This is a genomic window from Flavobacterium sp. UBA6195, from assembly GCF_002422095.1.
GTDB lineage: Bacteria > Bacteroidota > Bacteroidia > Flavobacteriales > Flavobacteriaceae > Flavobacterium.
Genome location: NZ_DITB01000060.1, coordinates 14,939 through 66,143, shown reverse-complemented (window position 1 = coordinate 66,143; position 51,205 = coordinate 14,939). Strand labels below are relative to the sequence as shown.

The 51,205-nt window shown below is 32.8% G+C and carries 47 protein-coding genes and 2 tRNA genes; 18 read left to right on the top strand and 31 right to left on the bottom strand.

Annotation, left to right across the window (positions count from 1 at the left end; translation table 11 throughout):
• Positions 1-58 precede the first annotated feature (58 nt).
• Positions 59-2,119, bottom strand: a complete 2,061-nt coding sequence (locus B4I81_RS05355) for a T9SS type B sorting domain-containing protein (RefSeq protein WP_291108490.1) — start codon at positions 2,117-2,119, stop codon at positions 59-61.
• A 35-nt stretch (positions 2,120-2,154) separates the two neighbouring features.
• Positions 2,155-2,691, bottom strand: coding sequence for an RNA methyltransferase (locus tag B4I81_RS05350; RefSeq protein ID WP_291108489.1), 537 nt, complete (start codon positions 2,689-2,691; stop codon positions 2,155-2,157).
• 164 nt (positions 2,692-2,855) lie between these two features.
• Between B4I81_RS05350 and mutS the strand changes: the two genes are divergently transcribed.
• From mutS to B4I81_RS05330, 4 genes are all read left to right on the top strand, one after another.
• Positions 2,856-5,423, top strand: a complete 2,568-nt coding sequence (gene mutS, locus B4I81_RS05345) for a DNA mismatch repair protein MutS (RefSeq protein WP_291108499.1) — start codon at positions 2,856-2,858, stop codon at positions 5,421-5,423.
• Positions 5,424-5,585: 162 nt separating this feature from the next.
• Positions 5,586-5,658: transfer RNA gene (locus tag B4I81_RS05340), tRNA-Gly, on the top strand.
• 21 nt (positions 5,659-5,679) lie between these two features.
• Positions 5,680-5,765, top strand: a tRNA-Leu gene (locus B4I81_RS05335).
• Between the two features lie 99 nt (positions 5,766-5,864).
• The gene (locus tag B4I81_RS05330; protein WP_291108488.1) at positions 5,865-6,227 is read left to right on the top strand and encodes a DUF1508 domain-containing protein; all 363 of its coding nucleotides are present in this window, start codon (positions 5,865-5,867) and stop codon (positions 6,225-6,227) included.
• Between the two features lie 54 nt (positions 6,228-6,281).
• On the opposite strand, the gene B4I81_RS05325 is transcribed toward B4I81_RS05330, so the two are convergent.
• The 4 genes from B4I81_RS05325 to B4I81_RS05310 all read right to left on the bottom strand — a co-directional run bounded on the left by B4I81_RS05325 (position 6,282) and on the right by B4I81_RS05310 (position 10,497).
• Positions 6,282-6,488 (bottom strand): hypothetical protein, encoded by a 207-nt coding sequence (locus tag B4I81_RS05325; RefSeq protein WP_291108487.1) that lies wholly within the window; start codon positions 6,486-6,488, stop codon positions 6,282-6,284.
• Between the two features lie 164 nt (positions 6,489-6,652).
• Positions 6,653-8,806 carry a S46 family peptidase gene (locus B4I81_RS05320; protein WP_291108485.1) on the bottom strand — a complete coding sequence of 718 codons (2,154 nt, stop codon included), beginning with the start codon at positions 8,804-8,806 and terminating at the stop codon, positions 6,653-6,655.
• Between the two features lie 9 nt (positions 8,807-8,815).
• Positions 8,816-9,265, bottom strand: coding sequence for a GNAT family N-acetyltransferase (locus tag B4I81_RS05315; protein WP_291108483.1), 450 nt, complete (start codon positions 9,263-9,265; stop codon positions 8,816-8,818).
• Positions 9,265-10,497: a 3-deoxy-D-manno-octulosonic acid transferase gene (locus B4I81_RS05310; protein WP_291108481.1), complete on the bottom strand. Its 1,233-nt coding sequence runs from the start codon at positions 10,495-10,497 to the stop codon at positions 9,265-9,267. Before B4I81_RS05310 ends, B4I81_RS05315 begins: the two co-directional genes overlap by 1 nt.
• Before the next feature lie 96 nt (positions 10,498-10,593).
• Between B4I81_RS05310 and B4I81_RS05305 the strand changes: the two genes are divergently transcribed.
• Both B4I81_RS05305 and galE read left to right on the top strand, forming a co-directional pair.
• Positions 10,594-11,721 (top strand): DegT/DnrJ/EryC1/StrS family aminotransferase, encoded by a 1,128-nt coding sequence (locus B4I81_RS05305; protein WP_291108479.1) that lies wholly within the window; start codon positions 10,594-10,596, stop codon positions 11,719-11,721.
• A 65-nt stretch (positions 11,722-11,786) separates the two neighbouring features.
• Positions 11,787-12,803 carry a UDP-glucose 4-epimerase GalE gene (galE, locus tag B4I81_RS05300; protein WP_291108477.1) on the top strand — a complete coding sequence of 339 codons (1,017 nt, stop codon included), beginning with the start codon at positions 11,787-11,789 and terminating at the stop codon, positions 12,801-12,803.
• Between the two features lie 29 nt (positions 12,804-12,832).
• Here the strand turns inward: galE and B4I81_RS05295 are convergent, their stop codons facing one another.
• The 11 genes from B4I81_RS05295 to B4I81_RS05245 form a co-directional block, all read right to left on the bottom strand.
• On the bottom strand, positions 12,833-13,087 hold the full coding sequence (locus B4I81_RS05295) for a hypothetical protein (protein ID WP_291108475.1): 255 nt from the start codon (positions 13,085-13,087) through the stop codon (positions 12,833-12,835).
• A gap of 48 nt (positions 13,088-13,135) precedes the next feature.
• On the bottom strand, positions 13,136-13,813 hold the full coding sequence (locus tag B4I81_RS05290) for a peptidoglycan DD-metalloendopeptidase family protein (protein ID WP_291108473.1): 678 nt from the start codon (positions 13,811-13,813) through the stop codon (positions 13,136-13,138).
• A 76-nt stretch (positions 13,814-13,889) separates the two neighbouring features.
• Complete coding sequence (fabD, locus tag B4I81_RS05285) at positions 13,890-14,765, bottom strand: ACP S-malonyltransferase (RefSeq protein ID WP_291108471.1); 876 nt, start codon at positions 14,763-14,765, stop codon at positions 13,890-13,892.
• Between the two features lie 60 nt (positions 14,766-14,825).
• Positions 14,826-15,356, bottom strand: coding sequence for an NADPH-dependent FMN reductase (locus B4I81_RS05280; protein ID WP_026724284.1), 531 nt, complete (start codon positions 15,354-15,356; stop codon positions 14,826-14,828).
• Positions 15,349-15,579: a (4Fe-4S)-binding protein gene (locus B4I81_RS05275; RefSeq protein ID WP_194093284.1), complete on the bottom strand. Its 231-nt coding sequence runs from the start codon at positions 15,577-15,579 to the stop codon at positions 15,349-15,351. Before B4I81_RS05275 ends, B4I81_RS05280 begins: the two co-directional genes overlap by 8 nt.
• A gap of 68 nt (positions 15,580-15,647) precedes the next feature.
• Positions 15,648-15,932 carry a GNAT family N-acetyltransferase gene (locus B4I81_RS05270; RefSeq protein WP_194093283.1) on the bottom strand — a complete coding sequence of 95 codons (285 nt, stop codon included), beginning with the start codon at positions 15,930-15,932 and terminating at the stop codon, positions 15,648-15,650.
• 65 nt (positions 15,933-15,997) lie between these two features.
• Entirely contained in the window at positions 15,998-16,714 is a 717-nt protein-coding gene (locus B4I81_RS05265; RefSeq protein ID WP_414655088.1) for a pirin family protein, read from the bottom strand.
• A 75-nt stretch (positions 16,715-16,789) separates the two neighbouring features.
• Positions 16,790-17,365, bottom strand: a complete 576-nt coding sequence (locus B4I81_RS05260; protein ID WP_291108452.1) for a Crp/Fnr family transcriptional regulator — start codon at positions 17,363-17,365, stop codon at positions 16,790-16,792.
• 73 nt (positions 17,366-17,438) lie between these two features.
• Complete coding sequence (locus tag B4I81_RS05255; protein ID WP_291108450.1) at positions 17,439-19,310, bottom strand: peptidase U32 family protein; 1,872 nt, start codon at positions 19,308-19,310, stop codon at positions 17,439-17,441.
• Positions 19,311-19,570: 260 nt separating this feature from the next.
• Positions 19,571-20,755, bottom strand: coding sequence for a pyridoxal phosphate-dependent aminotransferase (locus B4I81_RS05250; protein WP_291108448.1), 1,185 nt, complete (start codon positions 20,753-20,755; stop codon positions 19,571-19,573).
• Positions 20,756-20,812: 57 nt separating this feature from the next.
• Positions 20,813-21,907: a fatty acid desaturase family protein gene (locus B4I81_RS05245; protein WP_291108446.1), complete on the bottom strand. Its 1,095-nt coding sequence runs from the start codon at positions 21,905-21,907 to the stop codon at positions 20,813-20,815.
• A 107-nt stretch (positions 21,908-22,014) separates the two neighbouring features.
• On the opposite strand from B4I81_RS05245, the gene rsmG reads away from it, so the two are divergent.
• Positions 22,015-22,644, top strand: coding sequence for a 16S rRNA (guanine(527)-N(7))-methyltransferase RsmG (rsmG, locus tag B4I81_RS05240; RefSeq protein WP_291108444.1), 630 nt, complete (start codon positions 22,015-22,017; stop codon positions 22,642-22,644).
• A gap of 95 nt (positions 22,645-22,739) precedes the next feature.
• On the opposite strand, the gene pruA is transcribed toward rsmG, so the two are convergent.
• The 4 genes from pruA to B4I81_RS05220 all read right to left on the bottom strand — a co-directional run bounded on the left by pruA (position 22,740) and on the right by B4I81_RS05220 (position 27,187).
• Positions 22,740-24,365: an L-glutamate gamma-semialdehyde dehydrogenase gene (gene pruA, locus B4I81_RS05235; RefSeq protein ID WP_291108442.1), complete on the bottom strand. Its 1,626-nt coding sequence runs from the start codon at positions 24,363-24,365 to the stop codon at positions 22,740-22,742.
• 128 nt (positions 24,366-24,493) lie between these two features.
• The gene (gene apaG / locus B4I81_RS05230) at positions 24,494-24,880 is read right to left on the bottom strand and encodes a Co2+/Mg2+ efflux protein ApaG (protein ID WP_250579565.1); all 387 of its coding nucleotides are present in this window, start codon (positions 24,878-24,880) and stop codon (positions 24,494-24,496) included.
• A 3-nt stretch (positions 24,881-24,883) separates the two neighbouring features.
• Entirely contained in the window at positions 24,884-25,939 is a 1,056-nt protein-coding gene (locus B4I81_RS05225) for a DUF3667 domain-containing protein (protein WP_291108440.1), read from the bottom strand.
• On the bottom strand, positions 25,940-27,187 hold the full coding sequence (locus B4I81_RS05220; protein ID WP_291108438.1) for a DUF5103 domain-containing protein: 1,248 nt from the start codon (positions 27,185-27,187) through the stop codon (positions 25,940-25,942).
• Positions 27,188-27,383: 196 nt separating this feature from the next.
• On the opposite strand from B4I81_RS05220, the gene B4I81_RS05215 reads away from it, so the two are divergent.
• The 8 genes from B4I81_RS05215 (at position 27,384) to B4I81_RS05180 (ending at position 35,162) form a co-directional block, all read left to right on the top strand.
• Positions 27,384-28,733, top strand: coding sequence for a Na(+)-translocating NADH-quinone reductase subunit A (locus B4I81_RS05215; RefSeq protein ID WP_291108436.1), 1,350 nt, complete (start codon positions 27,384-27,386; stop codon positions 28,731-28,733).
• 5 nt (positions 28,734-28,738) lie between these two features.
• Positions 28,739-29,911: an NADH:ubiquinone reductase (Na(+)-transporting) subunit B gene (locus tag B4I81_RS05210; RefSeq protein ID WP_291108434.1), complete on the top strand. Its 1,173-nt coding sequence runs from the start codon at positions 28,739-28,741 to the stop codon at positions 29,909-29,911.
• Positions 29,912-29,913: 2 nt separating this feature from the next.
• On the top strand, positions 29,914-30,597 hold the full coding sequence (gene nqrC / locus B4I81_RS05205) for an NADH:ubiquinone reductase (Na(+)-transporting) subunit C (RefSeq protein WP_291108432.1): 684 nt from the start codon (positions 29,914-29,916) through the stop codon (positions 30,595-30,597).
• A 5-nt stretch (positions 30,598-30,602) separates the two neighbouring features.
• On the top strand, positions 30,603-31,268 hold the full coding sequence (locus B4I81_RS05200) for an NADH:ubiquinone reductase (Na(+)-transporting) subunit D (protein WP_291108431.1): 666 nt from the start codon (positions 30,603-30,605) through the stop codon (positions 31,266-31,268).
• Positions 31,269-31,273: 5 nt separating this feature from the next.
• Positions 31,274-32,032 carry an NADH:ubiquinone reductase (Na(+)-transporting) subunit E gene (nqrE, locus tag B4I81_RS05195; protein WP_291108429.1) on the top strand — a complete coding sequence of 253 codons (759 nt, stop codon included), beginning with the start codon at positions 31,274-31,276 and terminating at the stop codon, positions 32,030-32,032.
• Positions 32,033-32,057: 25 nt separating this feature from the next.
• Positions 32,058-33,350 (top strand): NADH:ubiquinone reductase (Na(+)-transporting) subunit F, encoded by a 1,293-nt coding sequence (gene nqrF, locus B4I81_RS05190; protein WP_291108427.1) that lies wholly within the window; start codon positions 32,058-32,060, stop codon positions 33,348-33,350.
• Between the two features lie 455 nt (positions 33,351-33,805).
• The gene (locus tag B4I81_RS05185; RefSeq protein WP_297869795.1) at positions 33,806-34,171 is read left to right on the top strand and encodes a Na(+)-translocating NADH-quinone reductase subunit F; all 366 of its coding nucleotides are present in this window, start codon (positions 33,806-33,808) and stop codon (positions 34,169-34,171) included.
• Positions 34,146-35,162: an FAD:protein FMN transferase gene (locus B4I81_RS05180; protein WP_291108425.1), complete on the top strand. Its 1,017-nt coding sequence runs from the start codon at positions 34,146-34,148 to the stop codon at positions 35,160-35,162. The genes B4I81_RS05185 and B4I81_RS05180 overlap by 26 nt, the downstream gene beginning before the upstream one ends.
• A 36-nt stretch (positions 35,163-35,198) precedes the next feature.
• Here B4I81_RS05180 and B4I81_RS05175 read toward each other — a convergent pair whose 3' ends face one another.
• Complete coding sequence (locus B4I81_RS05175) at positions 35,199-35,963, bottom strand: class I SAM-dependent methyltransferase (RefSeq protein ID WP_291108424.1); 765 nt, start codon at positions 35,961-35,963, stop codon at positions 35,199-35,201.
• On the bottom strand, positions 35,963-36,781 hold the full coding sequence (gene map / locus B4I81_RS05170; RefSeq protein WP_291108422.1) for a type I methionyl aminopeptidase: 819 nt from the start codon (positions 36,779-36,781) through the stop codon (positions 35,963-35,965). The genes B4I81_RS05175 and map overlap by 1 nt, the downstream gene beginning before the upstream one ends.
• Before the next feature lie 179 nt (positions 36,782-36,960).
• Here map and B4I81_RS05165 point away from each other — a divergent pair, with 179 nt between their 5' ends.
• Entirely contained in the window at positions 36,961-38,238 is a 1,278-nt protein-coding gene (locus B4I81_RS05165; RefSeq protein WP_291108420.1) for an acetyl-CoA hydrolase/transferase family protein, read from the top strand.
• 221 nt (positions 38,239-38,459) lie between these two features.
• A complete protein-coding gene (locus B4I81_RS05160; protein ID WP_291108418.1) occupies positions 38,460-38,789 on the top strand; it encodes an RNA recognition motif domain-containing protein in 330 nt (109 codons plus the stop codon).
• A 52-nt stretch (positions 38,790-38,841) separates the two neighbouring features.
• Here B4I81_RS05160 and B4I81_RS05155 read toward each other — a convergent pair whose 3' ends face one another.
• The 6 genes from B4I81_RS05155 to B4I81_RS05130 form a co-directional block, all read right to left on the bottom strand.
• Positions 38,842-40,230 (bottom strand): TolC family protein, encoded by a 1,389-nt coding sequence (locus B4I81_RS05155; RefSeq protein WP_414655087.1) that lies wholly within the window; start codon positions 40,228-40,230, stop codon positions 38,842-38,844.
• Positions 40,230-41,573 (bottom strand): HlyD family secretion protein, encoded by a 1,344-nt coding sequence (locus tag B4I81_RS05150; RefSeq protein WP_291108416.1) that lies wholly within the window; start codon positions 41,571-41,573, stop codon positions 40,230-40,232. Before B4I81_RS05150 ends, B4I81_RS05155 begins: the two co-directional genes overlap by 1 nt.
• Before the next feature lie 3 nt (positions 41,574-41,576).
• Complete coding sequence (locus B4I81_RS05145) at positions 41,577-43,229, bottom strand: peptidase domain-containing ABC transporter (protein WP_291108414.1); 1,653 nt, start codon at positions 43,227-43,229, stop codon at positions 41,577-41,579.
• The gene (locus tag B4I81_RS05140) at positions 43,226-43,897 is read right to left on the bottom strand and encodes a TetR/AcrR family transcriptional regulator (RefSeq protein WP_291108412.1); all 672 of its coding nucleotides are present in this window, start codon (positions 43,895-43,897) and stop codon (positions 43,226-43,228) included. Before B4I81_RS05140 ends, B4I81_RS05145 begins: the two co-directional genes overlap by 4 nt.
• Before the next feature lie 137 nt (positions 43,898-44,034).
• Positions 44,035-45,552 carry a 2,3-bisphosphoglycerate-independent phosphoglycerate mutase gene (gene gpmI / locus B4I81_RS05135; RefSeq protein ID WP_291108410.1) on the bottom strand — a complete coding sequence of 506 codons (1,518 nt, stop codon included), beginning with the start codon at positions 45,550-45,552 and terminating at the stop codon, positions 44,035-44,037.
• Positions 45,553-45,635: 83 nt separating this feature from the next.
• A complete protein-coding gene (locus B4I81_RS05130; RefSeq protein WP_291108408.1) occupies positions 45,636-48,044 on the bottom strand; it encodes a DUF5916 domain-containing protein in 2,409 nt (802 codons plus the stop codon).
• A 191-nt stretch (positions 48,045-48,235) separates the two neighbouring features.
• On the opposite strand from B4I81_RS05130, the gene B4I81_RS05125 reads away from it, so the two are divergent.
• The gene (locus B4I81_RS05125) at positions 48,236-48,967 is read left to right on the top strand and encodes a murein L,D-transpeptidase catalytic domain family protein (protein WP_291108406.1); all 732 of its coding nucleotides are present in this window, start codon (positions 48,236-48,238) and stop codon (positions 48,965-48,967) included.
• On the opposite strand, the gene B4I81_RS05120 is transcribed toward B4I81_RS05125, so the two are convergent.
• Together B4I81_RS05120 and B4I81_RS05115 are read right to left on the bottom strand one after the other, a co-directional pair.
• Positions 48,956-50,539: a L,D-transpeptidase family protein gene (locus B4I81_RS05120; RefSeq protein WP_291108404.1), complete on the bottom strand. Its 1,584-nt coding sequence runs from the start codon at positions 50,537-50,539 to the stop codon at positions 48,956-48,958. The two genes, B4I81_RS05125 and B4I81_RS05120, sit on opposite strands and share 12 nt — an antisense overlap.
• 50 nt (positions 50,540-50,589) lie before the next feature.
• Positions 50,590-51,027, bottom strand: a complete 438-nt coding sequence (locus B4I81_RS05115) for a GNAT family N-acetyltransferase (protein ID WP_291108402.1) — start codon at positions 51,025-51,027, stop codon at positions 50,590-50,592.
• Positions 51,028-51,205: the final 178 nt, after the last annotated feature.

Below are 51,205 nucleotides of genomic sequence, written 5' to 3'. Positions count from 1 at the left end.
TTGTGAAAAAACAGGAGGATTATGTTTTTTTGTTGCAAAAAATACATAAAAAAATAATTTAGCGTAATAATGAAAAGTGACCTTTGATGATTTGATTCGTTTCTGGTATTTCAGTTGAAAACCAATAATCTGCAGCTGGCATTTTTTCATTATTAAAACTTCCATCCCATAAAATGTTGTTTGTGTGTAGCGTTGTTAGCAGTTTTCCATATCTATCAAAAATGTAAGTTTTTGCATTGGGAAAAAACTGAGTGCCTTTTACAAACCAAAAATCATTGTTTCCGTCGTTGTTTGGAGTGAAAAATGTAGGTGTTGAAATAAATATAAAAGATTGAATGTCAATGCCACAATCGTAAAAGTCTTTTACATAAGCACTGTATAATCCGCCATTTGTTATTGAAAAAAAGTTAGAAGAATAAAAATTTGTACCATCAATAGAATAAAGAAAATTTCCTGAATTTGTAGTGTTAATGGTAATTCCATCCATTTGCACCTTAATGGAATCTATTTCGGGGATTGGGTTGGTAGTTACCAAAAAATTCTTTGTAGCGCTACAACCGAAACCATTGGTTATTACAACCGAATAATTTCCTGCTGCAACAACAGTTATATTTTGACTTGTTTCACCAGTTGACCACAAATAAGTTGCACCACTAATCCTAGATTGCAATTGAGCGGAAGTGTTTTCACAGAAAGATATGTTTTCATCAAATACAGTTGGGATAGGTTGAACATCAATAGTAACAGCGGTTCGATTTGAAAGACAGCCGTTATTGTCTGCTTCAAAATAATAGGTAGTGGTTGTATTTAAAATTGGAGTTGTAAAAGAATTTCCGCTAAATAAAAGCGACGAACTTGTTGGAGAAGCATACCAATTTATTGTTCCAATAGTTGAAGCGGCATTTATTGTTGTACTCGTATTTTTACAAATAGGATTTGGCTGTATGAAAGAGGTGGTAGGTATTTCGTTTATCGTAGCTGTAATCATGGTTCTGGTTCCTGTTGAACAACCTATTGGGAATGCGTCTACATAATAGTTAGTGGTAGTGTTTAGAATAGGAGTAGTAAATGTGTTTCCAGTAAAAACCGGAATACCTCCAGTCGAATTAGCATACCAATTAACGCTTCCTGTGTTGGCTGAAGCTTGAAGTGTCACAGTTCCATTTCCACAATTTGAGGAATTTGTAAAACTTGTAATTTGAGGAATTGTAATTGTAGCAGTAGTTGAAATATGTAAAACAGGGTCTCCTGGCATTCCACCATATTCTACAATATAACCTTTAGGTTGATAATTTCCACTAGTAGCTCCCGTTAAACTCAAATCATTCCATGAGCCAGGTTGACCGACGCCTGGAGCAGTAACATGAGCATAATCTTCTTCACCTTGATTGTTTGGTTCGTTGGTATTCCAAAAAGAGAAGTTAGGAGTACTTCCATTTATACCTCCATTCCAAAATATAGTTCCTGCTTCGGGTCCTGACGCCCATTTCCAAACACCTTCAGTTTCTTCATCAGTTCCTCCAATCCATCCTGCTCCAGAAGCTTGAATTCCAGAAATTTGAACTTCATCCATAGACGTTATCGTTGCCAAATAGCCTTGTAGTCCATAATAAGTTGAGGAAGCTGCAGCATTTTTTGCATTTAACCAACTAATTCCAGTATTTGGGATATATTGATAATAATGATCGGTTGATTCTAAGTAATTGGCTTGTCCAACTGTAATTGAAAAAACACGTTGACTGTTTGGATTTATTGAAGTGTTTGAAAAGACAATTGCTTCAATAGCGGCAGTAAATTCCAAGTAAGTAGGGTTTCCACTCACACCGCTTAATGTTAACTTTCCTTCTGTTGCGTTCCAAGATGTGGTTATTGTGGGATGAACGCCTGTTAAAGTTAAAGTGTCTTGTCCTAAAACATATCCCGAAGATATTTGAACATACATTGCCTGAATACCAATATCATCAGGGTCAATAATTGACATATTTGTAACTATTGGCAATGAACTTTGAGGACAATATATTTGATTTCCAGTAGCGGTTAAAACTGGAGCAATATTTTGTGAATAAACAATACTTGATAACAAGAGTAGGGTTAAGAATAATTTTTTAATAGTAATCATTCCGTAAAGATACCGCAAACGCTAAATTAAAAAAACTATTTTTTTGTGATTATTTTTTGAAATAAATCCCAAATCACAATTCCAGCACTCACCGAAATATTCAATGAATGTTTGCTTCCCAATTGCGGAATTTCAATTACACCATCGCTTAAATTAATCGCTTCTTGAGAAACGCCTTTTACTTCATTACCAAAAATTAAAGCATATTTTGTATTGGTTTCAGGTTGAAAATTATCCAACATGATTGCATTTTCAGTTTGCTCCACAGAATACACTTTTACATTTTCTTGTTTCAATTGATTTACCACATCTAAAACATCTTTTGCATATTCCCAAGAAACTGTTTCAGTAGCGCCAAGAGCTGTTTTGTGAATTTCTTTGTTGGGCGGAGTAGCCGTAATGCCACACAAATAAATCTTTTCAATCAAAAAAGCATCCGAAGTTCTGAAAACCGAACCAATGTTGTGCAAACTTCTAATATCATCTAAGATTACAATAATGGGTGTTTTTTGAGCTTCTTTAAACTCCTCAATGTTTTTACGTTCTAATTCTGCGTTGGCTAATTTTCTCATGTGGCAAAAGTAAAGATTAATTATAAAACTTTAAAACTTGATTTTTGAAATTGATATTGTCATTGTCTTTGAAATTATTACCTTCGCAATCATACTTAAAATTTGAAATTGTGGCTAAAAAATCTGCAGCAACTCCCGATAAAGCACCCAAGGAAACACCTTTAATGAAGCAATACAACGAGATAAAAAACAAATATCCCGATGCTTGTTTGTTGTTTCGTGTGGGCGATTTTTATGAAACTTTTGGAGAAGATGCGGTGCGTGCGTCACAAATTTTAGGTATCACATTAACCAAACGTGGCGCTGGTTCTGAAACGGAAACGGCTTTGGCAGGATTTCCGCATCATTCCATAAATACGTATTTACCTAAGTTGGTTAAAGCCGGACTTCGAGTGGCGATTTGCGATCAATTAGAAGATCCAAAAATGACAAAAACCATTGTAAAACGTGGTGTTACAGAATTGGTTACACCTGGAGTTTCGATGAATGATGAGGTGTTACAATCGAAGTCGAACAACTTTTTAGCTTCGGTACATTTTGGGAAAAAATCGGTTGGAGTTTCGTTTTTAGATGTTTCAACAGGCGAATTCTTAGTTTCGCAAGGCAATGAAGAATACATTGATAAACTTTTGCAAAACTTTCGTCCTAGTGAAGTTTTAATTCCGAAACAATTTAAAAATCAGTTTCACTCGATTTTTGGAGATGATTTTCATACGTTTTTTTTGGAAGATTGGGTGTATAAAGAAGATTATGCCTTAGAAAGTTTGACGAAACATTTTCAAACCAATTCACTAAAAGGCTTTGGTGTAGAAGAATTAACTGAAGGTTTGATTGCATCGGGTGCAATTTTGTATTATTTGTCCGAAACGCAACATAATAAAATTCAACATATTACCAATATCCAGCGTATAGCAGAAGATGCTTACGTTTGGATGGATAAATTTACGATTCGGAATTTAGAATTGTATCACAGTTATAATCCCAATGCAGTAACGCTTTTAGATGTGATTGATAAAACGCTTTCGCCAATGGGAGCAAGGCTTTTGAAACGTTGGTTGGCACTTCCGTTGAAAGATATTTCAAAAATTAGAAGTCGTCATGAAGTGATTTCGTATTTGAAAACCAATCCCGAAGTTTTACAACAAATTCAATATCAAATCAAACAAATTTCCGATTTGGAACGTTTGATTTCAAAAGTAGCTACAGGGAAAATTTCGCCAAGAGAAGTTAATTTCTTGAAAGATTCGTTAGACGCAATTATTCCAATAAAAACATTGGCTTTAGGTAGCGATAATGAAGCGTTGCGAGTAATTGGTGATAGTTTACACGCTTGTGAATTATTGAGAGAAAAAATCAAAACCACCATTCAAGAAGACGCTCCTGTAAGTGTGAATAAAGGAAACGCAATTGCGGTTGGAGTTCATCCCGAATTAGATGAGTTAAGAGCTATTTCTTCAACTGGAAAAGGGTATTTGGAGGAATTAGAACAAAGAGAAAGTGCTAAAACAGGAATTCCTTCGTTGAAAGTTTCGTTCAATAACGTTTTTGGCTATTATATCGAAGTTCGTAATACACACAAAGATAAAGTTCCAGCGGAATGGATTCGTAAGCAAACCTTAGTGAATGCTGAGCGTTACATTACAGAGGAATTAAAAGAATACGAATCAAAGATTTTAGGTGCTGAAGAAAAAATCCATCAATTAGAAACGCAGTTGTTTGAACAATTAGTGAATTGGATTGCAACGTATATCAAACACGTTCAGTTGAATGCGAATTTAATCGCACAATTAGATTGTTTGACATCTTTCACGCAATTAGCGATTGATAACAAATATGTTTGTCCTGATTTAGATGAAAGTTTCGATTTGGAAATTAAAGAAGGACGCCATCCTGTTATTGAGAAACAATTGCCTGTTGGAGTGCCTTATATTTCTAATGATGTTTATTTAGACAGAGAAACCCAACAAATCATCATGATTACCGGTCCGAATATGTCAGGTAAATCGGCTATTTTACGTCAAACGGCTTTGATTGTATTGATGGCGCAAATGGGAAGTTTTGTTCCAGCAGAAAGCGTGAGAATGGGTGTGGTGGATAAAATTTTCACCAGAGTAGGAGCGAGCGATAACATTTCGATGGGTGAATCTACTTTTATGGTGGAAATGAACGAAACTGCTTCTATTTTGAATAATATTTCAGAAAGAAGTTTGGTCTTGTTAGATGAAATTGGAAGAGGAACTTCAACTTATGACGGAATTTCGATTGCATGGGCAATTTCAGAATATTTGCACGAACATCCAAACAAGCCGAAAACGCTTTTCGCTACCCATTATCATGAATTAAACGAAATGGAAGTTACGTTTGATAGAATTCAGAATTTCAATGTTTCGGTTAAGGAATTAAAAGATACGGTTTTATTTATTCGTAAATTAGTGAAAGGTGGAAGTGCGCATAGTTTTGGTATTCACGTAGCAAAAATGGCAGGAATGCCTCAAATTGTGATTCAAAAAGCACAAAAACTATTAAAGCAATTAGAAAAAAGACATTCCAGCGAAGAATTATCTGGGATTAAATCGACAAATGATGAACTGCAATTGAGTTTCTTCAATTTAGATGATCCACTTTTGGAGGATATTAAAGAAGAAATCATGAATATCGATATTAATACGCTAACTCCTGTGGAAGCATTAATGAAATTAAACGAAATTAAACGAATGTTGGTTAAAAAATAATTTTAAAATAAATAATTCGTTATCAAAAGGTTAAGTAAAAGTTCTAATAAAGTTTCAATTTTTATTTAAAAAGTACTTGCAAGAATAAAAATATGTACTATATTTGCACTCGCAATACGGAACAAGTATGGCAACGTTCTTTAAAAGATAACGAAACGAAACGCGAAAATAGCTCAGTTGGTAGAGCGCGACCTTGCCAAGGTCGAGGTCGCGGGTTCGAACCCCGTTTTTCGCTCTAAACTACCTAAAAATATTTGCTCGAGTGGTGGAATTGGTAGACACGCTGGACTTAAAATCCAGTGGGTAGTAATGCCCGTGCGGGTTCAAGTCCCGCCTTGAGTACAAAAAGCTTCAAACTATGTTTGGAGCTTTTTTTGTTTATAAAAATCTCAATTTGAAATTTTATAATATCTTTAAAGCATCTTTAAAATCAATTTAACTATGGGGACATTTGTAATCGCACAACGATTAAACGGAACTTATAAATATGAATTTGTTTCTCGAAAAGGAAAAACCATTTTTACAAGTAACGATTTCGAGTTGCGATTTGAATGTGAGGAAGAAATTGAACGATTAAAGAATTCAATTGATAAATGTGTTTTCATGCGCTTTAAATCGTCTAGTGGTAAGTTTTTTTTTAGAATGATACTTGATGAGCATGAAATAGCGGTAAGTCGTAGGTATACAACTCAATTATTACTTCAAAAAGGAATTGATGAAATAGTTAAATATGCAGGAAATTCAGAGTTCTTAGATTTTTCATCTTCCGAAGATATTTTTGGTCCATCTCCATTTGAAAAATAAAAGCAAAAAAAAATCCCGATCTAATCGGGATTAATTTTTTTGTTCTAGCAATAATTATTTTGCTGGAGCAGCTTCAGCAGCAGGAGCAGCAGTAGCAGCAGAATCAGCAACTACAGCAGAAGAATCAGCAGCAGGAGCTTCTTCAACAGCAGGAGTTTCAACTACAGTTGAATCAACAGCTGGAGTTTCTTCAGCAGCATTTTCTTTACATGAAACGAACATAGCAGCAACAATTGCTAAACTTAAAACAACTTTTTTCATCTTACTAAATTATAAAGGTTAATTATTAATTCGGAGCAAAGATATAAATTTTTTAACATGTCAAAATATTTTTAGACAAATTTTTTAAATTTTTTTTCTTTCGAACCTTAAATATATTATTTCAAATGGCGTGCCAAACTCTTTATTTTTTAAAATATTTGTAATTATTTGGTTTTTTGAGACTTAGGATAAACAATCGTTATCTCTTCTATAAGATTTTTAGCACCTGCAAATTTATCAATCACAAATAAAATATAACGCGCATCTACCATGATATTTCTACAGATTTCTGGACTATAATAAATGTCGCTCATCGTACCTTCCCAAACTCTATCAAAGTTCAATCCGATTAGATTTCCTTTTGCATCTAAAGCAGGACTTCCAGAGTTTCCACCAGTAGTGTGATTGGTAGCAATAAACGCTAAAGGCATTTTACCATTTTTATCTGCGTATTTTCCATAATCTTTTGCATTATACAAATCGATTAGTTTTTTAGAAACATCGAATTCGTAATCACCTGGAATATATTTTTCAATCACTCCATCTAAATAACTAACTGGTTCGTAAATAACAGCATCGCTAGGTTTGTATCCTTTTACTTTTCCATACGTTACACGTAATGTACTGTTAGCATCAGGGAAAATTCTATCGTTAGGGAAGAATTCCATAATTCCTTTCATGTAAGTTCTTTGTAAAGCGATGTTTTTTAAATTAATCTCATCAAACTTAGGAGCTACATTTTTTTGGTAACTATCCGCAATCGATTTTACCAATTGATATCCTTTGTCCTGATTTAATTTCTCTAAAACCGATTTTGCATCACCATTTAATAATTCTTTCAAACCATTAAAGCTAGTTAATTTCGAAGAACCAAAAACACTTGTTGTTAAAGCTGAAGCATTAATGTTATTCAAACTTTCAGGTAAAAACTGTTTTGGTGATTTCGTAGCATATAAATTGATTAATTGTTCAAAAACTTTTTCATCCACTTGAGCGCTATAATCTTTATATAAACCTTCAAATCCAGAAATTAAATTGTTTTTTCTATCATTGAAAGCTTGCTCGCCTCTTGTATTATAAACTTGCTCTAATTGGTATAAACGGTATCCAAACGATAAAATTTCTGAATTACGTAAAACAACTTCTGTAAAGTAATCTCTAGCAATAGCATATTCTCTAATGTCTTTGTAGTTCTTTTCGAAATCAGTTAAAATACTTCCATATTCAGCCTGTTTTCTAGCTTTGTTTACTCTTTCTTGAAATTTCTTCTCAAAATCTTTTTTGATAGCAACTGCATTGGATTTTTTTAAACCTTTCGTTTCTCCAATCCATTTTTTCCAATAATTTGCAACACCAGCGTATTTTGAAGCATACTGAATTTTAATCGCATTATCTTTTCTCATGAAGCCATCTTGTACTTTTAAAGCAGCATCACGAATTTCAATTTTTGCCGGATTCAAATCATTTACAATTTGTTCTACGGCGAATGATGGTAAATATTCCTGAGTTCTTCCAGGATATCCCATTACCATCGTAAAATCATTTTCCTGAACTCCTTTTGCAGAAACTGGGAAAAAATGTTTTGGTTTATATGGAACGTTGTCTTTTGAATATTCAGCAGGACGATTGTTTTTGTCTGCATACACTCTAAATAAAGAAAAATCTCCTGTGTGACGAGGCCAAACCCAGTTGTCAGTATCCGAACCAAATTTTCCGATTGAACTTGGTGGTGCACCAACTAAACGAACATCTTTGAAATTTTCAGTTACGAATAATAGGTATTGGTTTCCATCATAAAAAGCACGTATCATTACATCTTGCCAAGCTTCTTTTTGGAAACTTTTGCTAACCGTTGCAATATTTTGTTGGATTCTTTTTTGTTTGTCGCTTTCAGTTGGAAGATTTAAAACGCCTTCAAAAATTTTAGTGGTTACATCTTCAATTTTGATGATAAATGTTACTGTTAAATCTTTGTTTGGTAATTCGTCTTCCATTTTGTAAGCCCAAAAACCATTTGTTAAATAATCGTTTTCAACAGTAGAATGACTTTGAATGTTATCATATCCACAGTGGTGATTCGTTAATAAAAGTCCTTTTGGAGAAATCATTTCCGCTGTACAACCACCATCAAAATGAGGAACGGCATCTTTTAAGCTGGAATTATTTACCGAATAAATAGCATCGGCACTAATTTTCATTCCCAAAGCTTTCATTTCTTTTTCGTTAGTTCCTTTCAATAACGAAGGAATCCACATGCCTCCTTGTTGCGCTTGAACTTGGATAACAAATAAAACAAGTAGTAATTTTAAAAATTTCATAGGTATAATTTATTTAGTGACTTTGTACTTCATTAATTTTCTATTGTGAAGTTCAAAATCGTGTGCAAGATACAATTTTTGTGCGTTTTCGTTGTGCGGTTCAACTTCTAAATACAGTAATTTTAACGATAATTTAGAAACTTCACTTTGAATAAATTGAATCGCTTCTTTTCCAAAACCTTTTCCTCGAGCGGTTTCTTTGATGAATAATTCGTCTACAAAAGCAATTTTTCCGCCATATTCAAAACTGAAAATAAAAGTGAGAATGATATAACCCACAATTTCATTTTCGGAATATATCAACCAAGATTTTCCAAGATGTTCATTGGAAATAAATTCTTGAAACAAAGTTTTAGCCACTTCAACATCCATCGGATAATTGTCAATTGCATAAAAATTCTGCATCATTTGAGTGATGATTGAAATATCTGCAATTTCTAATGGTTTGAAGGTTGTCATTAGCTCAAAATATGATTAATAATCGTTTGAGTTGCGCCTTTATTCATTTGAACAAATGTGCTGCAAATGTGACCTTTTTCTAATCGTTCGTCTTCGTTGCGAAGTAATAAATCAAAAGCTTCATTAAGTTGAGTTTGATTCTGAATCGAAATACAACCTTCCATATTTACTAATGCCGTAGCTTCAGCAAAATGCGAATAATTTGGGCCAATCACAACCGGAACTCCAAAGGTCGCCGGTTCCAAAATATTATGAACACCCGGATTTCCAAAACCTCCGCCAACGTAAGCAATATCGGCATAGGAATAAATTTTGGTTAAAATTCCGATGGTATCGATGATGAAAACGTTTGAATCTGACAGATTAACATTGTCTTTTTCGGAAAACAAAAGCGTTTTTTTAGTAATAGCATTTTTCAATTCCTGAATTTGTTCTGATTTGATATTGTGCGGAGCAATAATAAATTTCACGTCATCCGAACTCTGATTGATGTAATTCACCAATAAGCTTTCATCTTTTGGCCAAGAACTTCCAATGACGATGGTGGTTTTATTATCTTTGAATTGTTCAATAAAATCCAATGAATTATCACGTTCTAAAATGGAAACCACACGATCAAAACGCGTGTCGCCAGAAACTTTTACGTTATTAAATCCGATACTTTGAAGTAGTTTTTTTGAACTTTCATTCTGAACAAAGAAGTAATCAAATGTTTTTAAAGCGTTTCTATAAAATCCGCCATACCATTTAAAAAACGCTTGGTTTTCTCGTAAAATTCCAGAAATTAGATAAGTTTTAATTTGCTGTTTTTTTAATTCGTTCAAATAGTTTGGCCAATATTCATATTTGATGAAAAATGCCATTTCGGGATGAACTAAACTTATAAATTGTTTCGCATTCGAAATCGTATCCAAAGGTAGATACACTGTAACATCAGTAACGGTATTGTTTTTTCGAACTTCATAACCCGAAGGCGAAAAAAAAGTAACTAAAATTTTATGATTAGGAAATTGCTGTTTAATTGCTTCAATTACGGGTAAACCTTGTTCATATTCGCCTAAAGAAGCCGCATGAAACCAAATTGTTTTATCCGAAGGTTTAATTTTTTCAGCCAAAGTTTGAAAAACCGATTTTCGTCCATCTACAAAAAGTTTTATTTTCGGACTGAAAAGGGCTACAAGTTTCAAAAGTTGGTTAGCTAAAAGCGTAATTATGTTGTATAAAAATAGCATAATTGAATTTTATGGTGCTAAAATACGTTTCTTTTTAAGTTAGATAAAATTTGTACTGTAGAATTTCATATTTTTGCTTGACTTAATTTTATTCCAATGAGAAAATTACAAATGGTTGACTTAAAAAGTCAATATGAAAAGATAAAAGAAGAAGTAAATGCTTCTATTCAAGAGGTTTTAGATACAAATACATACATCAACGGACCTTTGGTTCATCAATTTCAAGCGGATTTAGAAAAATATTTGGGAGTAAAACACGTAATTCCATGTGCTAACGGAACCGATGCGTTACAAATTGCTATGATGGGATTGGATTTGAAACCAGGTGATGAAGTGATTACTGCCGATTTTACATTCGCGGCTACGGTTGAAGTAATTGCTTTATTGCAATTAACTCCGGTTTTAGTAGATGTGGATATGAACAATATGAACATTTCATTAGATGGAATTCGTAAAGCAATAACTCCAAAAACAAAAGCAATTGTTCCGGTACATTTGTTTGGTCGCGCTGCGAATATGGATGCAATTATGGAAATTGCCAAAGAGCATAATTTATACGTTATCGAAGATAATGCCCAAGCTATTGGAGCCGATTATACTTCGAAAGATGGTTCTAAAAAGAAAGTAGGAACTATTGGTCATGTAGCAGCAACGTCGTTTTTCCCATCTAAAAACTTAGGTTGTTATGGTGATGGTGGAGCCATTTTTACGAATGATGACGCTTTAGCTCACAAAATTAGAGGAATCGTAAACCATGGAATGTACGAAAGATATCATCATGATGTGGTAGGAGTGAATTCGCGCTTAGATAGTATTCAAGCGGGAGTTTTAAAAGCGAAATTACCACATTTAGATGCTTACAACAAAGCACGTCAAGATGCAGCAAGAAAGTATTCAGAAATTCTTGGAAAAAACCCTAATATTTGGGTTCCAACTATTTGTGAATCTTGTGATTGTCAAGTATTTCATCAATATGTAATCCGTATTATGAATGGAAAACGTGATGGTTTATTAGAACATTTACAAGCGAAAGGAATTCCTTGTGCGATTTATTATCCAATTCCATTACACAGTCAAAAAGCGTATACAGATGCTCGTTACAAAGAAGAAGATTTCCCTGTTACGAATCAATTGGTAAAAGAAGTAATTGCTTTACCAATGCATACGGAATTAGATGACGAACAAATTAAATTTATTACAGACGCAGTTTTAGAATACGTATAATAGTGTTCAGTTGCAGTATTCAGTCTCAGTTACTGATTACTGTGACTGTGACAGAAAAATAAAAAATGAAGATATTAGTTACAGGCGGTTTAGGATTTATAGGTTCTCACACAGTTGTAGAATTGCAAAATGAAGGTTTTGAAGTAATTGCTATTGACAATCTTTCTAATTCATCTATTGATGTTTTGGACGGAATTGAGCGAATCACTGGGAAAAAACCTTTGTTTGAAAATATCGATTTGCGAGATAAATCGGCGGTTCAAAATTTCTTTTCTAAATACCAAGATATTTCGGGAGTGATTCATTTTGCTGCTTCAAAAGCGGTGGGGGAAAGTGTTGAAAATCCTTTGTTGTATTATGAAAACAACATCAATTCTTTAGTGTATTTACTTCAAGAATTACAAAAAAAATCAGAAGCTCATTTTATTTTCAGTTCGTCTTGTACCGTGTACGGTCAGGCCGAAACAATGCCAATTACTGAAATCGCTCCTATTCAAGTGGCAATGTCACCTTACGGAAACACGAAGCAAATAGGTGAGGAAATTATAACCGATGTTGCAAAAGTAACCAATATCAATTCTATTTTATTGCGTTATTTTAATCCTATTGGAGCACATCCTTCGGCTGAAATTGGCGAATTACCTTTAGGAGTTCCACAAAATTTAGTGCCATTTATTACACAAACAGCTATTGGACTTCGTGAAAAATTATCGGTTTTTGGAGATGATTATCCAACTCCTGATGGTACAGCAATTCGCGACTACATTCATGTGGTTGATTTAGCAAAAGCTCATGTTGTGGCTTTGAAACGCTTGTTAAACAAACAAAACTCAGAAAAAGTAGAAACATTTAATTTAGGAACTGGAACGGGAAGTTCGGTTTTGGAAGTCATTACTGCTTTTGAAAAAGTGTTCAATCAAAAATTAAATTATCAAATTGTAGGAAGACGAGAAGGAGATGTTATAGAAGCTTACGCCAATACCGACAAAGCAAATACTGTTTTAGGTTGGAAAGCAAAATCTACTTTAGAGGAAGCTTTAGCAAGTGCTTGGAAATGGGAGAATAAAATCAGAAATAAATAAAATAAAAAAATCCTCAATTGAGGATTTTTTTATTTTTCAACAGATTCTTTTACTTTTTTTGCTCCTTCTTCTACTTTTTCAGCTCCTTTAGCAATAATGTGTTTTGCTTTTTCGCCTACTTTAGAGGAATCAATTGCTTTTTTAGCTTTTACTTTTGCCGAATCTGCCGCTTGTTTTAAATCGGCTCCAACGGCTTCAGAAGCTTCTTTTACTTTTTCTTTTGTTTCTTCTTGACAAGAGAGCAATGTAGCTACGATTGCAATTCCTAGAAATACTTTTTTCATAATTGAATTAATTTATGTACGAAAGTTACAAAATTAATACCAAATCTATCAAACAATTTTTAATAGTAAATTTGGATCTGGACAATTTGATTTGTAAAACGGAAGTGTTTTTTCATTACAAACTCCAGGATAATCACCAGTTTTTCCTTCCATATCGATAATGATTTGAAAATGCAGATGCGGAGCATAATCACCATTAATAGGTGGTAATCCTAAAGTAGCTATTTGTTCTCCTTTTTTTACAATATCACCCACTTTTTTACCAATTAAACTCGCTTCGCTCAAGTGACCGTATAGCGTGTGGAATTTGATATTTTCAACTTCGTGCTCCAAAATAATAGTGGGGCCATAATCACCTAAAGCGGTATTGTTTTGAAAACTGTGAATGGTTCCATCCAAAGCAGCATGAATTGGAGCCGATTCGTTAATCCATAAATCTAAACCAATATGAATATTTCGTTCGTCAGAATTAGTGTTTTTAAAAACCGTACTTCTTTGGTATAAATTTCGAGTTTCAATGTAACCGCCAAAAGCAATTTTACCTTGATTTTTATCTAAATGGTTTTGGATGAAAATTTCATAATCTTGAGCAGTTTCTAATTTATGCTGACTCAATTCACGATTCGAAACAGATAAATTCAAGGGAACATAGTCAGAGTAATCAATCTCGGGTGAAATGACTTTGGCCGCTTCAATTGATTGGAACAAAGCAATTAGATTTTCCATATTTTCTTTTTCTCAAAAATAAAAAATTCCTCACGAATAAACTTTATGAGGAATTCTATTTTAAGAGTATTTTATTTTACAAAGAAGCAGAAATCGTTTCTACGTCTTTGTTGATTTTATTTACCAATCCAACTAATACTTTTCCTGGACCCACTTCTGTGAAACTTGTTGCTCCATCTGCAATCATTTGTTGTACGGATTGTGTCCATCTTACAGCTCCTGTTAATTGCGAAATCAAGTTTTTCTTAATTTCAGTTGCATCAGAAACCGCGCTAGCAGTAACATTTTGATACACTGGGCAAATTGGAGTTGAAAAAGTAGTAGCTTCAATGGCTGCTGCTAATGCTGAACTTGCTGGTTCCATCATGGGTGAGTGAAAAGCACCACCAACAGGTAAAATTAAAGCTCTTTTTGCTCCAGCTTCTTTCATTTTTTCACAAGCTAATTCTACCGCTTTGTATTCTCCAGAAATTACTAATTGCCCTGGGCAGTTGTAATTTGCAGCTACCACAATCCCATCAATTGAAGTACAAATATCTTCTACGATTTTATCGTCTAAGTTTAAAACGGCTGCCATAGTTGAAGGTGCAATTTCACATGCTTTTTGCATTGCCATTGCTCTTTGAGAAACTAATTTTAATCCGTCTTCAAATGATAAAGCACCGTTTACTACTAAAGCAGAAAATTCTCCTAAAGAATGTCCCGCTACCATATCTGGTTTTACGTCTAAAACTTTGGCTAAAATAACCGAGTGTAAAAAAACCGCTGGTTGGGTTACTTTAGTTTCTTTCAATTCTTCAGCTGTTCCTTCGAACATGATATCGGTGATTCTGAAACCTAAAATATCATTGGCTTTTTCGAATAATTCTTTTGCTAAAGGGGAGTTTTCATATAAATCTTTACCCATTCCTGTGAATTGTGCTCCTTGACCTGGAAATACGTATGCTTTCATAAATTTTGTTTCAAGTTTAAAGTTTCAAGTTTTTCTCGAGTGGCAAAAATAACATTTTTATTAGAATTCAGTTGAATTTACAATTTCCAATAATTGATTTTTATATTCTGGATGGATAATCCCATTTATCACATCAAAATTTTCGTAGAAACTTGGTAATGAAAAACTACCTTTTACAATTCCACCTTGAAACGGAAAACGTTTTGAAGCAATTTCTAAAACCGAACTTCCACCTCGAGCACCAGGGGAAGTTGCTAATAACAACATTGGTTTTTCTTGAAAGGTTTTGGCGTTAATACGTGAAGTCCAATCTAGAATATTTTTGAATGCACTAGAGTAATTTCCGTTATGTTCGGCAAACGAAATAATGATTAAATCAGCACTTCCTAATTTGCTGTAAAATTCTTGTGCTAAAGGATGAATTCCGTTTTCTTTTTCTTTATCAACAGAGAAAATAGGCATTTCGTAATCGTTTAAATCTAAAATTTCAACAGAAACATTTTGAAATTGGTTAGCAGCAAAAGTTGCCAATTGTTTATTGATGGATTGCTTGCTTGAAGAAGCTCCGAAAGCGATAATTTTTTTAGTCATTCTTGTTCAAATAATAAGTTAAGGCTCCCGAAGGGCATTTTTTTACGGTTTCAATAATTTTTTCTGTGGTTGAATTATCAGGTGTAATCCAAGGTTGTTCTTTTGGTTTAAAAACATCTGGATTATTCTTAACACAATTAGCAGAATGAGTACATTTTCCAGATTGCCATACAATGGTTACTTCACCATTTGTGTATTCTTTTTTTAGATTTTTTGGATCCATGATTCTTAGTTTTTGGTTGTTGCATTAATATAAAAACCTGCAAGGTTTTGAAATCTTGCAGGGGATAATTATAAAACGTCTCTAAATTCAGGAGTTTTATCAAAAACACTTTTCGCAAACGGACACAAAGGCAAGATTTTGATTCCTTTTTCTCTTGCAAATTCTACTGCTTTTGTTACCATTTTTTTTCCAAAGCCTTTTCCTTCGTTTCCAGGATTTACTTCAGTGTGATCAATGATAATTTTATCTTCACCAGCAAAAACAAAAGTCATCATTGCTTCTTGATTTCCATTAACTTCAATGTAAAAAGAACCTTTGTTGTCGTTTATTCTAAGTTGGACTTCTTCGGTCATAATTATGGTTTTTAAATTTCAACATTCATTATTCAAAAGGAATTTTGAATGTTGAAAAGATTAATTTATTGTTCCATTGGAATTTCCATCACCAAAAACTTCGTATTTGAATTCGCTTTGATTTCAATTTCATTGGTTTCCCAAATTCCGATTGCATCTCTTCTTTCTAATTTTTCTCCGTTAACTTCGATTTCGCCTTCAATATTCATGATGTAAAAACCGTTGCCTTCTTTTTTAAGTGAAAGTTTTTTCGAAAAATCCTTGTCAAAATCACTCAAATAAAACCATGCATCTTGATGAATCCAAACCCCAGCATCATCAGGATTTGGTGATAAGATTTGAGCAAAATCATTTTTTTGTAACGATTGGTCTAAGGTAATTTGTTGGTAACGAGGTTCCACATTTCTGTATTTTGGGAACAACCAAATTTGAAACAATTTTGTGTGATGATTGTGATTTGGATTGAATTCGCTATGTTGAATTCCCGTTCCAGCACTCATTACTTGAATGTCACCACTTTTAATAGTTGTACCATTTCCCATGCTGTCTTTATGAGCTAAATCTCCTTCTAAGGGAATGGTGATGATTTCCATGTTGTCATGTGGATGTGTTCCGAAGCCCATTCCAGCTGCAATGGTATCGTCATTCAAAACGCGAAGCATTCCAAATTGTACTTTTTCTGGGTTATACCAATTGGCAAAGCTAAAACTGTGATACGCATTTAACCAACCATGGTTAGCATGACCTCTTTCATTTGCTTTATGTACTATCGTTTTCATAATGTATAAATTTAGTAATTATTATGATACAAATTTACATCGAGGAATAGGGAAGAGCACTTAATGTAGATTAAGAAATTATTTTTTCAGTAATCTAGCTTTCATCTTACTAAAAAACTCAGGTGTTACTCCAATGTAAGAAGCAATCTGTTTTTGAGGAACTTTCTGAATTAAAGTAGGGTATTTAGAACAGAATTTCTCAAAACGTTCTTCGGCAGTTAGACTTAAATTGTCCATTAATCTTTCTTGGTGAGAAACTAGTGAGTTTTCGGCTAAAATTCTAAAAAAGCGTTCTAATTTTGGAATTTCTTGATAAAGTTGTTGTTGGTTTTCTTTGGTTATGATTACTACTTCAGCATCTTCTATAACTTCTATGAACAAATTTCCTGGTTTTCCAGAAATGTAGCTATACATGTCGCCAATCCACCAACCTTCGCAAGCAAAATGCAAAACGTGTTCAATAATATTGTCATTAATATTGAAACTTCTCAAAATACCAGAATTTACAAAATACGTGCAAGTCGCCACTTCGCCCGCACTCAATAAAATGGTTTTAGCTTTGAATTGTTTGGTTTCAGTTTTAGACAAAAACAACTCTTGCTCTTCAGGAGTTAGCGTAACATGTTTGGCGATATTTTCTAAAATAGATTGCATTACTTCAAAAATACAATTTAATTTTGGTTTTCTTGAAAAGAAAAAACCGATGCCTTACACATCGGTTTCTATATTAATGAAAGTGATCTTCTTCAATTTCAAATTCGGCATCTTTTTCCCAAATTTCCATTTCACAAGGTTTGCAATTGAATTTTAGTTTGTATTCCAATTCGCCTTGTTTCAAAACTAAAGGTTCTTTTAGTTTTTTATCCATGTTCTCACGATGGTATTTTGGACAGCGTTCTAATTCGTATTTGATGCAATATTTAGTCGTCATTACACGAGATTTTCCAGGATCCCATTGCAATTCGAATGCTTTTTCAATTTCAGTTACACCATGGCGTTCATAGAATTTACGAGCGGTTTTATTAGCAACATTGTACATGAAATCCAATTTTGTTTCTGGATAAGGATGTGATGTTTTTACCAATTGGTGTTCTTTTCGAACATAATTTTTCAAACGAATTTCCGATAATTGTTCGTAAACCGTTCTTCGCATTTCATTGATTTTTGAAATCGGAAGAAACCAATTTCCAGAAAATTCAATCGTAATTTCATCAGCGGTATAAGGTGTAAAACCTGTTTTTGCTAAGTTGGTTTTGAAGTTTTCAGCTAAAGATTCGTTATTTTTTGTTTGCTCTTTTGGGTGAACCAAATTCACAGTGCTAACATTACCATCTTCATCAGTTGCTATTAATTCGAAACCATTTTCGTTTTCAGTCATCAATAAAGTAGTGCTGATTTTTCGAACTGCACTATCTTCTCTTTCAACTAATTTGATGAAAGCCGCATCGTTATTTCGGTAAATGAAAGTACCTTCTTTGATTTCTTTCAATACGTTTGGATAAACATATCCGTTTTCGGCACGATTCACGTAAATTCCTTCGGCTTCGTTGTTTTCGTTGATGAAACACAATCCGTCGCCATTATTTAGTAATTCTCCGTTCTCGATTTCGTAGGCATTTCCAACCGTTTTAATCAGTTTTCCAATGTATTGCCCTTTTGATTTTGGGCTTTCCCAAGAACCGATAGCTTGATGTCTTTCGTTTACAAAATAATCAGTATAACCACGATTGAACGTTCTATCTAATGAAGAATCGAATAAATACGTGCATTTTCCAGAAGAAGCTTTGGTATATTTATCACTATTTTTTTCTAAGAAATCATCTAATTTCTGACGTAAATAGGAAACGTTATTTTTTACATAAACGATGTCTTTCAAACGACCTTCAATTTTGAACGAAACGATTCCGGCTTCTACTAAATTTGGAATTTGGTTCGAAACATCAAAATCTTTAATCGAAAGTAAGTGACTATTTTTAATTAAAGTATCGCCATTTCCATCAATTAAATTATAAGGTAAACGACAATTTTGCGCACAAGAACCTCGGTTTGCCGAACGTTCGCCATTAGCAACACTCATATAGCAATTTCCGCTAAACGAAACACACAAAGCACCAGTTACGAAGAATTCTAATTCCACATCTGTAGCTTCGTGGATTTCTTTGATTTGACTTAAATTCAATTCACGCGCTAAAACCACACGTTTGATTCCTGCATCTGCTAAGAATTTAATTTTATCGGCATCACGATTATTGGTTTGCGTACTTGCATGCAATACGATAGGGGGTAACTCCATTTCCATAATCGCCATGTCTTGAATGATTAAAGCATCTACGCCAATATCATACAATTTCCAAATCAATTGACGACAAGGTTCTAATTCGTTATCGTATAAGATCGTATTGATAACTACAAAAACCTGAGCGTTAAACAAGTGTGCATATTTTACCAATTCGGCAATATCTTCCACAGAATTGGTAGCATTTGAACGAGCACCATATAAAGGAGCACCAATATAAACCGCATCGGCACCACTGTTTATGGCAGCAATTCCTTGTACTAAGTTTTTTGCAGGAGCTAAAATTTCAATCTTCTTTTTCATATGTTCTGACTATAATTTTTCAGATGTAACATATGGAATCGCTTTTTTTTAATTTGTGATTGCTTACGCAATCTTTTTTAGTGGCGATTTCATTTGTAAATCTTTAATCTTTCGGGATTTGCCGAAAAAAAGTGTGCAAAGTTCTTATAAAAAATCCAAGATTTCTAATTCAAGTTCGCTTTTTTTGAATTTAGAGCATAAAAAAACACGAATTGGTTTAATTTAATAAATCAATTCGTGCTAATATATTTGTTTGTGATTTAAGAAACTGCTTCTTTGATTCTTCTCATTGCTTCTGTTAATAAAGCTTCGCTTGTTGCGTAAGAGAAACGAATACAATTTGGATTTCCAAAAGCGTCTCCAGTTACCGTTGCTACATTTGCTTCCGCCAATAAGAACATGGAGAAATCAGTTGCGTTTTTAATTTCGGTTCCTTTGATGGTTTTTCCAAAGTAGTAAGAAACATCAGGGAATACATAGAACGCTCCTTCTGGAACATTCAATTTGAATCCTGGAATTTCTTTAACTAATCCAACAACTAAATCTCTACGGTTTTTGAAGGCTGAAACCATTTCGTTCAAAACGCTTGGATCTGCTTCAACAGCAGTAATCGTTGCTCTTTGTGCAATAGAATTAGCTCCCGAAGTAACTTGTCCTTGAATTTTAGTACATGCTTTTGCGATGAATTCTGGTGCTCCGATATAACCAATTCTCCAACCTGTCATTGCGAATGCTTTTGCAACACCATTAACTGTAATCGTTCTTTCTAACATTCCTGGAATTGATGCGATACTGCAAAATGTTCCTGAAAAGTTGATGTGTTCGTAGATTTCATCAGAAACTACATATACGTGTGGATGTTTTTCTAAAACTTTAGCTAAAGCCGTTAATTCTTCACGATTGTAAACCGAACCACTTGGGTTACAAGGCGAACTGAACCACATCATTTTTGTTTTTGGTGTGATAGCTGCTTCTAATTGTTCTGGTGTAATTTTGAAATCGCTTTCTACAGAAGTAGGAACTTCAACCGGAACTCCGCCAGAAAGTTTGATAATTTCGTAATACGAAACCCAATATGGAGCAGGAAGAATTACTTCGTCACCATCGTTTAACATTACTTGTGCAATGTTGTATAACGATTGTTTTGCTCCTGTAGAAACTACAATTTGTGATGGTTTGTAGTCTAAATTATTATCTCTTTTGAATTTTTTGCAAATTGCTTCTTTTAATTCTAAGTAACCTTCAACTGGAGTGTACGTACTGTAATTTTCGTCGATAGCTTTTTTTGCAGCTTCTTTAATAAATTCAGGAGTATTGAAATCTGGTTCTCCTAAACTAAGGCTAATAATGTCTTTTCCTTGTGCTTTTAATTCTCTTGCCAAAGCCGCCATAGCTAAAGTTTGTGAAACGGCTAAGTTGTTGATTCTGTCCGATAACGGGTTCATTGTGTGTTAGTTATTATAGTTAATACAAAAGACGCGATTCCTCGCGTCTCTTCTTTATTATGCTAATTGTGGTTTTCTTCCTAATTCTCTCAAATGCTTGAAGTGAGATGCGATAGCCGCTCGAGTCGTTTTGAACTCGTGATACGGCAAGTTACATTCTGCTGCGGTTTGCTTTACAATTTCAGCAATTTTGTCATAGTGAATGTGACTGATATTCGGGAAAATATGATGTTCAATTTGGTGATTTAATCCACCTGTATAATAATTTACAATCCAGTTTTTAGGAGCAAAGTTAGCTGTTGTGAACAATTGGTGAATAGCCCAAGTATTTTCGATTTCTCCGTTTTCATCTGGCATTGGGTTAACTGTGTCTTCTACAACGTGCGCTAATTGGAACACAACACTCAAAATTAATCCAGCGGTGTAATGCATTACAACAAATCCTAAAAGTACTTTCCACCATGTCACACCAACGATTATTGGTAATACAATCCAAATAGAAAAGTAAATGGCTTTCGTAATGATAAGTGTAGTCCATTGGAAAGCTGGACTTTTTGCTTCTCCATACGATAATTTTCTTTTTAAGTAACGTTTCATCTGAAGGAAATCAGTTGTGATTGCCCAGTTGAAGGTTAATAATCCGTATAGGAAAACAGAATAATAATGTTGAAATCTGTGGTGACTGTACCATTTGGCTGTTTTAGAAAAACGTAAAATTCTTCCTGCTTCTAAATCTTCATCATGCCCAATAATGTTAGTATAGGTGTGATGTAAAACATTGTGTTGTACTTGCCAATTGTAAACATTTCCAGCTAAGATGTAGATACTTCCGCCCATTAATTTGTTTACCCAAGACTTGGTTGAGTAAGCACCGTGATTTCCATCGTGCATTACGTTCATTCCAACTCCTGCCATTCCAATTCCGATTACTACGTTTAATAATAAATATACCCAAAACGGCATATCCATAGCTAATAGGAAGAAATAAGGTGTAAGGAAAAGACCGAACATTACAATGGTTTTTAGGTGTAATTTCCAGTTTCCAGTTTTGTTGATTTTGTTTTCTTTGAAATAGTCGTTTACTCGTTTATTTAAAGTTCTGAAAAATTTCAGATTGTCCTCTTTTGAGAAAATCGGGGTTGTGGTATTCATAAATATTGTATTCAAATTTCGTCAAAGATAATTATTATAATTTTTTCATTTATGATATTCCTCATTTTTATTCGCCAAAAAGCGTATTTTTGTGCAAATTTTAACGAATGGAAGCCATTTTAAAGCAATTTCCTGATTTATCTGATAATCAAATACTTCAGTTTCAAAAATTACAAGGTTTATACGAAGATTGGAATGCCAAAATTAACGTGATTTCACGAAAAGATATCGACGAATTATATACACGTCACGTTTTACATTCACTTGGGATTGCAAAAATTATAGAATTCCGTCCAGGTTCTAAAATTATGGATGTGGGAACAGGTGGTGGTTTTCCTGGAATTCCATTAGCGATTTTATTCCCAGAAGTTGATTTTTATTTGATTGATGTTATTGCAAAGAAAATCAAAGTAGTGAATGAAGTGGCTGCTAGTTTAGGATTAAAAAATGTAAAAGCCGAACAAAAACGTGCCGAATTAGTCAAACACGAATTCGATTTTATCGTGAGTCGTGCCGTAACCAATATGCCTGATTTTGTAAAATGGGTAGATGATAAAGTAGCTAAAAAACAAAACCACGAATTAGCCAACGGAATTTTATATCTAAAAGGCGGCGATTTAACCGAAGAATTAAAGGATTTTCCAAAAGCAACGCAATATAATTTATCGGATTTCTTTTCAGACGAGTTTTTTGAAACGAAGAAAGTGGTGCATTTGCCGTTGAAGTATAAGAAATAAGTGATTAGTGAAAAGTAATTAGTAATTAGCTATAAAAAGCAAAACCCGATTCTCAACTGAAAATCGGGTTTTTTATTTTTACTTCGTATTTCGGATTAACCTAAAAACGGATATTTATAATCTTCTGGTGTTACGAAAGTTTCTTTAATCGTTCTAACAGAAGCCCAACGCAATAAGTTTTGTGCTGAACCTGCTTTATCGTTAGTTCCAGAACCTCTTGCGCCTCCAAAGGGTTGCATTCCTACAACAGCACCTGTTGGTTTATCGTTGATGTAGAAGTTTCCTGCCGCATTTTGTAACGCAACCGTTGCTTCTTCTACTGCATAACGACATTGGCTAAATACAGCTCCTGTTAAAGCGTATTCTGAAGTTTCGTCAACTAATTTTAATGTTTCAGACCATTTTGCGTCTTCGTAAATATAAATGGTAACTACTGGTCCGAATAATTCGGTTTCCATAGTAGAGTATTTTGGATTTGAAGTTAAAATAACTGTTGGTTCAATGAAGTACCCTTTTGATTTATCGTAATTTCCTCCCATGATAACTTCTGCATCACTATCGTTTTTAGCTTGGTCAATGTAACGCGCTAATTTATCAAATGAAGCTTCTGAAATAACTGCTGTAATGAAATTACTCATATCTTCTGGAGAACCCATTTTCATTGATTTCAAATCGGCTTCTAATTTTGCTTGAACAGCTGGCCATAAACTTTGTGGTACATAAACACGAGATGCAGCACTACATTTTTGCCCTTGGAATTCAAAAGCACCACGAGCAATTCCTACTGCAACTTGCGCAGCGTTTGCTGATGGATGCGCAATGATGAAATCTTTTCCACCTGTTTCTCCAACGATTCTTGGGTATGTTTTGTAAGTTGCAATGTTGTTTCCAATGGTTTTCCAAATGTCATTGAAAACACCAGTCGAACCTGTAAAGTGAACTCCTGCTAAATGTGGGCTTGATAAAACTACGTCAGAAACCATTCCAGAATCACCCATTACCATGTTGATAACGCCATTTGGTAAACCTGCCTCTTTGAAAACTTGCATAATTACATTAGCAGAATATACTTGTGTAGCAGCTGGTTTCCAAACTACCACATTCCCCATTAAAGCTGCACTTGAAGGTAAATTTCCTGCAATAGCGGTAAAGTTAAAAGGTGTAATTGCATATACGAAACCTTCTAATGGTCTGTATTCAACACGATTCCACATATCTGAAGTTGAAGCGGGTTGATCTGCATAAATTTTTGTCATGAATTCTACGTTATAACGTAAGAAGTCAATCAACTCACAAGCTGAGTCAATTTCTGCTTGGTGAATTGTTTTTGATTGTGCAATCATAGTTGCTGCATTGATTTTAGCGCGGTATGGACCAGCTAATAATTCAGCCGCTTTTAAGAAAATACTAGCACGATTTTCCCAAGCCATTGCCGCCCATTTTTTACGAGCTTCTAATGCTTCGGTAATTGCTTTTTCAACTAAAGCTCTGTCTGCTTGATGATAAACACCTACAATGTGTTGGTGATCATGTGGGGCTGTCATATTTTTGGTATCGCCAGTTTTAATTTCTTCGCTACCTATATATAATGGAACTTCAACTAGAGAATTCCACATCATTTTGTATGTTTCTGCAACTTTTGCTCGTTCAGGAGAACCTGGAGCGTAAGATTTTACGGGTTCGTTTACCGCCTTTGGGACATTAAAAAATCCTTTTAACATGGTGTTGTATTTTGAGATTAGACAATTTTGTAATCAGAATTACGAAAAAATCGTAAATGATTACAAAAATACAAAGTATATTTTGAATTTTCTATAATAAAAATTACAAAGCTTAATTGATGAATTTTTTAATTCAGTGCAAAAGGAGCGCTTAATTTAAATGTAGGTATTATCACTTTAAAACTTCTTGTTGAAGTGAAGTTGACCATATTGAAATAGCCTTTCATAGCGCCAATAGGAGAGGAAAGTAAGCATCCAGAAGAATAGGTGTAGCTTTCACCAGGCTTAATTACAGGTTTTTTACCTATAACGCCTTCACCATCTACTAACTCAAGATTGTTAAGGGCATCATAAATTTCCCAATGACGCGTAGTTAATTGAACAGAATCTTTACTTTGGTTTTCAATGGTAATATGATACGAAAAGGCAAAATGAATTTTGTAGTTTTTGAAGTATGTGCCTTCAAAACTAGTTAAAACAGAAATTTTTATGCCTTTTGTAATTTGACTAACCATATATTAAAATAAAATTATCGATACTGCTATTAATACGAAAACAGCTAGTAATGAAATGGGTATGAATAATATGTTCAAAAATAGGAATTTAAAAATTGTTTTCCAACGACTGTTTTGATAAAAATTTCTTAAAGATTTATAAAGGTAAATTGGAAACAAAATAGAAAAACTGACTCCAATTAAAATTTCAGAAATATCAGTAGATATAAATCCAATTATTTCTAATAAAATTAAGCTGACAAACATGAATGAATAAAAGTTGTATGTGAAAACTAAATGATCAGTATAATTTAATGTTTTGTTGTAAAAAGTAATCCAAAAAATAATAGCAATAAACGGGATAGATAAAAAAATCAGAAATGGTAATTTTCCTAAAATGTAATCGCTAATTTCTCTAAGCACATCATTTGATTTTAAATTTTGTACTTTTTCATAGATATATCGGTTGATTTTGTTGTTTTCGTATCCTAATTTTTTCAATGCAACCGCGGGAGTTTCTTGAGGGTTTTTTAAGTTATAGTTTCTAAATGAGGTGATACGAAGTGTTAAGTGATCTAAGTTTTCAGGGTTATTAAATTCGGTTGCTTTGTAAATAGAATCTCTATGAAATTCCTTACCAGTTTTTTTATCTACCTCAATTACGCCTGTATCATAAATTTTACTATAATCTATTTTTGTGCTATCCTTTGAGATTAATTCCGTTTCTGTTTTTTCTTTTGGACGGTTATTATTGAATCTTGTGCCAATATCCATTACAATAAAAAGAACAATCGAAATGCTTAAAAACAAACGAAATGGATTAGCATGATGGTGTCTTTTACCTTCTGAAAATTCTCGAGCAGCTACTCCAGGTTTTGTAAAAAGCGTAATAAATGTATTTCTTAGCCTGGAATCGTATGCGTAAAAATTAGAAAAAAACTCTTCAATAAAATCTTTGATATCTAATTTTTTAGTTGAATTTAGTTGGCCACAAGCATGACAATATTTTTCGCTTATATCAAGAGAGGTCTCGCAATTGATGCATTTTTCACCTCGGTATTTTAAATCTTTTCTTTTCATTTAATTTTGAATATACAAACTATTGGTAATGGATATTCCGATTACTCTGTGGTATCTATCATTATTTCCTTTGTAATAAACAATAACAGAATATAAATTATCAGTTTCGAAATGATTTCCATCTATTGCATTTTCATAGTCTGTTTTTCCATTTTTATCTGTTAAAACGTATTGATAATTTGTAAACCCTTGTTTAATTAAAAGGGCTTTTTCATATAATCCTGTTTTTTTATTAAAATCCATTTTGTAATCATCAGACATGCTGTAATTATTAAACATACCATTAATTATAATTTTTTTATCATTTAAAAAAGGTGTGTCAAGAGTAAAGTATATCCAAGAATAATCGGCTTGAATGGCTGGTTTTTCGGTATTAATGTTGTCAATATAGAAATTACCATTTATGTCTGGGAAATAGGTGTAAATTTTATTTTTTCTAGGTTGATTCGTATACAAATAAGTATTGTATAAATTTTCACCAGAAGTAACTTTAGCTACTGTGTTATTAGTGGCTCTAATAATTTTGTTATCAATTGAATAAAATTCATTTCCTCCCCAAAATTGAGTTTCCTTATTGTATCGGTAAATCAATTCGGTTCCTAATGTATATTGCGGTTTTATATCTAAGATTTCATTTTTCCAATCGGCATTTTGGATCAATGAAACTTTTACATTTTCTATAGGATTTTGTAGTATATAATTTCCATAATTTATAGATAATTCAACGTTGTGTTTTCCAGCTCTATTTTCGAAATCACGAGTTCTTTTAATGGTGATTTTTGGGTTAACTAGCTCTTCATAAATTACAAATCTTCTGGTAAAAAGAATTTCATTTTCGTCATTTAAAATGGAAATTAAATAATTTCCACTCTTTGTGATTTGGTTAAATTGATTTGGAAATTTTTGAGTGTAATGGGAATAAAGTTGTAGTGTATTGAATGAGTTTTCGTATGTAATAATTCTTTGATTGTCCATACCATTTAGATACTCGTTTTTAGCTAAATTAGTTGGTTCAGACCAATCATAATTGTATTGAGTTATTGTATAATAGTAGTCTGATTCATCTGCATACAAGTCATCAAATTGAAATTCAAAATGATCGCCTAATTTAAAATAAGGGACAACATTTTTTTGATTTTGAACGAAAGATATCGTTTTGATGTTGAATGGAGGTTCTTGCTCAATTCCAGATTGACTATATATAAAATAGTTTGATAGCAAGCTAATTAATACTATAATTTTGTTCATTTTTACTTTTATAAATGTGTAAATGTAGCAAAACTTTTAAAATTATTGGAATTGAAATAAATTAAAACAAACCGTTTAATTTAGAATTATTATAAATAAACCAATTCTAAGTCTTTATTTTTGGTAAGCTGTGATGTATTTGATTAAATTTGCACGTTTTATAGTAAAATTTTTAACAACTCATATCTTCAAAAATATGTCAAAAGACATTCGAATTAAAAAAGGTTTAGACCTTAAGTTGAAGGGTGAAGCGGCTCACAAAGTGGCTGAAGTAACTCGCTCGAAAGTCTATGCTGTTAAGCCTTCTGACTTTCACGGAGTAACTCCGAAGATGGTCGTAAAAGAGGGAGATAACGTTAAAGCAGGAGAAGTGATTTTCTATTCTAAAGCAGATGAGAAAGTTAAATTCGTTGCCCCTGTAAGCGGAAAAATTCAAGAAATCAAACGTGGTGAAAAAAGAGTCATTTTAGAGATTCTTATTGCTGCTGATTCACAAGATGTTTTCGTTGAGCATAGCAAGAAAAATCCTAATGATCTATCAACAGAAGAAGTAAAAGCGCATTTGTTAGCTTCTGGATGTTGGCCATTTATCAATCAACGTCCGTATGATGTGATTGCTAATTCAGCTGATACTCCAAAAGCTATTTTTATTTCAGCTTATGCAACAGCTCCTTTGGCAGCTGATGTTGAGTTTGTTTTAGAAAACAAAATGGAGGCTTTCAAAGTTGGTATTGATGCTTTAACCAAATTAACATCTGGTAAAGTTCATTTGTCTTACAAAGGTAAAGGGAAATCAATTTTTAGTGATGTTAAAGGTGTTGAGTTGCACAAAGTTTACGGACCGCATCCTGCTGGAAATGTTGGTGTTCAAATTGAAAAAATTGACCCAATTAGCGCAGGTGAAAGAGTTTGGACTGTTGCTCCGCAAGATGTAGCCATCATTGGAGAATTATTCTTAACAGGTAAATTGAATTTAACTAGAACTGTTGCTTTAGCGGGTTCAGAAGTTAAAGAGGCTCAATATTACAATGTTATTGCAGGTGCTTCAATTGCTGATGTAGTAGCGAATAACATTACAGGAGATAACGTGAGAATTATTTCAGGTGATGTGTTAACAGGTAAAAAAGTTACTTCTAACGGATTCTTAGGTTTCTACAGTAATGTAGTAACTGTTATTCCAGAAGGAAATATATACAGAATGTTTGGTTGGATGCCATTCGCATCACCAAGTATTCACAGTGCATCAAGAACTGGATTGTCTTGGTTAATGCCTGGAAAAAAATATGCGCCAAACACCAATTTAAATGGTGAAGAAAGAGCTTTGGTTGTAACTGGAGAAATGGAAGCGGTTATGCCGATGGATATTTATCCAATGCAGTTGTTAAAAGCTTGTTTGGCTAGCGATATCGATAAAATGGAAAGCTTAGGAATTTACGAAGTAGCTCCAGAAGATTTTGCTTTAATTGATTATACTAACACATCTAAATTAGAAGCACAGGAAATAATTCGTGGAGCTCTTGATTTAATGATTAAAGAAGTAGGATAATAGCTATGAAGTTTTTAAGAGATAAAATAGACCAAATGAAAAAGCCTTTTGAGAAAGGGCAAAAATTTGAAAAATTCGCACCTGCTATTAATGCATTAGATACGTTTTTGTATGTGCCTAATCATACCACAAAGCACGGAGCGCACATTAGAGATGCTGTTGATTTAAAGCGTACCATGATTACTGTAATTATTGCTTTAATCCCAGCTTTGTTATTCGGAATTTATAATGCAGGTTACCAACATTTTATTCAATTAAATGAAGGTGTTTTACCTCCATTTATGGATATCTTTTTACACGGATTGTGGAAAGTGTTACCAATGATTATTGTATCGTATGCAGTAGGATTAGGTATAGAATTTGCTTTTGCAATTTGGAAAGGTCACGAAGTTAACGAAGGATATTTAGTATCTGGTTTATTAATTCCAATGGTTATGCCAGTTGATTTACCTTTATGGATGTTAGCTATTTCAGTTGCTTTTGCAGTACTTATAGGTAAAGAAGCTTTTGGAGGTACAGGTATGAATATTTTCAATCCGGCTTTATTAGCACGTGCTTTTGCTTTCTTTGCTTATCCTACTTACATGTCGGGAGATAAAATTTGGGTTAGCGATGCTACTACAATCGATGGAGTTTCAGGTGAAACAATTTTAGGAGCTTTAGCAAATGGAAAAGAACTTCCAGCTCAGTGGGATTTTTGGAATTCATTCATTGGATTAATTCCTGGTTCTGTAGGTGAAACTTCAGTTTTAGCTATTTTAATTGGTGCATTTGTATTAATTGCAACAGGTGTTGGTAGTTGGAAAATTATGGTTTCAGGAGTAGTTGGAGCAGCTTTAACAGCAATGATGTTTAATGCTGTTGGATTAACAGCTTTAATGAATTTTGATTGGACAAATCATTTAGTAGTTGGAGGGTTTGCTTTTGGTATTGTATTCATGGCAACGGATCCAGTTTCTGCCGCTCAAACAGATAAAGGTAAGATTATCTATGGTTTGTTAATCGGATTCTTTAGTATCATGATTAGAGTATTCAATCCTGCTTATCCAGAAGGAGTTATGTTAGCTATTTTATTGATGAATACTTTAGCACCAACAATTGATTACTTCGTGGTTAATGGAAACATTGCTAAGAGAAAAAGAAGATTAGCACAGTCTAAACAATTAAAATCTGCATAGTCATGAATAGAGAAAGTAACGGATATACGTTTTTGTTTGCGACTGTAATGGTGGTTTTAGTAGCTTCTGCATTAGCATTTGCTGCAACAGCACTTAAGCCTAACCAAGAAGCAAATGTTAAAAAAGAGAAAATGCAGTACATTCTAAAATCATTTGGAGTTACTGTTGAGAGAGATGCATCAGAAGAAGCATATAAAAAACACATTGTTAGCGAAATAGTTTTTGATGAAAACGGGAACGAAATTAGCAAAGAGGCATTTACAGTTGATATCGCTAAGGAAAAAGGGAAATTTCCAATTTTCAATGCTGAGAAAGATGGTAAAAAATTCTATGTTATTCCTGTAAGAGGAATGGGATTATGGGATGCAATCTGGGGTTATGTTTCAGTTGATGAAAACTTAAAAGTTGACGGTATTGTATTTGACCATAAAGCAGAAACTCCTGGTTTAGGAGGTGAAATTACTCAAGATTACTTCCAAAATAGTTTTAAAGGAGAAAGTGTTTTTGATGCTAACGGAAACTTACAAGGTTTAAAAGTAGTTAAAGGTTATACTGGTAAAGATGATAAAGCTGATGGAGAAGTTGATGCAATTTCTGGTGCTACTTTAACTGGTAATGGTGTGACTGAAATGTTAGTTAGAGGTCTAAAACCATATGAAAAATATTTAAAATCTAATAAAAAATAATCGTCATGGCAGATAACAATAAAGAAGGATTATTTTCAAAAAGTAATATTAAGTTAATTACGAATCCATTTAATGACGATAACCCAGTAACAGTTCAAGTATTAGGTATTTGTTCGGCTTTAGCGGTAACAGTTCAAATGAAAAATGCCTTTGTAATGGCGCTTTCAGTAACGGCGGTTGTAGCTTTAAGTAATGTTATTGTATCATTAATTAGAAATTTAATTCCAAATCGTATTCGTATCATTGTTCAATTAGTGATTGTTGCGTTATTGGTAATCTTAGTAGACCAAGTTTTGAAAGCTTATGCATATGATGTAAGTAAACAATTATCGGTTTTCGTTGGATTGATTATTACGAACTGTATTGTAATGGGACGTTTAGAAGCGTTTGCATTAGGTAACGGACCATGGAAATCTTTCCTTGACGGAATTGGAAATGGTTTAGGTTATGGAATTATCTTAATGATTGTAGCATTTTTCAGAGAATTATTAGGTTCTGGAAAAATTTTCGGAATTGAAATCTTAGGAAATGCAGTAGATAAAACAGGAGCTTATGCTCATGGATATGTAAACAATGGTTTTATGTTATTAGCTCCAATGGCGCTTGTTACAGTTGGTATTATCATTTGGGTACAAAGAGGTATTAATAAAAAATTAATTGAGAAAAAATAATAGCTATGTTTGAATATATCAATATATTTTTAAAATCCATGTTCATTGATAACATGGTGTTTGCATACTTCTTAGGAATGTGTTCTTACCTTGCTGTATCTAAAAAGGTATCAACGGCTATTGGATTAGGTATTGCAGTAACATTTGTACAAGTAATCACGGTGCCATTAAACTTTTTAATCTATAAATATGTTTTAGAAGCAGGTGCTTTATCTTGGTTAGACCCATCATTAAAAACTATGGATTTAAGTTTCTTAAACTTAATCATCTTTATTGCAGTTGTAGCAACTTTGGTACAATTAGTAGAAATGATTGTTGAGAAGTTTTCTCCATCGTTATATAACTCGTTAGGTATTTTCTTACCACTTATTGCTGTTAACTGTGCTATCTTAGGAGGTTCGTTATTTATGCAATTACGTGTTGATACAGGTGCTTACCAAAATATTGGTCATGTTGTCACATTTGGTTTTTCTTCAGGAATTGGTTGGTTAATTGCAATTGTTGCATTAGCTGCTATTCGTGAAAAAATGGAATATTCTAACGTGCTAGCTCCGTTGAGAGGTTTAGGAATTACTTTTATTTTAACAGGTTTAATGGCTATCGGTTTCATGAGTTTTGGTGGAATTGACATTAACTTATTAAATAAAAAACCTGAGGCAAAATTAGAAACTCCAGCTCCAGCTGTTGTAGAAACTCCTGTAGTTGATTCAGTTCAAGTAGCTGTAGATTCAGTAAAAGTAGATTCAACTCAAGTAGTTAAATAATAGTATAACATTAAAAATTGAAATTATGTTTGAATTAATTACATATTCGATTTTAGCTTTCTTAGCGCTTATTTTACTAATGGTGTTTATGCTATTATATGCAAAATCTAAATTAGTAAACTCAGGTGCTGTAAAGATTAAAATTAACGGCGAAAACGAAATTGAAGTAGGTGGAGGTAGTACACTTTTAACTACTTTAGGTAATAATAAAATCTTTTTACCATCAGCTTGTGGTGGTGGAGGTTCTTGTTTACAGTGTAAATGTAAAGTATTAGACGGTGGTGGAGAACCTCTACCAACAGAAATACCTAACTTTACGCGTAAAGAGTTAGCAGAAGGATGGAGATTAGGATGTCAAGTTAAAGTTAAACAAGACATGGTAATCGAAGTTCCAGAAGAAATTTTTGGTATCAAAAAATTCGAGGCAAAAGTATATTCTAACTATAACGTAGCTTCTTTCATTAAAGAATTTATCGTTGAGTTACCAGAAGATATGCACTACGAAGCTGGAGGTTATATCCAAATTGAAATTCCTGCTTGTGAGGTAAAATATACAGATATTGATATTACTGCTCACCCAATAGAACATCCGGGGGAACCAGAGAAATTCAAATTAGAGTGGGATAAATTCAAATTGTGGCCATTAGTTATGAAAAATAACGAATTGGTTGAAAGAGCTTACTCTATGGCTTCTTACCCAGCAGAAGGTAGAAAAATCATGTTGAACGTTCGTATTGCAACGCCTCCATTTGATAGAGCTACAAACGATTGGATGAAAGTAAACCCAGGGATTGCTTCTTCATACGTTTTCTCAAGAAAAGCGGGTGATACAGTAACTGTTTCAGGACCTTATGGAGAGTTCTTCATTAATGAGTCTAATGCAGAAATGTTGTACATCGGTGGAGGAGCTGGTATGGCGCCAATGCGTTCGCACTTGTACCACTTATTCCGTACAGTTAAAACGGGAAGAAAAGTTACGTATTGGTACGGAGGACGTTCTAAACGTGAATTGTTCTATGTTGACCACTTTAGAGCTTTGGAGAAAGATTTCCCTAACTTCAAATTCCATATCGCGTTATCGGAACCTTTACCTGAAGATAACTGGAAAGTAAAAGATGGACCAAATGGAGAAGGTGATGGTTTCGTAGGATTTATTCATAACGTAGTTATCGATAACCACTTGAAATTACACGATGCACCAGAAGATATCGAATTCTATTTCTGTGGACCACCAATGATGAATAACGCAGTTGTAAAAATGTGTGACGATTGGGGTGTGCCAAAAGAAAATGTTCGTTTCGACGACTTCGGAGGTTAATCCAAATTTTATATATCAAAACCGATTCAGAAATGAGTCGGTTTTTTTAATTTTGCTACATGTATACATTTATATTCAGAAAAATATATAGTTTCTTTCTTTCTAAAAAAAATCATGACCCTGTTTTTAATGCATCAGGCTTGGTTTTTATTATGCAATTAATTCATTTTTTTCTTTTAGTTAAATTTTTTGGATTTAAAGCCTATGCTTTTTCTTCAGATTCTACAATAAATAAATTATGGTTTTATCCAATTGGATTTGTTTGGTTATTCTTAGTGTTTAAGTTTTTCAATTCTAAAAAAGATAAATTAAAAGTTGAAATTGTATCAGTAAAGGATTTTGTTTTAAATTTAGTTTTGTGGTTATTAATACCATTAATTATTTTAATACAGTTGTCAAAATAAGTAATTAATGTAATTATTTATTTCTATTTAATCATTTACTACCTTTGTATCATGGAATCATTATCACTACAAGACTTACATCATTTGGCCATGAATCACGTGGGAAAAGAACTCGAAAAACAAGGATTTGAGTTCATCGCCATTAACAGCCAGTTGAAAAAACATCCACAATTTGTTTGTGTTGATAAACCTACGAATACGTTGCATTTTGTAATGGTACAAGCGGTAACTTATCCAGATAATCCTGCGGAATACGATGTGGTTTTCATGGAAACCTTCATCAGTCATGCCAAAGAGAAAAAAGCTAAAGTGTTGTATGCAGGAGTTGGTTTTGCCAACGCAGAAGATTTCGAAAAACCGATTTTAAAAAATCAAGATTATATTTTACATTATGAAGGAATTAAAGAGATTTTGTAGTTTTCTAATTGTAGCAATTTTATTTACTTCATGTACTAAAACTATAGATTTTTACACCATTCAAGGCGATGCACAAGGGAGTACGTATTCTATAAAATACATTTCAACTGAAGAAAAAGTAACTAAAAATCAAATAGATTCGTTGTTAACAGCTTTTGATTTATCGCTTTCCACGTATCGACCAGACTCTAAAATTTCTAAAATAAATGCTGGAGATTCAACAGTTGTTGTAGATGATTTTTTTATAGAAACATTCCAGCTTTCAAATCAGATTTATAAAGAAACGAATGGTTTGTTCGACCCAACAATTGGTGTTTTAGTAAACGCTTATGGTTTTGGTCCCAATAAAAAGCATCAAGATTTAGCTCCAAAACAAATCGATAGTTTGTTGCAATTTGTAGGTTTTGATAAGATTGCTTTAAATGCAAATAAGACCATATCAAAAAAGTATAAAGAAACTTTCATCGATTTTAATGCAATCGCTCAAGGATATTCGGTAGATGTGGTTGTGAATTATTTAAAAGCGAAAGGAATTGAAAATGCGATTGTAGAAATAGGAGGAGAATTATTTGCTTTAGGTAAAAACACAATCGACAACAAGAACTGGGTAGTAGGAATCGACGATCCCTTACAAAAACCAGAAGAACGCACGTTAATTTCCAAAGTGAATTTAGATAACTTAGGAATGGCAACTTCAGGGAATTATAGAAAAGTAATGATTGATGAAAAAACCGGTAAGAAGTTTGTTCACATCATCAATCCAAAAACAGGATTGGCTCAAAAAAACAATGTGTTAAGTGCAACCGTTTTATCAAAATCATCTGGTTTGTCTGATGGTTATGCTACAGCTTTTATGTTAATGAGTTTAGAAGAAAGTAAGGTGTTTTTACAAAAACATCCAGAATTGCATGTAATGCTTTTATATTCAGATTCAGATAATAAAATGCAACGATTCGTAACAGAAAATTTCAAATCTATAATTAAAGAGTAATAAAGAAAAAGGCTTTCAATGTGAAAGCCTTTTTCTTTATTTATAACAAATCGGAATAATTTCTCCTTTTGATAAACAATATTTTTCTACTAATTCGGGAGCAATTGTTTTGGTGTAGTCTACTTCATTTACTTTAAAACCAATACTTCTTAGTTTATCAAAGTAATCTCTTCCATAAACCCTTACGTGATCGTATTGACCGAAGATTTTTGCTCTTTCTTTTGGGTCGGTAATCGAATCATCTGCAAAAGTAGTCGCCCTTGATAAGTCTTGTGGGATTTGAAAGATGCCCATTCCCCCGGATTTTAAAACGCGATATAATTCTTGCATCGCTTTTGTGTCATCCGGAATGTGTTCCAAAACGTGATTACACAAAATCATATCATAAGAATTATCTTCAAAAGGTAAATTACAAATATCAGCTTTTACATCGGCTAATGGTGAAAACAAATCGGTAGTAGTGTAATCTAAATTCGATTGTTTTTTAAAACGTTTGTAAAATTCTTGTTCCGGTGCAAAGTGTAATACTTTTTTTGGAGCAGTGAAAAAATCGGTTTCATTTTGTAAATATAGCCACAACAAACGATGTCTTTCTAAAGAAAGCGTACTTGGCGATAAAACGTTGTTTCGCTGTGTTCCATATCCGTAAGGTAAAAACATACGAAAGCTTTTTCCATCAATTGGATCTGTAAAACGATTTCCTTTTAATAAAAAAGCTAAAATCGGACGCACCACAATGCTCAAACGAATTAATATCGGGCGAGGAATGGTGTTTAATATAAGCTTGAATAATTTTTTCATTACAGCACTAAAGGTTTTTGTCTCAATCCATCTTCTTCATTACTTACAATTCCTAAAGCTTCATAGATGTAAGCAAAAGTGGATAATAATTCAGGTTTTCCGTCAACGATTGCTACATCATGTTCGAAGTGTGCACTTGGTTTTCCATCAGCTGTGGTAATGGTCCAACCGTCTTTATGTTGTTTGATGTTTTTGGTTCCCATATTAATCATCGGTTCAATTGCGATAACCATTCCGTTGACTAATTTTTTTCCGCGACCGCGTTTTCCGTAATTAGGAACTTCTGGATCTTCGTGCATTTTTCTACCTAAACCGTGTCCGCATAATTCACGAACCACACCATAACCATGACTTTCACAGTATTGTTGAATTGCATGTCCGATATCTTCTACACGATTACCCACTTTAGTTTCACGAATTCCAACGTAAAGCGATTCTTTAGTAACTTGAAGTAGTTTTTTAGTTTCTGGAGCTACTTCACCTACTTCAAAAGTGTACGCATGATCGCCATAAAAACCATTTTTAAAAGCACCACAATCTACCGAAATAATATCGCCATCTTGTAACGGAATATTATTAGGAATGCCGTGAACTACTTGTGTGTTTGGACTCATACAAAGCGAATTCGGAAACCCATACATGCCTAAAAATGCAGGTTCTGCTCCGTGCGAACGAAGAAAATCTTCTGCTAATTTGTCTAAATATAAAGTAGTTACGCCAGGTTTAATTTCCTTAGCAATCATTCCTAACGTTTTTGAAACAATTAAAGCACTTTCGCGCATCAATTCGATTTCTTCAAGAGTTTTAATTACAATCATAATGCAAAATTTCGAAGCAAAAGTACGAATTCAAGTTCAATTATAAGTACAAATTCATAATTCAATTTTAAATTGGAATAGCTTATTGCCATTAACCCAAAACCTGTAACTAAATATGAGAATTGTCATATTTTATCCCTAAATTAGAGCATAATTTTGCAGTATAAATTTCATTAGGTATGGGAAAATATGTAACCGCAGCGGAAGCTGTACAAGTAGTAAAAAGTGGCGATAGGGTCTACGTTCAGGCAGCAGCTGCTACGCCAACAATTTTAACAAAAGCGTTAACAGATAGAGCATCTGAGCTTAGAAATGTAGAACTATGTCATCTACACACAGAAGGTGATGCGCCTTATGCTAATCCTGAATTAGCAGAAAGTTTTCACGTAAATTCCTTTTTTATTGGTGCTAATGTTCGTCATACTTTAAAAGCAGGAAACGGTTCTTACACTCCGGTTTTTTTAAGTGAATTGCCTTTATTGTTTAGAAAAAATGTAGTGAAATTAGATGTAGCATTTATACACGTTTCACCACCTGATAGTCATGGATATTGTTCTTTAGGGGTTTCGGTTGAAGCTTCGGTAGCGGCAATTGAAAATGCAAAAATAGTTGTAGCTCAAGTAAATCCGCAAATGCCAAGAACTTTTGGTGATGGGATTTTACACGTTTCTGAAATTGATTATTTAGTAGATGTAAATTTACCTATTTATGCACACGATGTGGCTCCATTTACTGCTGAGGAAGAAAAAATAGGTGCTTATGTAGCCTCTTTAATTGAAGATAAAAGTACTCTTCAAATGGGAATTGGTTCGATACCAAATGCGGCATTGAGTAAATTAACGAATCACAAAGATTTAGGATTGCACACCGAAATGTTTTCCGATGGTGTTATCGATTTGATAGAAAACGATGTCATAAACTGTAATTATAAAGGAACATTAAGAGGTAGAGCTTTAGCAACTTTCTTAATGGGATCAAAACGATTGTATGATTTTGTGGATGATAATCCGTTTATCGAAATGAAGGAATCTTCAATGGTAAATGATACGGCTCGAATTCGTAGAAATCCAAGAATGGTGGCTATTAATTCTGCTATAGAAGTAGATTTAACTGGTCAAGTTTGTGCGGATTCTATCGGAAGCACTATGTATTCTGGAGTTGGTGGTCAAATGGATTTTATTCGAGGAGCATCATTAAGTGAAGGTGGAAAAGCTATTATCGCCTTACCTTCGATTACGAAAAGAGGTGAGAGTAGAATTGTGCCTTATTTAAAACAAGGAGCAGGAGTGGTAACAACTCGAGCACATGCTCATTACATCATTACCGAAAACGGTATTGCTGATTTATATGGAAAAACACTAAAACAAAGAGTTGCAGAGTTAGTCAAAATTGCACACCCTAACCATCAAGAAACCATTGAGCGTTCTTATTATGAAATGATTGGTTTGCATAAGTAGAATAATTTAGAGTTAGTAAAAGAAAGACAATCGAAAGGTTGTCTTTCTTTTTATAAAAAATTTTTAAATATAAACGGTCTGAAATTGAAAATATTTTAAAAAACTAACTTTTTGATTTTGAAATTTTTAGCGAAAATGGGTTGTTTTTGAAAATAAACCAAACTTTAACCTTTTAACAACATTAAATAGCCTACCTTTGTAAGGAATTAAATTTTTCATAGATGAACATTTTTGTAGGAAGTCTTCCATTCAGTGTAGAGGAAGCAGATTTAAGAGGTTATTTTGAAGAGTATGGAGCTGTAGAATCAGTTAAAATTATCTCAGATAAATTTACCGGAAGAAGTAAAGGATTTGGGTTTGTTGAAATGGCTAATGATGCTGAGGCTCAAAAAGCAATCGACGAATTAAACGGTGGAACTATCGAAGGTAGAAAAATCGTAGTTAACAAATCTGAACCAAAACCAGAAGGCGAAAGAAGAAGCTTCGATCGTAATTCAGGTGGTAGAGGTGGTTATTCGAACAATAGAGATAACAACAGAGGTCGTTACTAATATTTTTTTGGATATAAAATTAAAAACCTTCGCATTGCGAAGGTTTTTTTATTTATTGTGGATTTGCCAATGTTTTATATAATCCGATTACAGCATTCAAATAGCGATTTTCAAGAGCAATTTCATTAATTTGTGAACTCACCAATGAATTCTCTCTAGAATTAATAATAAATAAAGAACTTTCTCCCATTTCAAATAAACGGTCTTCTGCGTTTAGCAATGTGGTAAAATCTTTTACTAATTTATCATTGTAATCTTGCTGTTTTTGAAGCGAAACAATTTCTTGCTGTTGTGCTTTGATTTTGTTTTCCAAATTTTTTCGTTCAAATTGTAGCCCAAATTCTGAATCCTGAATTTTTAAATCGGATAATTTTAAACTTCCGCGTTCTTTTCGTAAAAATATTGGAAACGAAAAATTTACACCAATTTTATAATCTTCAAAACGATAATTGTCAATATAACTGGGTTCTGATAAATAATTGTAACTCAAATCTAACTTGGGTAAAAGCGCATTTGCTTTTAATTTTCGATCCACTTTTAGCATTGCAATTTTAGCATCTAAAGCTTGAATTTTTGGATGATTGTCTAAATCAATTGTTCTTAATTCATTTATCTGTAAAACTTCTTTTATCGTTTTTGATAATGTAATTTCGGGTATTAAATCATCCTTTAATTCTAAAGGGACATTATTTTCTAACCATAAATAGTTTGATAATTCTAACTTCGCCTTAATAAGTTTTAATTTAGCGTCTTCTAAATTTAACAATCTTGTTTTTACAACAATTCCTGCTTCAATGCTGTCAATTGCTGGTTTATCGCCTTCTGAGATTAATTTTTCAATTCCTTTATATCGATTTGACGCATTAACAAGGTAATTTTCATATAATTTTACTTCTTCAAAAGCTCTTTTCCAGTTTGCATAGCTTATAGAAGCTTCATACAAAACTTCAATTGCTTGTAAATTACGTTCGGCCGCATTTAAATTTTGTGCAATTTTCGCTTTTCTAATATCAGCCATTCGCTGATTAATGAATAATCCTTGTCCAACAGGAATTGAGATTCCAAACGAGGTTAATCCACTATTTGGTAATGTGTTTTCAGGATTAACATACATTCCTTCAGCATTATCAAATCCGGCTTTAAGCTCAATTCCGTACCAAGTAGGAATTTTAAAACTACTGTTTAAAATAGAGTAATATTCATTGTCTTTAAATTGTTTTTCATTAAAATCTACTTCAATTTTTGGATCAAAAGCACCTCGCGCTTGCATTAAATTAGCTTGGGCTTCGTTTAATTTTAAATCGGCTTGTTTTACTAATGGATGGTATTTTTTTACATAACCTAAAAATTCATTGTACGTGAATTCTGTTGGGTTATTTTGCCCAAATAAATTCATTGAACTACAAATGAAAATGAAGATATAAAATAGTCTCGATTTCATTATTTTTTAGTGTTTTCTGTTGCAGGTTGGTAAAAATTAGGAGGAAATCCATTTAGAGTTCGCCAAATTTCAAACCAAATTGGCACATCGTCTAGTAATGCTAAAGTTTGAGTTCCAGCTCCTATGCTTAGTTGCTTTGGCCATTTTTTATCTTTCGGGTCGGGAGCAATTAGCACTCGGTATTTTCCGTTTGGACTAATGAAATTTTCTTTGGCAACAATTATTCCTCCAAAAGTTCCGTAAGAAACATCAGGCCATCCGCTGAAAACAATTGTAGGCCAACCATCAAACCAAACTCTTACTTTTTCTCCTTTGTTAATTAATGGAAAATCCATCGGTTCAATGTAAGTTTCAACAGCTATATCATATTTTGCTGGCATAATACTTACAACAGCAGTCCCTTCCTTAATGGTTTCACCAATTCCAGATTGTAAAGCTCTGTTTACATAACCATCTTGTGGAGCAGTAATGTAATACAATCCATTTCTAATTTGATAGTTTTTATATTGGTTTTTAAGTTTATTTACCTGTGCTTCTGTATCAAATTGTGAACTTAAAGCAGTTTGTTTGTCGCTACTAGTTTTTGCAGTTTTTTCCGCATATTCAGCGCTAATTCTGTTGAGCTCCATTGTAGCATTTAAAACCTCGTTTTTACTAGCAATATATTTGTTTTCTTGCGTTATAATTTTTGCTTCGGTTTCTTGTAACTTCATACGTTTTTCTTCCACATCGGTCATTGGTTTTAAACCTTCTTTGTTTAAGTTTACAGAACGTGTATATTGGGTTTTAGCAATTTTAAGCTGTGTTTTTGTTGCTTCAAAATCAATACTGTCACTTTGTACTTTTAAATACGACTGTTTTAATTTGTTTTGCGCTTGTTTTAATTTCAGATTTTTTTCATTTTGAATTGCGCCCATTTGAGCTTCTAATGCTTTTACTTTATCAGCATAAGAAGTAACTGCATTTTCTTTAGCTTTTACTTGATTTCCTGTATTTTCAATCAAATTTGGATCTAAATAATCTTCTTTAATCTCGGAAATAAACAAAATAGTATCACCTTTTTTAACAAAATCACCTTCGTTTACGTACCATTTTTCGATTCGGCCACCAATAATAGTTTGAATGGTTTGTGGACGCTGATTTGGCTTTAAAGTGGTTACATTTCCTGTTCCTTGAATATTTTGTGTCCATGGAAGAAAAAGAAATAAAGCACAAATAATTACAAATGCCCAAATAATCTTTCGAATTACTTTGTAATGCTTTTGTTCTTTGAATATTTGTCCTGATTTGAATTGCTCTAACTTTACGAATTGATCAATTCTATTTTTTGTAATGTTTAGCATGGCTTAAATGGATTTAATTTCACCTTTTTCCAAAAGAATGGTTTGCTTACAAATTTGTTTCCAATAATTGTTTTTACTTGCAACAACGAGTGTCCATGGATGTTTTTCTTCACTCAAGAAATCAATGATTTCTTTACAAGTTTGTTCGTCAGATTTGTCTAAAGGGTTTTCTAAGAACAATAGTTTCGGTTCATTGATGATACATCGAGCTAATACAATTTTTTGTATTGTTGATGAATTGATTTGTTTTCCTTCAGATGAAATTGGGGTATCTAAACCTTTTGGTAGCGCTTTTATGGCTTCGGTAAGTTTTAATTTTTCTACTAATTCAAATACCATTTCCATTTTAATTTCAGGATTATTACATGTGATGTTTTCAAGAATGGTTCCTTCAAAAGGCATTTCCTGAGCTGTAATAATTCCTATTTTAGAGCGATATTCATCTGAAGAATATTTTTTATAATTGGTATTATTGATAAAAATACTTCCCGATGTTGGTTCAATTAATCGCGCTAACAAACGAATTAAAGTTGTTTTTCCAGAACCATTTTCACCTAAAATTAAGGTGTTTTGTTTTGGTTCAATCGATAAATTGATGTTTTTTAGTATTTCTTTATCGGATTTTGGATATGAAAAAGAAACGTTTTCTGTTTCAATCGTTATTTTGTTTTTATCGACTAAATAATTTGAGTTTTGAACATCTTCTTCTAACTCCATATCCACAACCGAACCTAATTTCTCTAAAGATGTTAATACGTCGTAAAACAATTCTAATCCAGAAAACAGTTTTTCAACCGCTGCAATAATACTCAAAATGATAATTTCAGCTGCAACAAATTGTCCGATGTTCATTTGTTGATTGATTACTAATAACCCTCCAATTATTAATAGACCAGCAGTGATTAAAATTTTAAAACCCGTTAGTTGAACAAATTGCTTCATTAAAACCTGAAAATGACTTTCTCTTTGTTTCAGATATTCATTAACCAGTTTATCGTTTTTGTGTAGCGAATAATTAAAAATAGAATTGCTTTTAAAACTTAAATGATTTCTAGCAATTTCTTGTAACCAATGTGCAATTTTGTATTTGTACTTCGATTCTTTTAAACTGGTTTCTAATCCTATATTGAAGTTGATTTTGAAAATCAAATACAATAATATCAAAAGTATAAGGCCAAAAAAGATAAAAAAGGAATGATATAAAGAAAGTAAAATAATACCGAAAAATATTTGCAAAGCAGCTCCAGAAATATCCAATAAAAGTTTAGTAAATCCTTTTTGAACCGTTAACGTATCAAAAAATCGATTCGCTAATTCTGGTGGATATTGATTGTGTAATTCATTGAATTTTATTTTTGGAAAACGATATGCAAATTCAAATGACGAGCGCACAAATATTTTTTGCTGTAAGTTCTCTGTGATTCGAAATTGCATTATTTTTAACAAACCTACAAAGGCTACACCAACAACTACAATAACAACTAAGATTATCCAAGAAGTGCTAACTTTTCCAGCCTGAATAAAGTTGATAATTGATTGAATTCCCAAAGGCAACGACAAACTGATTAATCCAGCGATAATAGAATACAAGAAGATTTGATAAATGTCTTGTTTGTCGATTAAGATGAGGTTTTTGAATCTTTTTAATGGTGTCATAGTAGTATTTTTTTAGCCATATCTGTGTAGAATTCGGTTGCGCATTCTTTCTCAGATAAGTTGGTAATAGTTTTTAAATGATTTTTTAAAAAATGTTGATGCAGCGCTCCTTCTACAATGTTTGAAGCTAAACTTTTTGCGTAAGGATATTCTGGATTCACTTCTTTTATAATATCAATTATCCGATTGATAACTCTTTTATATACTAAGAAAAAACCTTCTTTGTTTTCGTTGTCAACTTCTTTAGTCATTAAGGTTTTTGTAAATTCCTCAACGATAATTCGGCTTAAAATTTCTTCATTGATATAAGGAGTTGCATTATCGTCTGCTACATTTTCGGTAACTAGTTTAATTGCTTTTTCCAATTTTTCTATCGGATTTGAAACATTGGTTGTAGCAAACGCCATTCGATATTCTATCCAAGACCAATACCATGAAGTTAGATAAACCAATAGTTTATGCTTGTTTTCAAAATAACGATAAATTGAACTTTCATTAGACTGAATTTTCTCACCTAATTTTTTAAAAGTAAATGCTTCAAAGCCAATTTCATCAATTAGTATAATGCTATTTTTTAGGATATTAAGTCCTAATTCTGAAGTTTCAGGATCTTTAACATATAACTTTTCGTTAATGGTTATTTTTAAATTTGATAGTAAATTTTGCATAACATAATATTTATGAATGCAAATATAATAGTAATACTATTAATTTATAAAAGTTTAACTTTTAATTTACATTTGTTGAATAAAAAAAAGAGATTCAAGTTAATGAATCTCTTTTTTAAATTTATTTGAGTCGTTATTTATAATAATGATTTACAAGTCATTACTGCTGGTTTTTCAATTCCCATTAAATCTAAAATAGTAGGAGCGATGTCGCCCAAAACACCATTTTGAATATTTTTTAATTCTTTATCAACTAAAATAATTGGAACTGGATTTGTTGTGTGTGCTGTATTTGGCGAACCATCTGGATTAATCATCGTTTCGCAATTTCCATGGTCGGCGATGATTATTGTGGTGTAATTGTTTTCTAAAGCGGTTTCAACCACTTCTTTTACGCAAACATCAACGGCTTCGCAAGCTTTAATTGCGGCTTCCATGACACCTGTGTGACCCACCATATCGCCATTTGCAAAGTTTAAACAAACAAAATCAACTTCACCTTTTTTAAGTTCTTCAACTAAAGCATCTTTTAGTTCGTAGGCACTCATTTCGGGTTGTAAATCGTAAGTGGCTACTTTTGGAGAATTTTTCAAAATACGCGTTTCGCCTACAAAAGGTTCTTCTCTTCCGCCAGAAAAGAAAAAGGTTACGTGAGGATATTTCTCGGTTTCGGCAATACGAATTTGTTTTTTATTGGCTTTTTCTAACACTTCACCAAGTGTTTCTGTGATGTTGTCTTTGTCGTAAATTACGTGGACATTTTCATAGGTTTCATCGTAATTGGTCATCGTTACATAATACAAATTCAGTTTGTGCATGTTGAATTCGTGGAAGTCTTTTTGCGATAAAACTTCGGTTAATTCTCTTCCTCTATCGGTTCTGAAATTGAAGAAAATCACCACATCACCTTCTTGAATTTTCGCAACTGGATTGTTGTTTTCATCCACCATCACAATCGGTTGAATAAATTCGTCGGTTACATTATTTGCATAACTTTCGTTGATAGTCATAACCGCATTTTTTGAGTGATTTCCTTCTGCATTTACTACTAAATCGTAAGCTAATTTCACTCTTTCCCAACGTTTATCTCTGTCCATTGCGTAGTATCTTCCAATTACAGAAGCTAATTTGGCATTGGTATTTTGAAGATAATTTTCTAAATCAGAAATGTATTTCGCTCCCGATTTCGGATCCACATCACGACCATCAGTAAAGGCATGAACAAACATTTTTTGAACACCACTTTCTTGAGCAGCATCAATTAAACCTCTTAAATGTGATGTATGCGAATGCACACCTCCATCGGAAACCAATCCTAAGAAATGGATGGCTTTGTTGTTCTTTTTGGCATAATCAAAAGCATTTACAAGTGGTTTTTCTTGACTCATGGTTTTGTGTTCAACCGCTAAATTTAGTTTGGCTAAATCTTGGTAAACGATTCTTCCAGCGCCAAGGTTCATGTGGCCTACTTCAGAATTTCCCATTTGACCTTCGGGTAAACCTACGTTTAAACCATCAGTGCGAAGTTGGGCATTTGGGTATTTCGTATATAAACTATCAATAAAAGGCGTGTTGGCGTTGTCTATTGCAGAAACTTTAGGGTCGGGCGATTTTCCCCAACCGTCCAATATCATTAAAATTACTTTTTTGTTCATTTTTGTGTGTTTGTACAAAGATAAACAATTGGTAAATTTCTAATTGAAAAAGTAACTTAAAATTACGAAAACGATTAAGTGATTTATCCTTTTCTAATCCAGTTTTTAGCTTGATTGTAATCGATGAAATAACGAACGCTTATTGATAAAATATGATTCAAATTGTCCTGTAATAAACTAGAGAAATTCGAATTGAAATTTTTATTAATAGTTCTGTCAAAAGTTGCAGCATTATTTCGGTATAAAATCGACATTTGACTTCCTGTAGCAAACCACCATGAATAACTTAAATCTAAATTCCAAGTACTAAAGTTTGAGTTTTTATTGCCTGTATAAGTGGTGTTTAGCGCTAAACTTCCATCTTCATTTAAGTTGTTGATTTTATTATTTTCGGCCAAAGACCAATAATGTCTAACCGATAAATTAAAATTCATCACGCTGCTTACCGAAAATTTACTCGATATTGAATTGGTATAAGTATCTCTATTTCTTCTAGCAAAAATGATATTTGAATCTTCAAAATCAATAAAACCAATATCATTTTGTTGTCTGAAATAATCAAAACTGTATGATAAAGAAAATTTGTCGTTAAATCGATATCTTGGACTAATATTTATCCCTGCTTCATATCTGTTTTGCTTTATAACGTGGGTTATATAGGGATTGATGTCTAAAGCAAATTTATAATTGTAATTCGATGAAAAATATAAAAATCCACCAACATTTGTAGGATTTACGAAATACCTATCAGCAACACGCGGTTCGTAATAATCGTAATTTTTGAAAGGGTTAAAGTTAATTCCTGCACCAAAATAATGATTTTTCTTGTTTGTAGAATTTAAGTTAACATTGAAATTACTAGCTTGAATTTGGTTTGTAGGCGTATAGAATTCAAAGTAAGAATTTAGGTTAATTCTAAAGGTGTTGAAAGTTTTATTTGGGTTTAGGATACGAAAGTTGGTGTTTCCAGAAAACGAATAATAATTGGTTCTGAAATTAATTCCTAAATCGTTGATTTCAAAATCTTTTGACATGTATTCGCCTCCGAAACTATATCTGAATTTTCCGTTTGTTTCTGCAAAATATAACGATGCGTTATAACCGTTTTTATTTTCAACATCATTAATACTACTTGATTTTAATCCTCCAGAAAGATTGTATGTATTGGTTTTATTATTCAAATCAAATAATAATCCAGTTACGTTGGCATCTCTAAAACTTCCGTTTCGTGTAACATTTGTGTTGATGAAAGTTACCGATGAATTTTGATTAAATCGTTGATCAAAAACCATTACGTTGTAATTTGTCAAAGGCGAAACTTCAATTTGTCTTGTATTATCATTATCGTCATTTGAAACCGTAGCCATTGTTTTTTCAGTGATTGCATTAAGAAAACCAATTCCTAAACCATCTTTATCACGCCCCGAAATTTTCATTGCATTTAATAAATTTACAGCTCCGGGATACGCTACCGATTCATTTGCAGCTATGTTTAAATTCAAATCTGGGGTTTGTCCAATTCTTCTCGAGTACAATAAATTCCCTTTACTAAATAAGTCAGTTCCTTCTGTAAAGAAAGGTCGGTTTTCGTTAAATTGTTGTTCGAATGGTCCTAAATTCAAAACTACATTATCAAATTTAGTTTGACCAAAATCGGGAACTAAAATCGCATCTAATGTGAAAGCATCATTAATTCCATATTTAACATCTAATCCGCCTTTTAATTCGTCTTTGGTTTTTTGAGCATCACTTCCTGAAAGATAAAAGGAAGAATAAGGTATTAAGAACAATCGGGTAGGGGTTTTGATGTTTTCGATTCCAGTTAAAATTCCGGCTTGTTGCGAAATGGCTCCAATTTTATTATCAATAGGACTCCAAGTGTATTTTTGACGTTCTCTTCTAACTTCTCTAAAAAAGTTAAGTCCCCAAGTTTGTTTGTCTTTTTCAGGAAAACGTAATGCGGCGTATGGAATTTTCATTTCAACCACATAACCAAAATCGGTAATTTTTGCATTGCTTTCCCAAATGGCATTCCAAGAACCATCTTCACCTTCCGCAGAAGTAAAGTTGGTGTCGATTTGTCCGTTGGCAGCAGTAACGAAAAATCTAAATTCTTGCTGACCATCGTTGTAACCATTTATAAAAATCCCAAAAAAATCGGAGGTTCCTAGTTCGTCTCTCTCTACTAACTCTTTTAAAATTTTCTCTGGATTTGGATCGAATAATTTTGCTCCTACATATATTGCATTATCAGAATACAGTATTTTAACTTCGGTTTTAAATTCTTCGGGAATAGGTGTGCCGTTTTTAGGTTCTAAAGAAACAAAGTCTGTTGCAATTTCAGCATCTTTCCAAGAAGCCTCGTTTAATTCAGCATCAATTGAAATGTTTTCAGTTGTTTTCTTTGTAGATACACTTTTTTTTGTTTGTGAAAACGACAAAAGAAAGCTTGTTAAGGAAATGAATATAGTGATGCCGAATTTGTTTGTCATGTAATAAATTTTGATTGCAAAAATATTGTATTACCTTAATATGTCTATTTTTTTTATATAATGTTTAACTTTTGTGAGAATAATCGACTAAAGGTTAAAATTTTCGATAAAAAACACTTGATAGTTTGTAGGTTTAAAAATAATAAATATATTTGACCCATTACAATAATAATACAACTACAAGATTAACAATGATTTACAGATTTTTACCCCTAATTTTATTTTTTGTTTTTTCGTTTAAGCCTTTAAATACAGCAGAAAATACTAAGAATGAAGTTAAATCTACTGATCCAAAATTAATTGCCGCAAATGCGAAAGCAACTTTTGAAGCTAAAACAAAATCATTTTATTCAGTGATTGATGGAAATGGTTTTTCTTTACCTTCTTTTGAAAGTTTCATTGCTGCTTTTGAAGGATATGAGCAATTAAAGCAATTGGGAAAAATTCAAAATGAAATTTTAACTATAGTTGATTTTAGTTTGTCCTCATCTCAAGAAAGAATGTGGGTTGTTGATATGAAAACCCAAAAAGTAATTTTAAAATCGTTAGTTTCTCACGGTAGAAATTCGGGTTCTGAATATGCAACTGATTTTTCTAATGCAAGCGAATCTTTCAAAAGTAGTTTGGGGTTTTATGTAACAGGAGAAACTTACACTGGCAAACACGGTTTGTCTTTACGTTTAGACGGAATGGAATATGGAATTAACGACAACGCTAGAAATAGAGCAGTTGTAGTTCACGGAGCTGATTATGTAAGCAAATCGTTTATTAAAAATACGGGAAGATTAGGAAGAAGTCAAGGTTGTCCTGCTGTTCCTTACGAAATTCACAAAGAATTAATTCAAACAATCAAAGGTAAATCTTGTATTTTTATTTATCACCCATCAAGAAACTATATAGTGAAATCTAAGTTAGTTTCGTAGTTTTTGAAAAAGGACTTTATCGAGTTCATAAATGTCATCTCTAAATTGCAGTTTGTCATTTTCAATCCAACTCGTCCAATAAAACAAATATACATTCACAGTGTCTTTAATAGACACTGTTTTTGTTTTTTCTTGTTTCAGAATGGAATCAATTTCGCCTCCGCTCCATTTTTCTGGATTGATTTCAGTTAATATTTGTTTGGTTAAAACCAATGGATTTTCAACTCGTACACATCCAGAACTTAATGAACGATACGTTTTCACAAAATAATCGCGATGATTGGTATCGTGTAAATAAACAGAATGACGATTGGCAAAATTAAATTTAACCAAGCCTAGAGAATTATTATAACCTGGTTTTTGTACATATTTATAATTGTTGGCTCTAGCTGGATTCCATTCATACGGACTAACTTCTTTTCCTTGACTGTTGTATATGGTTAGTCTTCTTGATGGAAAATAATTTCGGTTTTTTGATGCTTCCGGAGTTAAATCTTCTTTAATAATAGTAGGCGGAATAGTCCAAGTTGGATTAAAAACAAAATTGGACAACTTGGAACTCAAAATTGGAGTTTTTCTTTTTGGAGTTCCCACCACAATTCGATGGGAAGCATTCGTATCATTATTCTTTACATAATGCAACATATAATCTGGAATATTGGCAATCAAATATTTCTCACCTAAATCAGATGGATACCAACGCCAACGCTCTAAATTCGCGAAAATTTGCTCTATTCGTTCACTTTTTGTAGTGTTTAAAGCTTTTAGTGTTCCAATTCCGATAACGCCATCAGGAGCTAATCCATGACGTGCTTGAAAACGTTTTACTGCTTTAAAAGTCAAAGTGTCGTAAGCCCAAGTAATGATGCTATCTTTGTTTTTGTAATCTTTCCAATAGGCTAAACGTTTTTTGATTTTTACCATTTCAGGTAAAGTGTCGTTTATAACAATTTTGTTTTTTGTGCTTATTCTTTCAAAAGTAACGTTTGGGAATTTATCAATTTCAACTAGACTTTTTTTAAGTAATTGGTAAACAATATGATTTGGTTTTAAATCCTTAAAAGTTGAAGCGATAATTTTCTCTTTAATCCCTTTTTCTAATAATGGAGAAAGAGCTATTTCTTTTGGTTTTAAATCCCAATCGGTATATAATTCTTTTGGATTTAATTTTCCTTTGTGAAGATGGTTGGCTAATTTTTCAAAGGTTTCGGTAAGTAGAATGTCATATTTTACAATCTCTTCATCGTTTAATTTCGCTCTTTTGCTTTCTAAATCTTCAATAATATTAATTTCATAATCTTCAGGATTCAAACCTTCTTGATAGCAAAACTTAATCTCTTTAATTAAATCCTTTCGGTTTTCATCTAAATACCAAATTTCGTGAAAGTTCATTTTTTGATAATACAATTTCAAACTATCTGATTTTTCCGAAAGTAAGTCAGGATGGACAGGTCTAATAATTACATTTAAAACGGTATCTTTAATAATGCTGTTGTCAAATGCAATAGGCAACGGTTCCTTTTTACAAGAAATGATAGAGAGAATAAGAAGTAGAAAAGTAATTTTTTTCATAGAGCGCAACAATTGTGATATAAATATAAGAAGAATTATTGAAAATCTTCTCAGTGTATTTTCTTGTACATCGCAAAATGAATGCCAACATCGGGAATAAGAAAAGAATCGCCAATAATTTCATAGTCTAATTTTTCGTAAAACGGAACTGCATTTTCTCTTGCGTTGAACCAAATTAAATCGGCATTCAAATTAACGCAATGATTTTCAGCTTCTTTTACTAATTCGGCTCCAAGTCCTTTACCTTGAAATTCTTCAACAACCGCCATTCCTCTAATTTGAAATTGATTTGTTTCTGAGAATAAATTATTTTTTTCTTTGAAAACAGAGATGATTCCCACGAGTTTATCTTCTAAATACAATCCAAAATGAACAGTATTTTCATCATCATCACCTTTAAACTGACAAGTTTCGATTGTTTTTCCTTTTCTTAAAACTTCATGTCGCACAGGATATGTTTCAACCGAACTGATTTTTTTTATTTTCATAATTATATAACTCATTAAAAGTTAATCTTTTAGAGAAAAGCGTTAATTCTAGGGTAAAGTTAGTGCAATAGCTTTGAAAAAAATATCAAAAAAAATTTGCAATTACCAAAACTTTTAAAGTATATTTGCACCCACAAAAGTTAACGCTTTTGTTATGCGGAAGTAGCTCAGTTGGTAG

What these genes read in the sequence shown, in the direction of transcription:
- B4I81_RS05355 (WP_291108490.1), bottom strand. Translation starts at nt 2,119, where the DNA reads ATGATTACTATTAAAAAATTATTCTTAACCCTACTCTTGTTATCAAGT.
- B4I81_RS05350 (WP_291108489.1), bottom strand. Translation starts at nt 2,691, where the DNA reads ATGAGAAAATTAGCCAACGCAGAATTAGAACGTAAAAACATTGAGGAG.
- mutS (WP_291108499.1), top strand. Translation starts at nt 2,856, where the DNA reads ATGAAGCAATACAACGAGATAAAAAACAAATATCCCGATGCTTGTTTG.
- B4I81_RS05330 (WP_291108488.1), top strand. Translation starts at nt 5,865, where the DNA reads ATGGGGACATTTGTAATCGCACAACGATTAAACGGAACTTATAAATAT.
- B4I81_RS05325 (WP_291108487.1), bottom strand. Translation starts at nt 6,488, where the DNA reads ATGAAAAAAGTTGTTTTAAGTTTAGCAATTGTTGCTGCTATGTTCGTT.
- B4I81_RS05320 (WP_291108485.1), bottom strand. Translation starts at nt 8,806, where the DNA reads ATGAAATTTTTAAAATTACTACTTGTTTTATTTGTTATCCAAGTTCAA.
- B4I81_RS05315 (WP_291108483.1), bottom strand. Translation starts at nt 9,265, where the DNA reads ATGACAACCTTCAAACCATTAGAAATTGCAGATATTTCAATCATCACT.
- B4I81_RS05310 (WP_291108481.1), bottom strand. Translation starts at nt 10,497, where the DNA reads ATGCTATTTTTATACAACATAATTACGCTTTTAGCTAACCAACTTTTG.
- B4I81_RS05305 (WP_291108479.1), top strand. Translation starts at nt 10,594, where the DNA reads ATGAGAAAATTACAAATGGTTGACTTAAAAAGTCAATATGAAAAGATA.
- galE (WP_291108477.1), top strand. Translation starts at nt 11,787, where the DNA reads ATGAAGATATTAGTTACAGGCGGTTTAGGATTTATAGGTTCTCACACA.
- B4I81_RS05295 (WP_291108475.1), bottom strand. Translation starts at nt 13,087, where the DNA reads ATGAAAAAAGTATTTCTAGGAATTGCAATCGTAGCTACATTGCTCTCT.
- B4I81_RS05290 (WP_291108473.1), bottom strand. Translation starts at nt 13,813, where the DNA reads ATGGAAAATCTAATTGCTTTGTTCCAATCAATTGAAGCGGCCAAAGTC.
- fabD (WP_291108471.1), bottom strand. Translation starts at nt 14,765, where the DNA reads ATGAAAGCATACGTATTTCCAGGTCAAGGAGCACAATTCACAGGAATG.
- B4I81_RS05280 (WP_026724284.1), bottom strand. Translation starts at nt 15,356, where the DNA reads ATGACTAAAAAAATTATCGCTTTCGGAGCTTCTTCAAGCAAGCAATCC.
- B4I81_RS05275 (WP_194093284.1), bottom strand. Translation starts at nt 15,579, where the DNA reads ATGGATCCAAAAAATCTAAAAAAAGAATACACAAATGGTGAAGTAACC.
- B4I81_RS05270 (WP_194093283.1), bottom strand. Translation starts at nt 15,932, where the DNA reads ATGACCGAAGAAGTCCAACTTAGAATAAACGACAACAAAGGTTCTTTT.
- B4I81_RS05260 (WP_291108452.1), bottom strand. Translation starts at nt 17,365, where the DNA reads ATGCAATCTATTTTAGAAAATATCGCCAAACATGTTACGCTAACTCCT.
- B4I81_RS05255 (WP_291108450.1), bottom strand. Translation starts at nt 19,310, where the DNA reads ATGAAAAAGAAGATTGAAATTTTAGCTCCTGCAAAAAACTTAGTACAA.
- B4I81_RS05250 (WP_291108448.1), bottom strand. Translation starts at nt 20,755, where the DNA reads ATGAACCCGTTATCGGACAGAATCAACAACTTAGCCGTTTCACAAACT.
- B4I81_RS05245 (WP_291108446.1), bottom strand. Translation starts at nt 21,907, where the DNA reads ATGAATACCACAACCCCGATTTTCTCAAAAGAGGACAATCTGAAATTT.
- rsmG (WP_291108444.1), top strand. Translation starts at nt 22,015, where the DNA reads ATGGAAGCCATTTTAAAGCAATTTCCTGATTTATCTGATAATCAAATA.
- pruA (WP_291108442.1), bottom strand. Translation starts at nt 24,365, where the DNA reads ATGTTAAAAGGATTTTTTAATGTCCCAAAGGCGGTAAACGAACCCGTA.
- apaG (WP_250579565.1), bottom strand. Translation starts at nt 24,880, where the DNA reads ATGGTTAGTCAAATTACAAAAGGCATAAAAATTTCTGTTTTAACTAGT.
- B4I81_RS05225 (WP_291108440.1), bottom strand. Translation starts at nt 25,939, where the DNA reads ATGAAAAGAAAAGATTTAAAATACCGAGGTGAAAAATGCATCAATTGC.
- B4I81_RS05220 (WP_291108438.1), bottom strand. Translation starts at nt 27,187, where the DNA reads ATGAACAAAATTATAGTATTAATTAGCTTGCTATCAAACTATTTTATA.
- B4I81_RS05215 (WP_291108436.1), top strand. Translation starts at nt 27,384, where the DNA reads ATGTCAAAAGACATTCGAATTAAAAAAGGTTTAGACCTTAAGTTGAAG.
- B4I81_RS05210 (WP_291108434.1), top strand. Translation starts at nt 28,739, where the DNA reads ATGAAGTTTTTAAGAGATAAAATAGACCAAATGAAAAAGCCTTTTGAG.
- nqrC (WP_291108432.1), top strand. Translation starts at nt 29,914, where the DNA reads ATGAATAGAGAAAGTAACGGATATACGTTTTTGTTTGCGACTGTAATG.
- B4I81_RS05200 (WP_291108431.1), top strand. Translation starts at nt 30,603, where the DNA reads ATGGCAGATAACAATAAAGAAGGATTATTTTCAAAAAGTAATATTAAG.
- nqrE (WP_291108429.1), top strand. Translation starts at nt 31,274, where the DNA reads ATGTTTGAATATATCAATATATTTTTAAAATCCATGTTCATTGATAAC.
- nqrF (WP_291108427.1), top strand. Translation starts at nt 32,058, where the DNA reads ATGTTTGAATTAATTACATATTCGATTTTAGCTTTCTTAGCGCTTATT.
- B4I81_RS05185 (WP_297869795.1), top strand. Translation starts at nt 33,806, where the DNA reads ATGGAATCATTATCACTACAAGACTTACATCATTTGGCCATGAATCAC.
- B4I81_RS05180 (WP_291108425.1), top strand. Translation starts at nt 34,146, where the DNA reads ATGAAGGAATTAAAGAGATTTTGTAGTTTTCTAATTGTAGCAATTTTA.
- B4I81_RS05175 (WP_291108424.1), bottom strand. Translation starts at nt 35,963, where the DNA reads ATGAAAAAATTATTCAAGCTTATATTAAACACCATTCCTCGCCCGATA.
- map (WP_291108422.1), bottom strand. Translation starts at nt 36,781, where the DNA reads ATGATTGTAATTAAAACTCTTGAAGAAATCGAATTGATGCGCGAAAGT.
- B4I81_RS05165 (WP_291108420.1), top strand. Translation starts at nt 36,961, where the DNA reads ATGGGAAAATATGTAACCGCAGCGGAAGCTGTACAAGTAGTAAAAAGT.
- B4I81_RS05160 (WP_291108418.1), top strand. Translation starts at nt 38,460, where the DNA reads ATGAACATTTTTGTAGGAAGTCTTCCATTCAGTGTAGAGGAAGCAGAT.
- B4I81_RS05155 (WP_414655087.1), bottom strand. Translation starts at nt 40,230, where the DNA reads ATGAAATCGAGACTATTTTATATCTTCATTTTCATTTGTAGTTCAATG.
- B4I81_RS05150 (WP_291108416.1), bottom strand. Translation starts at nt 41,573, where the DNA reads ATGCTAAACATTACAAAAAATAGAATTGATCAATTCGTAAAGTTAGAG.
- B4I81_RS05145 (WP_291108414.1), bottom strand. Translation starts at nt 43,229, where the DNA reads ATGACACCATTAAAAAGATTCAAAAACCTCATCTTAATCGACAAACAA.
- B4I81_RS05140 (WP_291108412.1), bottom strand. Translation starts at nt 43,897, where the DNA reads ATGCAAAATTTACTATCAAATTTAAAAATAACCATTAACGAAAAGTTA.
- gpmI (WP_291108410.1), bottom strand. Translation starts at nt 45,552, where the DNA reads ATGAACAAAAAAGTAATTTTAATGATATTGGACGGTTGGGGAAAATCG.
- B4I81_RS05130 (WP_291108408.1), bottom strand. Translation starts at nt 48,044, where the DNA reads ATGACAAACAAATTCGGCATCACTATATTCATTTCCTTAACAAGCTTT.
- B4I81_RS05125 (WP_291108406.1), top strand. Translation starts at nt 48,236, where the DNA reads ATGATTTACAGATTTTTACCCCTAATTTTATTTTTTGTTTTTTCGTTT.
- B4I81_RS05120 (WP_291108404.1), bottom strand. Translation starts at nt 50,539, where the DNA reads ATGAAAAAAATTACTTTTCTACTTCTTATTCTCTCTATCATTTCTTGT.
- B4I81_RS05115 (WP_291108402.1), bottom strand. Translation starts at nt 51,027, where the DNA reads ATGAAAATAAAAAAAATCAGTTCGGTTGAAACATATCCTGTGCGACAT.